At 51.6% G+C, this 45,655-nt stretch carries 46 protein-coding genes (1 of these 46 running past the window's edge); 26 read left to right on the plus strand and 20 right to left on the minus strand.

Features of this window, described 5'->3' with window-relative positions:
- The 3 genes from uvrD to corA all read left to right on the plus strand — a co-directional run.
- Positions 1 to 1,248 carry the 3' portion of a DNA helicase II gene (uvrD, locus tag LVQ77_RS20765; RefSeq protein WP_154155098.1) on the plus strand. It extends 915 nt beyond the left edge of the window, so 1,248 of the gene's 2,163 nt are visible here — the last part of the coding sequence; its start codon lies off the left edge, out of view; the stop codon is at positions 1,246 to 1,248.
- A 148-nt stretch (positions 1,249 to 1,396) separates the two neighbouring features.
- Positions 1,397 to 1,453, plus strand: coding sequence for a YsgD/CorL family protein (ysgD, locus tag LVQ77_RS22410; protein ID WP_367597360.1), 57 nt, complete (start codon positions 1,397 to 1,399; stop codon positions 1,451 to 1,453).
- Positions 1,454 to 1,616: 163 nt separating this feature from the next.
- Entirely contained in the window at positions 1,617 to 2,567 is a 951-nt protein-coding gene (corA, locus tag LVQ77_RS20770) for a magnesium/cobalt transporter CorA (protein WP_034492179.1), read from the plus strand.
- Between the two features lie 36 nt (positions 2,568 to 2,603).
- Here the strand turns inward: corA and rarD are convergent, their stop codons facing one another.
- Positions 2,604 to 3,518, minus strand: a complete 915-nt coding sequence (gene rarD, locus LVQ77_RS20775) for an EamA family transporter RarD (protein WP_232905386.1) — start codon at positions 3,516 to 3,518, stop codon at positions 2,604 to 2,606.
- A 51-nt stretch (positions 3,519 to 3,569) separates the two neighbouring features.
- Positions 3,570 to 4,040 (minus strand): thioesterase family protein, encoded by a 471-nt coding sequence (locus LVQ77_RS20780; protein ID WP_232905387.1) that lies wholly within the window; start codon positions 4,038 to 4,040, stop codon positions 3,570 to 3,572.
- A gap of 172 nt (positions 4,041 to 4,212) precedes the next feature.
- On the opposite strand from LVQ77_RS20780, the gene pldA reads away from it, so the two are divergent.
- The 3 genes from pldA to rhtC all read left to right on the plus strand — a co-directional run bounded on the left by pldA (position 4,213) and on the right by rhtC (position 7,728).
- Entirely contained in the window at positions 4,213 to 5,082 is an 870-nt protein-coding gene (gene pldA / locus LVQ77_RS20785) for a phospholipase A (protein WP_255666919.1), read from the plus strand.
- A gap of 30 nt (positions 5,083 to 5,112) precedes the next feature.
- A complete protein-coding gene (recQ, locus tag LVQ77_RS20790; protein WP_232866766.1) occupies positions 5,113 to 6,939 on the plus strand; it encodes an ATP-dependent DNA helicase RecQ in 1,827 nt (608 codons plus the stop codon).
- Positions 6,940 to 7,107: 168 nt separating this feature from the next.
- A complete protein-coding gene (gene rhtC, locus LVQ77_RS20795; protein ID WP_232866769.1) occupies positions 7,108 to 7,728 on the plus strand; it encodes a threonine export protein RhtC in 621 nt (206 codons plus the stop codon).
- Between the two features lie 14 nt (positions 7,729 to 7,742).
- On the opposite strand, the gene rhtB is transcribed toward rhtC, so the two are convergent.
- Positions 7,743 to 8,363 (minus strand): homoserine/homoserine lactone efflux protein, encoded by a 621-nt coding sequence (gene rhtB / locus LVQ77_RS20800; RefSeq protein WP_232905388.1) that lies wholly within the window; start codon positions 8,361 to 8,363, stop codon positions 7,743 to 7,745.
- Positions 8,364 to 8,442: 79 nt separating this feature from the next.
- Between rhtB and pldB the strand changes: the two genes are divergently transcribed.
- From pldB to LVQ77_RS20815, 3 genes are all read left to right on the plus strand, one after another.
- Positions 8,443 to 9,435, plus strand: a complete 993-nt coding sequence (pldB, locus tag LVQ77_RS20805; protein ID WP_064561634.1) for a lysophospholipase L2 — start codon at positions 8,443 to 8,445, stop codon at positions 9,433 to 9,435.
- A gap of 31 nt (positions 9,436 to 9,466) precedes the next feature.
- A complete protein-coding gene (gene yigL, locus LVQ77_RS20810) occupies positions 9,467 to 10,273 on the plus strand; it encodes a sugar/pyridoxal phosphate phosphatase YigL (protein WP_064515217.1) in 807 nt (268 codons plus the stop codon).
- Between the two features lie 112 nt (positions 10,274 to 10,385).
- The gene (locus tag LVQ77_RS20815; RefSeq protein ID WP_151995934.1) at positions 10,386 to 11,285 is read left to right on the plus strand and encodes a carboxylate/amino acid/amine transporter; all 900 of its coding nucleotides are present in this window, start codon (positions 10,386 to 10,388) and stop codon (positions 11,283 to 11,285) included.
- Here LVQ77_RS20815 and metR read toward each other — a convergent pair.
- The gene (gene metR / locus LVQ77_RS20820; protein WP_232905389.1) at positions 11,173 to 12,126 is read right to left on the minus strand and encodes an HTH-type transcriptional regulator MetR; all 954 of its coding nucleotides are present in this window, start codon (positions 12,124 to 12,126) and stop codon (positions 11,173 to 11,175) included. The two genes, LVQ77_RS20815 and metR, sit on opposite strands and share 113 nt — an antisense overlap.
- A 121-nt stretch (positions 12,127 to 12,247) precedes the next feature.
- Between metR and metE the strand changes: the two genes are divergently transcribed.
- Positions 12,248 to 14,509 carry a 5-methyltetrahydropteroyltriglutamate--homocysteine S-methyltransferase gene (metE, locus tag LVQ77_RS20825; RefSeq protein ID WP_232905390.1) on the plus strand — a complete coding sequence of 754 codons (2,262 nt, stop codon included), beginning with the start codon at positions 12,248 to 12,250 and terminating at the stop codon, positions 14,507 to 14,509.
- A 41-nt stretch (positions 14,510 to 14,550) separates the two neighbouring features.
- Here metE and LVQ77_RS20830 read toward each other — a convergent pair whose 3' ends face one another.
- The 12 genes from LVQ77_RS20830 to LVQ77_RS20885 all read right to left on the minus strand — a co-directional run bounded on the left by LVQ77_RS20830 (position 14,551) and on the right by LVQ77_RS20885 (position 25,036).
- On the minus strand, positions 14,551 to 15,027 hold the full coding sequence (locus tag LVQ77_RS20830; RefSeq protein ID WP_232866784.1) for a GNAT family N-acetyltransferase: 477 nt from the start codon (positions 15,025 to 15,027) through the stop codon (positions 14,551 to 14,553).
- Positions 15,018 to 15,290 (minus strand): type II toxin-antitoxin system TacA family antitoxin, encoded by a 273-nt coding sequence (locus LVQ77_RS20835; RefSeq protein ID WP_154155068.1) that lies wholly within the window; start codon positions 15,288 to 15,290, stop codon positions 15,018 to 15,020. The genes LVQ77_RS20830 and LVQ77_RS20835 overlap by 10 nt, the downstream gene beginning before the upstream one ends.
- Before the next feature lie 91 nt (positions 15,291 to 15,381).
- Complete coding sequence (locus LVQ77_RS20840; RefSeq protein ID WP_232905391.1) at positions 15,382 to 15,546, minus strand: hypothetical protein; 165 nt, start codon at positions 15,544 to 15,546, stop codon at positions 15,382 to 15,384.
- Between the two features lie 145 nt (positions 15,547 to 15,691).
- A complete protein-coding gene (locus LVQ77_RS20845; RefSeq protein WP_232866788.1) occupies positions 15,692 to 16,597 on the minus strand; it encodes a LysR substrate-binding domain-containing protein in 906 nt (301 codons plus the stop codon).
- A gap of 78 nt (positions 16,598 to 16,675) precedes the next feature.
- Positions 16,676 to 17,899, minus strand: a complete 1,224-nt coding sequence (locus LVQ77_RS20850) for a cytosine permease (RefSeq protein WP_232905392.1) — start codon at positions 17,897 to 17,899, stop codon at positions 16,676 to 16,678.
- 25 nt (positions 17,900 to 17,924) lie between these two features.
- Complete coding sequence (locus tag LVQ77_RS20855) at positions 17,925 to 18,317, minus strand: allophanate hydrolase-related protein (protein WP_232905393.1); 393 nt, start codon at positions 18,315 to 18,317, stop codon at positions 17,925 to 17,927.
- Positions 18,318 to 18,371: 54 nt separating this feature from the next.
- Complete coding sequence (locus tag LVQ77_RS20860) at positions 18,372 to 19,331, minus strand: carbamate kinase (protein WP_232905394.1); 960 nt, start codon at positions 19,329 to 19,331, stop codon at positions 18,372 to 18,374.
- Positions 19,328 to 20,749: a YlbE family protein gene (locus LVQ77_RS20865; protein ID WP_232866798.1), complete on the minus strand. Its 1,422-nt coding sequence runs from the start codon at positions 20,747 to 20,749 to the stop codon at positions 19,328 to 19,330. Before LVQ77_RS20865 ends, LVQ77_RS20860 begins: the two co-directional genes overlap by 4 nt.
- The gene (gene fdrA / locus LVQ77_RS20870; RefSeq protein ID WP_232905395.1) at positions 20,746 to 22,305 is read right to left on the minus strand and encodes an acyl-CoA synthetase FdrA; all 1,560 of its coding nucleotides are present in this window, start codon (positions 22,303 to 22,305) and stop codon (positions 20,746 to 20,748) included. Before fdrA ends, LVQ77_RS20865 begins: the two co-directional genes overlap by 4 nt.
- A gap of 96 nt (positions 22,306 to 22,401) precedes the next feature.
- On the minus strand, positions 22,402 to 23,277 hold the full coding sequence (locus LVQ77_RS20875) for an oxamate carbamoyltransferase subunit AllH family protein (RefSeq protein WP_232905396.1): 876 nt from the start codon (positions 23,275 to 23,277) through the stop codon (positions 22,402 to 22,404).
- A 5-nt stretch (positions 23,278 to 23,282) separates the two neighbouring features.
- A complete protein-coding gene (locus tag LVQ77_RS20880; RefSeq protein ID WP_232866807.1) occupies positions 23,283 to 23,948 on the minus strand; it encodes a cysteine hydrolase family protein in 666 nt (221 codons plus the stop codon).
- Between the two features lie 263 nt (positions 23,949 to 24,211).
- Positions 24,212 to 25,036, minus strand: coding sequence for a dienelactone hydrolase family protein (locus LVQ77_RS20885; protein ID WP_232905397.1), 825 nt, complete (start codon positions 25,034 to 25,036; stop codon positions 24,212 to 24,214).
- 270 nt (positions 25,037 to 25,306) lie between these two features.
- On the opposite strand from LVQ77_RS20885, the gene udp reads away from it, so the two are divergent.
- The 10 genes from udp (at position 25,307) to hemB (ending at position 34,293) form a co-directional block, all read left to right on the plus strand.
- Positions 25,307 to 26,068 (plus strand): uridine phosphorylase, encoded by a 762-nt coding sequence (gene udp, locus LVQ77_RS20890; protein WP_034461657.1) that lies wholly within the window; start codon positions 25,307 to 25,309, stop codon positions 26,066 to 26,068.
- 133 nt (positions 26,069 to 26,201) lie between these two features.
- A complete protein-coding gene (rmuC, locus tag LVQ77_RS20895) occupies positions 26,202 to 27,629 on the plus strand; it encodes a DNA recombination protein RmuC (protein WP_232905398.1) in 1,428 nt (475 codons plus the stop codon).
- A gap of 97 nt (positions 27,630 to 27,726) precedes the next feature.
- Positions 27,727 to 28,482: a bifunctional demethylmenaquinone methyltransferase/2-methoxy-6-polyprenyl-1,4-benzoquinol methylase UbiE gene (gene ubiE, locus LVQ77_RS20900; protein ID WP_034492146.1), complete on the plus strand. Its 756-nt coding sequence runs from the start codon at positions 27,727 to 27,729 to the stop codon at positions 28,480 to 28,482.
- A 13-nt stretch (positions 28,483 to 28,495) separates the two neighbouring features.
- Positions 28,496 to 29,101, plus strand: coding sequence for a ubiquinone biosynthesis protein UbiJ (gene ubiJ, locus LVQ77_RS20905; protein WP_064515232.1), 606 nt, complete (start codon positions 28,496 to 28,498; stop codon positions 29,099 to 29,101).
- Positions 29,098 to 30,738: a ubiquinone biosynthesis regulatory protein kinase UbiB gene (ubiB, locus tag LVQ77_RS20910; RefSeq protein WP_232905399.1), complete on the plus strand. Its 1,641-nt coding sequence runs from the start codon at positions 29,098 to 29,100 to the stop codon at positions 30,736 to 30,738. Before ubiJ ends, ubiB begins: the two co-directional genes overlap by 4 nt.
- An 85-nt stretch (positions 30,739 to 30,823) precedes the next feature.
- Positions 30,824 to 31,084, plus strand: coding sequence for a Sec-independent protein translocase subunit TatA (gene tatA / locus LVQ77_RS20915; RefSeq protein ID WP_034492140.1), 261 nt, complete (start codon positions 30,824 to 30,826; stop codon positions 31,082 to 31,084).
- Between the two features lie 3 nt (positions 31,085 to 31,087).
- Entirely contained in the window at positions 31,088 to 31,639 is a 552-nt protein-coding gene (gene tatB / locus LVQ77_RS20920) for a Sec-independent protein translocase protein TatB (protein WP_232905400.1), read from the plus strand.
- A 2-nt stretch (positions 31,640 to 31,641) separates the two neighbouring features.
- Complete coding sequence (tatC, locus tag LVQ77_RS20925; protein ID WP_232905401.1) at positions 31,642 to 32,427, plus strand: Sec-independent protein translocase subunit TatC; 786 nt, start codon at positions 31,642 to 31,644, stop codon at positions 32,425 to 32,427.
- 48 nt (positions 32,428 to 32,475) lie between these two features.
- Positions 32,476 to 33,255: a 3'-5' ssDNA/RNA exonuclease TatD gene (gene tatD, locus LVQ77_RS20930; protein WP_232905402.1), complete on the plus strand. Its 780-nt coding sequence runs from the start codon at positions 32,476 to 32,478 to the stop codon at positions 33,253 to 33,255.
- Positions 33,256 to 33,270: 15 nt separating this feature from the next.
- Positions 33,271 to 34,293, plus strand: a complete 1,023-nt coding sequence (gene hemB, locus LVQ77_RS20935; protein ID WP_232866822.1) for a porphobilinogen synthase — start codon at positions 33,271 to 33,273, stop codon at positions 34,291 to 34,293.
- A 36-nt stretch (positions 34,294 to 34,329) separates the two neighbouring features.
- On the opposite strand, the gene rfaH is transcribed toward hemB, so the two are convergent.
- Positions 34,330 to 34,818, minus strand: coding sequence for a transcription/translation regulatory transformer protein RfaH (gene rfaH / locus LVQ77_RS20940; RefSeq protein ID WP_232866824.1), 489 nt, complete (start codon positions 34,816 to 34,818; stop codon positions 34,330 to 34,332).
- Between the two features lie 184 nt (positions 34,819 to 35,002).
- Between rfaH and ubiD the strand changes: the two genes are divergently transcribed.
- Complete coding sequence (gene ubiD / locus LVQ77_RS20945; protein WP_151995922.1) at positions 35,003 to 36,487, plus strand: 4-hydroxy-3-polyprenylbenzoate decarboxylase; 1,485 nt, start codon at positions 35,003 to 35,005, stop codon at positions 36,485 to 36,487.
- Positions 36,488 to 36,534: 47 nt separating this feature from the next.
- Complete coding sequence (fre, locus tag LVQ77_RS20950; protein ID WP_151995921.1) at positions 36,535 to 37,236, plus strand: NAD(P)H-flavin reductase; 702 nt, start codon at positions 36,535 to 36,537, stop codon at positions 37,234 to 37,236.
- Positions 37,237 to 37,282: 46 nt separating this feature from the next.
- On the opposite strand, the gene LVQ77_RS20955 is transcribed toward fre, so the two are convergent.
- The 3 genes from LVQ77_RS20955 to fadB all read right to left on the minus strand — a co-directional run bounded on the left by LVQ77_RS20955 (position 37,283) and on the right by fadB (position 41,278).
- A complete protein-coding gene (locus LVQ77_RS20955) occupies positions 37,283 to 37,621 on the minus strand; it encodes a hypothetical protein (protein ID WP_232905403.1) in 339 nt (112 codons plus the stop codon).
- Between the two features lie 294 nt (positions 37,622 to 37,915).
- On the minus strand, positions 37,916 to 39,079 hold the full coding sequence (gene fadA, locus LVQ77_RS20960) for an acetyl-CoA C-acyltransferase FadA (RefSeq protein WP_232866831.1): 1,164 nt from the start codon (positions 39,077 to 39,079) through the stop codon (positions 37,916 to 37,918).
- 9 nt (positions 39,080 to 39,088) lie between these two features.
- Positions 39,089 to 41,278 (minus strand): fatty acid oxidation complex subunit alpha FadB, encoded by a 2,190-nt coding sequence (gene fadB / locus LVQ77_RS20965; protein ID WP_232905404.1) that lies wholly within the window; start codon positions 41,276 to 41,278, stop codon positions 39,089 to 39,091.
- Between the two features lie 194 nt (positions 41,279 to 41,472).
- Here fadB and pepQ point away from each other — a divergent pair, with 194 nt between their 5' ends.
- From pepQ to hemG, 4 genes are read left to right on the plus strand one after another with little or no spacing between them, the layout of a single operon-like run.
- Positions 41,473 to 42,804 carry a Xaa-Pro dipeptidase gene (gene pepQ / locus LVQ77_RS20970; RefSeq protein ID WP_232905405.1) on the plus strand — a complete coding sequence of 444 codons (1,332 nt, stop codon included), beginning with the start codon at positions 41,473 to 41,475 and terminating at the stop codon, positions 42,802 to 42,804.
- The gene (locus LVQ77_RS20975) at positions 42,804 to 43,415 is read left to right on the plus strand and encodes an IMPACT family protein (RefSeq protein ID WP_232905406.1); all 612 of its coding nucleotides are present in this window, start codon (positions 42,804 to 42,806) and stop codon (positions 43,413 to 43,415) included. Before pepQ ends, LVQ77_RS20975 begins: the two co-directional genes overlap by 1 nt.
- A 44-nt stretch (positions 43,416 to 43,459) precedes the next feature.
- A complete protein-coding gene (gene trkH, locus LVQ77_RS20980) occupies positions 43,460 to 44,911 on the plus strand; it encodes a Trk system potassium transporter TrkH (protein WP_034461629.1) in 1,452 nt (483 codons plus the stop codon).
- Positions 44,912 to 44,923: 12 nt separating this feature from the next.
- The gene (gene hemG / locus LVQ77_RS20985) at positions 44,924 to 45,457 is read left to right on the plus strand and encodes a menaquinone-dependent protoporphyrinogen IX dehydrogenase (RefSeq protein WP_232905407.1); all 534 of its coding nucleotides are present in this window, start codon (positions 44,924 to 44,926) and stop codon (positions 45,455 to 45,457) included.
- The last annotated feature ends 198 nt before the right edge of the window (positions 45,458 to 45,655 follow it).

The following is a 45,655-nucleotide window of genomic DNA, read 5'->3' on the forward strand; positions in this document are numbered from 1 at the left end:
AAAGAGCTGTGGACGGATGGCAGCGACGGCGAGCCGATCTCACTGTATTGCGCATTTAACGAATTAGATGAAGCGCGTTTCGTGGTTAACCGTATCAAAACGTGGCAGGAAGCGGGTGGAGCACTCGAGCAATGCGCCATTCTTTATCGCAGCAACGCCCAATCGCGAGTGCTGGAAGAGGCGTTATTGCAGGTCGGCATGCCGTACCGCATCTATGGCGGCATGCGCTTCTTCGAACGTCAGGAAATCAAAGATGCGCTCTCGTATCTGCGCCTGATTGCCAACCGCAATGATGACGCAGCGTTTGAGCGCGTGGTTAACACGCCAACGCGTGGCATCGGCGACCGCACATTAGACGTGGTGCGCCAGACATCGCGTGACCAGCAACTGACAATGTGGCAAGCCTGCCGCTTGTTACTCCAGGAAAAAGCATTAGCAGGCCGTGCCGCTTCTGCGTTGCAACGCTTCATGGAACTTATCGACGCGCTGGCACATGAAACCATCGACATGCCGCTGCACGTACAAACTGACCGGGTTATCAAAGATTCGGGCCTGATGATGATGTACGAGCAGGAAAAGGGTGAGAAGGGCCAGACGCGTATTGAAAACTTAGAAGAACTGGTCACGGCAACACGCCAGTTCAGCTATCAGGATGAAGACGAAGACTTGATGCCTTTGCAAGCGTTCTTGTCCCATGCGGCGCTTGAAGCGGGTGAAGGGCAAGCCGATACCTGGCAAGATGCGGTGCAATTGATGACGCTGCACTCGGCGAAAGGTCTGGAGTTCCCGCAGGTGTTTATCGTCGGCATGGAAGAGGGCATGTTCCCAAGCCAGATGTCGCTCGATGAAGGTGGCCGCCTGGAAGAAGAACGCCGCCTTGCCTATGTGGGTGTGACGCGTGCGATGCAAAAACTGACACTGACCTACGCTGAAACCCGTCGTCTGTATGGCAAAGAAGTTTATCACCGCCCGTCACGTTTCATTGGTGAACTGCCAGAAAACTGCGTGGAAGAAGTTCGCCTGCGTGCCAGTATCAGCCGACCGGTCAGCCACCAACGCATGGGCACGCCAATCTCTGAGAATGATTCAGGCTTTAAACTCGGGCAGCGTGTACGCCATGCAAAATTTGGTGAAGGCACGGTCGTTAACCTGGAAGGGAGTGGTGAACACAGCCGTATTCAAGTGGCATTTCCTGGCCAGGGAATTAAGTGGTTAGTTGCTGCTTATGCACGCCTTGAATCGGTATAAATTAGCGGGTTAACTCATAGTCTTTCACGCTTTTGCTAGCTTATAAATATCACCATAGTTTATTACTCCATGGTGTCCCGTTGCGTGTTGACGCCATATTTATGGTGGCGTAACATGCGCGCACGATTACGCTAAGAGGACACTCGCCTTGGACACACCCAGTAAATACTGGCTCAATAACCTGTCATCCAGGTACAACTTCTAAGGCTATCCTCGAATGCTGATAGCCTTAGTGGTTGTCGGCGACCTCATATCTCGTATATCCCGTCGCAATGAGTCAGACTTTTTAATGGTCTGAAACCTAGTTAGTTTCTGTCTGTGTGCCAACCGAACTGTCCCTGATATTTTTTGCATTGGGAGTACCGGTCATGCTGAGCGCATTTCAACTGGAAAACAATCGTCTGTCCCGTCTTGAATTAGATGAGGCCGATAACCTGAGCAATTCTGTTTGGGTTGATTTGGTCGAGCCTGAAGAGAGCGAGCGTCAGCGCGTGCAAACGGAACTTGGTCAAAGCCTGGCAACGCGCCCGGAACTGGAAGACATCGAAGCATCCGCGCGTTTTTTTGAAGACGAAGACGGTTTGCACATCCACTCATTTTTCTTTTACGAAGATGCCGACGATCACGCGGGCAACAGCACCGTGGCATTTACTATTCGTGAAGGCCGTCTGTTTACGCTGCGCGAACGTGAATTACCAGCTTTTCGCCTCTATCGCATGCGTGCTCGTAGCCAGAATATGGTTGATGGCAACGCTTACGAATTACTGCTCGACTTATTCGAAACCAAAATCGAACAGTTGGCAGACGAAATCGAAAACATCTATAGCGATCTGGAAAAACTCAGCCGCGTGATTATGGAAGGGCACCAGGGTGATGAATACGACGCCGCACTTTCCACTCTCGCTGAGTTGGAAGATATCGGCTGGAAAGTCCGTTTGTGTCTGATGGATACGCAACGCGCCCTGAACTTCCTGGTGCGTAAAGCGCGTTTGCCGAGCGGGCAGCTTGAGCAGGCCCGTGAAATTCTGCGAGATATCGAATCCCTGCTGCCGCACAATGAATCCCTGTTCCAGAAAGTGAACTTCCTGATGCAGGCGGCGATGGGCTTTATCAACATCGAGCAGAACCGCATCATCAAGATCTTCTCGGTGGTATCCGTCGTATTCCTACCGCCAACGCTTGTTGCATCCAGCTACGGGATGAACTTTGAGTTTATGCCCGAGTTGAAACTGAGCTTCGGTTACCCGGCGGCGATTATCGTCATGATCCTCGCGGGCCTGGCACCGTATCTCTACTTCAAGCGCAAAAACTGGTTGTGAGATGAAAATGAGAAGGGAGCCGATTGGCTCTCTTTTTTACTTCTGCGCGACCGCGCGCGCTGCTATCCGCGAGTTTCGTTGCGTATAAATAGCATCCAGAATAAACAGCGCCAGCGCCGCCCAGATAAAACCGAAGGTCAGGAGCTTGTCTTTACCGACGACTTCACCGTAGAACGTCACCGCCAACAGGAACATTAACGTCGGGCCGATGTACTGGAAGAAGCCCAGCGTCGAGAGGCGCAAACGCGTCGCCGCTGCGGTGAAGCACAGCAATGGAATCGTGGTGACCACGCCCGCCGCAATCAGCAGTAAATTCAGCGATATCGAGTTTTGCCCCATATGGCTGGTTGAACTGTCCGCGATGCCAAACAGGTAAATCGCGGCAATTGGCAGCAGCCACAGCGTTTCAACCAGCATGCCGGTTTGCGCATCCACGGCAATTTTCTTACGCACCAGCCCGTAAAACGCGAAGCTAAATGCAAGGCCCAGAGCGATGATTGGCAGCGAGCCGAATGTCCAAAGCTGAACCAGAACACCACAAGCGGCAAGGCCAACGGCGACCCACTGCATTCTGCGGAAGCGCTCACCGAGGAAAATCATCCCCAATAGCACGTTAACCAGCGGGTTGATAAAATAACCCAGGCTTGCCTCGAGCATGTGGTTGTTATTCACCGCCCAGATGAAGAGCAGCCAGTTACCGCCGATGAGCACCGCAGAGAGTGCCATGGCGAATACCTTTTTGCGGTTCTGACAGGATCTCTTTACCTGAGGCCACTGGCGACTAAGGCTAATTAACACCACCATAAAGAAGAATGACCAAATCACGCGGTGCGTCAGGATTTCATCAGCCGGAACATAGTGGATTAATTTGAAGTAAGCAGGCGCGATGCCCCACATAAAGTACGCCGCCAGTGCTAGTAATACGCCCTGACGGGTTTGTTTCGCATCCATGAAAAGAACTCGTTGATCAATAGTGTCCTAATTGTATCAGCAATAATTACATCACCCCACCATGTAGGTAGCGGTCGCACTGGCGATATGCAATTGATCTTCGTTGTGTAATTCCACGCGTGCCACGGCCACTTTACGGCCTGCACGTAGAAGGGTGCTGCTGGCGGTGAAACGTTGCCCGCGCCCCGGACGCAGGTAATCGACCCGCAGGTCGATGGTGCCCATTTTCGACAGTCGCTGGCGCAGTTCTTCCTCGCTAATACTGTCATGGCGAGTCAATGTGCTGCCCACGCACACCAGGCCTGCCGCGACATCCAGCGATGACGCAATCACACCGCCGTGCAAAATACTCTGCGCCCAGTTGCCCACCATCATCGGCTGGTTATTAAAACAAAGCTCGGCGTAATCTTTCTCGTAACGGACAAGCTCCAGCCCCAGCGCACGGTTAAATGGCATGTGATAGACAAAAATTTCACCGACCAATTGTAAAGCGGCTTCCGGGGTCAAAAATGGGGTAGACATGGATCGTTCCTCGACCAAAATAAAATCACAATGTTAATTAATTGTGTATTTTATGCTTCACAACCGTTGATTGCCACTTTAAGAACTGTAGACCGAGCGTCCAGATTAAGAACTATGTAGAATGTGTCCCTGATAATAATTTGAAACCTTTTCTTTCAGGAGAACACCATTGATGCGCAAGTATCTAGGATGGCTGATGGCGGCATGCCTGCTTCCTTCTATGGCTAACGCAGCTGAAGCGACCATAAAGCAAGTGCATGATAAACCGGCTGTGCGTGGCAGCATCATTGCGAATATGCTTCTGGAACATGACAATCCATTCACACTTTACCCGTATGAAACTAACTATCTGATCTATACGGTGACTGATGACCTCAACAAAGAGGCGATTAGCAGTTATAACTGGTCTGATAATGCCCGGAAAGACGAAGTAAAATTTCAGCTTAGCCTCGCGTTCCCTATCTGGCGCGGTATTCTGGGGCCTAACTCAGTGTTAGGTGGCTCATATACCCAAAAATCCTGGTGGCAGTTGTCCAACAGTGGAGAGTCTTCTCCTTTCCGTGAAACCAACTATGAACCGCAGCTTTTCCTCGGTTTTGCGACCGATGAATCTTTTGCCGGTTGGACATTACGCGATGTCGAGTTTGGTTATAACCACGACTCCAACGGCCGTTCAGACCCAACATCCCGTAGCTGGAACCGTTTATACACGCGTCTGATGGCTGAGCACGGTAACTGGATGGTTGAAGTGAAGCCGTGGTATGTGATTGGCAGCACCGACGATAATCCGGATATCACCAAATACCTGGGCTACTACCAATTACGCGTGGGCTACCAGTTTGGCGATGCGATTCTGAGTATGAAAGGGCAGTACAACTGGAATACCGGCTACGGCGGCGGTGAATTAGGCTTTAGTTATCCGGTCACTAAGCACGTACGTCTATATACCCAGCTTTACAGCGGTTACGGCGAGTCATTAATTGATTACAACTTTAACCAGACACGCTTCGGTGTCGGCGTTATGCTTAACGATCTGTTCTAAAAATTTGGCGGTTTTAGTGGTGTGGAAAGCGTGACACAGGCGGAAGTAATTAATCAGGCAGTACTGGCCAGACAGGTTTTGCAAGATACCTTTGGCTATCAACAGTTCCGCCCGGGTCAGGAAGCCATCATCGAAACGGTGCTGGAAGGGCGCGATTGCCTGGTTGTCATGCCGACCGGCGGTGGAAAATCTCTGTGCTATCAGATTCCGGCGCTGGTATTTGGCGGGCTGACTGTCGTGGTTTCGCCGCTGATTTCCCTGATGAAAGACCAGGTTGATCAGTTGCTGGCAAACGGTGTTGCGGCAGCGTGTCTTAACTCCACTCAAAATCGCGAACAGCAACAAGAAGTGATGGCGGGCTGCCGTTCCGGGCAGATTCGCCTGTTATACATCGCGCCTGAACGGTTGATGATGGATAACTTCATCGACCAAATCAGCCAGTGGCACTTGTCGATGGTTGCGGTTGATGAGGCGCACTGTATTTCGCAGTGGGGACACGATTTCCGCCCGGAATATGCAGCGCTTGGCCAATTGCGCCAGCGCCTGCCTTCGGTGCCATTCATTGCCTTAACTGCTACGGCTGATGACACAACGCGCGCGGACATTGTTCGCCTGTTAGGCCTGCATGACCCGCTAATTCAAATCAGTAGCTTTGACCGCCCGAACATTCGCTACATGCTGATGGAGAAGTTTAAACCTCTCGATCAGCTGATGCGCTACGTGCAAGAACAGCGCGGGAAATCCGGCATTATTTACTGTGGCAGCCGCGCCAAAGTGGAAGACACAGCTGCGCGTTTGCAAAGCAAAGGTATCAGCGCCGGGGCTTATCATGCCGGGCTTGAACACCATGTGCGTGCGGAAGTGCAGGAAAAATTCCAACGTGATGACCTGCAAATCGTCGTGGCGACCGTCGCCTTCGGTATGGGCATCAATAAACCCAACGTCCGTTTTGTCGCGCACTTCGACATCCCACGCAATATCGAATCCTATTACCAGGAAACGGGCCGTGCCGGGCGTGACGGCCTGCCTGCGGAAGCGATGCTGTTTTACGATCCGGCGGATATGGCCTGGCTGCGTAAATGCCTCGAAGAAAAACCGGTTGGGCAGTTACAAGATATCGAGCGCCACAAACTCAACGCCATGGGCGCATTTGCCGAAGCGCAAACCTGCCGCCGTTTGGTGTTGCTGAATTACTTTGGTGAAGGTCGCCAGCAATCTTGTGGCAACTGCGATGTTTGCCTCGATCCACCGCGCCGTTACGACGGGCTGGTGGATGCGCAAAAAGCACTGTCCTGTATTTATCGCGTCAATCAGCGCTTTGGTATGGGCTATGTCGTGGAAGTCCTGCGCGGTGCCAATAACCAGCGCATCCGCGAGTTTCAGCATGACAAACTTCCGGTCTACGGCATTGGTCGCGACCAGACGCACGAACACTGGGTGAGCGTGATTCGCCAGTTGATCCACCTCGGCGTAGTGACGCAAAACATCGCGCAGCACTCCGCGCTGCAACTCACCTCTGCGGCACGTCCATATTTACGCGGCGAAGAACCGCTAATGCTGGCGGTGCCGCGAATCGTAGCAATCAAATCGAAATCCAGCCCGAAAGTGTTTGGCGGAAACTACGATCGTAAGCTGTTCGCCAAACTGCGCAAGCTGCGTAAAGCCATTGCCGACGAGGAGAATATCCCGCCGTATGTGGTGTTTAACGACGCCACGCTTATCGAAATGGCCGAACAAATGCCGATTACGCCTGGTGAAATGCTAGGAGTTAACGGTGTAGGTACGCGTAAACTTGAACGCTTTGGGCGTGAGTTTATGGCACTTATCCGCAGTCATGTCGACGGCGAAGATGAGTAGTAGCCAATACCCTTCATTCTTCAAGCTGCAGGGGTGTTGGCTGCACTCACTTACCCCAGTCACTTACTTATGTAAGCTCCTGGGGATAAGTTCCCTGGCCGCCTACCTGCAACTCGAAGTATTTAGGGTATAGTTATTGTCCAATTAATTATCCAGCGAGCTATTCCTATGTTGACGCTTTTTTTGACCGTAGCGGTATTACACATCGTTGCGTTGGTCACTCCCGGTCCCGACTTCTTCTTCGTTTCGCAGACCGCCGTTAGCCGTTCCCGCAAAGAAGCTATGATGGGCGTGCTGGGCATTACTGGTGGCGTGATGGTCTGGTCAGGTGTGGCGCTGCTCGGCCTGAATCTGATCCTTGAAAAAATGGCGTGGCTACACAGCATTATTATGGTCGGCGGTGGTTTGTATCTGTGCTGGATGGGCTACCAGATGCTGCGTAGTGCGCTGAAAAAAGAGAAGCCTTCCGAGGAAGTACCTGCGGTAGAGCTGGCACATGGTGGACGCAGTTTCCTGAAAGGGCTGCTCACTAACTTGTCGAACCCTAAAGCCATTATTTACTTCGGCAGCGTGTTCTCGCTGTTCGTGGGCAATGATGTGGGAAGCGCCGAACGTTGGGGTTTATTTGTAATGATCGCGCTGGAAACCTTCGTGTGGTTTACGGTCGTGGCTAGCTTGTTCGCACTGCCGAAAATGCGCCGCGGTTATCAGCGCCTTGCGAAGTGGATTGATGGAACAGCCGGTGCGTTGTTTGCCGGATTCGGCATCCACCTGATCATCTCCCGCTAATCTTCCGCTGAAAATTAGGCCTGGCGCGCTCCCGCAAGGAGTGCGCCAACCAACATAAACAGCGAACCAAATACGCGGTTCAACGCTTTCATCTGCTTTGGTCCTTTAATCCAGCCTGCAATACGTGTCGCAAGCGTCGCATAGCCAATCATCACAATAATATCGACTACTACCGTGGTCACGCCGAGCACTAAATACTGTACCGCCTGTGGCTCGTGTGGAGAGATAAACTGTGGGAAAAGTGCAGCAAGAAAGACGATGCTTTTTGGGTTCGTCAGGTTCACAAAAACCGCGCGCTTAAACAGACGACTGCGTGGTTGGGTCGTCGCCAGAGTATTCAAGTCCAGCGCACCCGCGGCACGCCATTGCTGAATACCAAGCCAGACAAGATAAGCGGCACCCGCCCATTTCAAAATTTCAAAAGCCAGCAACGAGTGTGAGAACAGCGCACCAAGCCCAATCCCAACCAGCACAATATGAATCGCAAGCCCCGTTTGCAGCCCGGCAATCGACGCGGCAGCCCCCCGATAGCCGTGGCTAATGGCGGTGGTCATGGTATTAATTGCCCCGGAACCGGGTGACAGACTCAGAATTAATGTGGTTACGAGATAGGTAAACCACCACTCAACGCTCATGTGAAATTCCCTGATCGAACACTTTTATGCCACAATACGCTATTGTTGATGAGCGTGCTACGAATCACAAAAAAGCGATATGACTCAGCATAAAAATGGATGGTCAAACAGGGAAAACGCCTTTGCGGCTTTCACCACGGGTCCACTGATGGACTTCTGGCGGCAGCGCGAAGAGTGTGAATTTTCAGGCGTCGACGAAGTGCCGGTACGCTACGTACGCTTTCGCGCGCAGGATCACGACAGGGTCATTGTCGTTTGCCCTGGCCGTATCGAAAGTTACGTCAAATATGCCGAACTGGCATATGACCTTTTCCATTGCGGGTTCGATATTTTAATTATCGACCACCGTGGGCAAGGGCGTTCCGGACGCATGCTTTCGGACTCGCATCGCGGCCATGTGGCGAAATTTAGCGACTATGTCGACGACTTTGACCGCTTTTATCAGCATGAAGTCGCCAACGGCCCCTGGAGAAAACGCTACGCGTTAGCGCATTCCATGGGCGGCGCGATAATTACGCTGTGGCTTGAGAAAAACTCACAATGCTTTGATGCAGTTGCGCTGTGTGCGCCGATGTTTGGTATCGCCTTGCGCTGGCCTGACTGGATGGTGCGCCATATTCTTGATTGGGCGGAAGGCCATCAGCGTATTCGTGAGGGTTATGCAATCGGAACAGGCCGCTGGCGTGCATTACCATTTAGCGTTAATGTCCTGACCCATAGCCGTGAACGTTACCGCCGTAACCTGCGTTTTTATGCTGATGAGCCAGCATTGCGGTTGGGTGGGCCAACGAATCACTGGGTAAGAGAAGGGATACTCGCAGGAGAACAGGTTTTAGCAGGAGCCACCGCTATCACCACGCCGATTTTTATCCTGCAGGCAGAAGAGGAACGCGTCGTAGATAACCGTGCGCATGACCAATTCTGTGAGATTCGCGCCGCGGCGGGCCACCCTTGTGAGGGGGAAACACCTTACGTCATAAACGGTGCGTATCATGAGATCCTGTTTGAAAAGGACGATATGCGGACCGAAGCGCTGAATGCCGTCATCGCGTTTTTTGACAGGCATAATTAATCTGAATTTAACACCAGAGGTTCCAAATCCTATGTACCATGTCGTTGCGTCTGACTTAGATGGCACGTTGCTGTCCCCTGATCACACTCTCTCCCCGTATGCTAAAGAAACGCTGAAATTGCTCACCGCTGAAGGTGTTCATTTCGTCTTCGCAACGGGCCGCCACCATATCGACGTGGGGCAGATTCGCGATAACCTCGAAATCAAAGCCTACATGATCACCTCAAACGGTGCGCGTGTGCATGATACTGACGGCAACCTGGTGTTCAGCCACGATCTCGACCACGACATCGCGCAGGACTTGTTTGGTGTGGTGCATACTAATCAAGATATCGTGACCAACGTCTACCGTGGCGACCAGTGGTTTATGAACCGCCACCGCCCGGAAGAGATGAAATATTTTAAAGAAGCGGTGTTCAATTACACCCTGTTTGAACCAGGCTTGCTGGAAGCTGATGGCGTCAGCAAAGTGTTCTTCACCTGTGATTCACATGAAAAACTGCTGCCGCTTGAGCAAGCATTGCTCGCTCGCTGGGGCGACCGCGTGAATGTGAGTTTCTCGACGCTGACTTGCCTGGAAGTGATGGCGGGTGGCGTGTCGAAAGGTCACGCGCTGGAAGCGGTATCCAAAGCGATGGGCTACGGCCTGAAAGACTGCATTTCCTTTGGTGACGGCATGAATGACGCGGAAATGCTGAGCATGGCGGGTAAAGGCTGCATCATGGGCAACGCTCACCAGCGCCTGAAAGACTTGCTGCCAGAGCTTGAAGTCATTGGCACCAACGGTGATAACGCGGTTCCGCATTACCTGCGCAAGATGTTCCTCGGCAAAGACTGATTCGTAATAAACGAGTGGTGGATTAATCACCACTCGTCAACCAAATAGTTCAACTTCTGCACATTCCCTTCGCTACAATGAAGCATTAATCTCCCGTAGTAGAGACTTCATCGTGCCGTTACTGATCATCACCACTATTCTGTGGGCCTTCTCTTTTAGCCTGATTGGCGAATACCTTGCCGGGCATGTCGACAGCTACTTTTCAGTGCTGATGCGCGTCGGGCTGGCGGCGATAGTGTTCCTGCCATTCCTGCGCTTTAAAGGCTACAGCGCGAAAACTCTGTTGCTGTATATGCTGGTGGGCGCACTGCAACTCGGCGTGATGTACCTGTTTAGTTTCCAGGCGTATCTCTACCTCACCGTTTCAGAATTCCTGCTATTTACGGTAATGACGCCGCTTTACGTTACGCTGATTTATGACCTGATCAGTGGCAATAAGCTGCGCTGGGGATATGCGCTTAGTGCCGGACTTGCGGTGATTGGTGCGGCGATTATTCGCTACGACAAAGTGAGCGATCACTTCTGGATTGGCCTGATGCTGGTCCAGGCGGCAAATATCTGCTTCGCCATCGGTATGGTGGGCTACAAACGGCTGATGGAAACACGTCCTATGCCGCAACGTTGCGCATTTTCGTGGTTCTACCTCGGGGCGGCAGTCGTGGCTGTAACAGCCTGGTTTGCGCTGGGAAATCCGCAAAAACTCCCAACCACCAACCTGCAATGGGGCATTCTGGTGTGGCTTGGCGTGGTGGCTTCCGGGCTGGGCTACTTTATGTGGAACTATGGTGCGACTCAGGTGGATGCGGGCACGCTTGGTATCATGAACAACGTACATGTTCCGGCGGGGCTGCTGGTTAACCTTGCCATCTGGCAAGAACAGCCTCACTGGCCGAGTTTTATTATTGGTGGGTCGGTGATAATGGCTTCGCTATGGGTACATCGCCATTGGGTCGCTCCGCGTTCTTCACAAACGGCAGATGCTCGCAAGCGTGTGAACGCGTCGAGCGAATAAACGCTTCCGTCACCGGTTGACGCTGCTCGCCATCGCGCACTGCGGCATACAACCGGCTCCACAGTCCTTCGCCCAGGGTTTTGGTTACGACCAGACCCTGGCGCTCAACATTTTCCACTACCCAATGTGGCAACGCAGCAATCCCCATGCGGGCTGACACCATCTGAATCAGCAACAGCGTGTTATCGACACTTTTCAGCGATGGGCTGATGCCCGCGGGTTGCAGGAAATGGCGCCAGATATCGAGTCGTTGGCGCTGCACCGGGTAAATCAACAACGTTTCGCTGCTCAAATCTTCCGGTTCAATACGCGTTTTGCTTGCCAGCGGGTGATCCGTTGCCAGCACCAGGCGCACTTCATAATCAAACATTGGCGAATAATGCAGACCGCTGCGCGGCAGGATGTCGGACGTTAATACGATATCCAGCTCGCTTTGTTGCAGAGCAGGCTGCGGGTCGAACGTCACGCCAGATTTGAAATCCAGATCCACCTGCGGCCAGGTTTTGTGGAAGTTTTCCAGCGCGGGCGTCAGCCACTGAATGCAGCTATGGCATTCGATGGCGATGCGAAGCCGGGTCTGGTGCGGTTCATTGCAAGCCTGAAGCGCACGGCTTATCTGCGGCAAAACTTGTTCAGCCAGTTGCAATAGCACCTCGCCCTGCGGCGTAAACCGTAGTGGCTGACTTTTACGGACAAACAGGCGGAAACCCAGGCGCTGCTCCAGATCGCTGAATTGATGGGAGAGTGCCGATTGGGTTTGATGCAACGCGGCGGCAGCAGCGGCTAAAGAGCCGCAATTTCGTAACGCCTGTAGCGTCCGCAGATGTTTGATCTCGATCATGAAAGTCCTTCACTTCGGCATGAGCAAATTGCGCTTGAGGAATATACAGTACCTGTTGATTATAGATGTGTAAACATCTGGACGGCTAAATGCGTCGAATAATGAATATTGAGGAAAGAACATGACGATAAAAAATCACACCCTCGGCTTCCCTCGTGTTGGCCTGCGTCGCGAACTGAAAAAAGCACAAGAAAGTTACTGGGCGGGCAACTCCACTCAGGAAGAATTACTGGCGGTAGGCCGCGAACTGCGTGCCCGCCACTGGGACCAGCAAAAACAGGCTGGCGTCGAATTGCTACCGGTGGGCGATTTCGCCTGGTACGACCACGTTCTGACAACCAGCTTGCTGCTTGGCAACGTGCCGGCTCGTCATCAGAACGCGGACGGCAGCGTCGATATCGACACCTTATTCCGCTTGGGCCGTGGCCGGGCACCCACTGGTGAGCCAGCCGCAGCCGCTGAAATGACCAAATGGTTCAACACTAACTACCACTACATGGTGCCGGAGTTCACTAAAGGCCAGCAGTTCAAATTGACCTGGACACAGCTGCTGGATGAAGTAGATGAAGCACTGGCGCTGGGCCACAACGTGAAACCTGTGCTGCTTGGGCCAGTCACTTACTTGTGGCTTGGCAAAGTGAAAGGCGAGCCGTTTGACCACCTGAGCCTGCTGCAAGATATTCTGCCGGTTTACCAGCAGGTGCTGGTGGAACTGGCAAAACGTGGCATCGAATGGGTGCAGATCGACGAACCGGCGCTGGTGCTGGAGTTACCACAAGAGTGGCTGGATGCGTTCAAACCGGCTTACGACGCGCTGGCTGGTAACGTTAAACTGTTGCTGACCACTTACTTTGAAGGCGTGACGCCAAACCTGAATACCATTACCCAGCTTCCGGTGCAGGGCCTGCATGTGGACTTCGTGCATGGAAAAGATGATATCAACGCATTGCATCAGCAACTGCCAGCCGACTGGCTGTTATCGGCCGGTGTGATTAATGGCCGTAACGTCTGGCGTGCCGATCTGACTGAGAAATATCAGCAGTTGCAAGCGATTGTCGGCAAACGTGATTTATGGGTCGCGTCATCGTGTTCACTGCTGCACAGCCCAATCGATCTAAGTGTGGAAACGCGACTGGATGCAGAAGTGAAGAGCTGGTTTGCCTTCGCGCTGCAAAAATGTGCCGAGTTGTCTTTGCTGACCGACGCGCTGAACAGCGGTAACACAGAAAAACTGGTTGAGTGGAGTGCGCCGATTCAGGCCCGTCGCCATTCACAACGTGTCCATAATGCGGCAGTCGGCAAACGTCTGGCGACTATTACAGTGCAAGACAGCCAACGCCAGAACAACTACACCGTTCGCGCGCAGGCTCAGCGTCAGCGCTTTAACCTGCCAGCGTGGCCGACCACCACCATCGGTTCATTCCCGCAAACAACCGAAATCCGTGGCCTGCGCCTCGACTTCAAAAAGGGAAATCTTGACGCCAACAACTATCGCACCGGTATTGCAGAACATATCAAACAGGCCGTTGCCGAGCAGGAGCGTTTAGGGCTGGACGTGCTGGTTCATGGTGAAGCCGAGCGTAACGATATGGTGGAATACTTCGGCGAGCACCTCGACGGCTTCGTGTTCACCCAAAACGGCTGGGTGCAGAGTTACGGTTCACGCTGTGTGAAACCACCAGTTGTGATTGGTGACATCAGCCGCCCGGAAGCGATTACTGTGGAATGGGCGAAGTACGCGCAATCCCTGACCGACAAACCCGTTAAAGGCATGCTGACTGGCCCGGTGACGATTCTTTGCTGGTCATTCCCACGCGAAGACGTAAGCCGTGAAACCATCGCCAAACAAATCGCCCTGGCACTGCGTGATGAAGTGGCAGATCTGGAGGCGGCAGGTATTGGGATCATCCAGATTGATGAACCCGCTCTGCGCGAAGGTTTACCGCTGCGCCGTTCCGACTGGCAGGCGTATCTGGAATGGGGTGTGGAAGCCTTCTGCCTGAACGCTGCCGTGGTGCGTGATGACACGCAGATCCACACGCACATGTGTTACTGCGAGTTCAACGACATCATGGACTCCATTGCCGCGCTGGATGCAGACGTGATCACCATCGAAACCTCGCGTTCCGATATGGACCTGTTGGAGTCATTTAAAGAGTTCGAATACCCGAATGAAATCGGACCGGGCGTGTATGACATCCACTCACCGAACGTACCGAGCGTGGAATGGATTGAAGCATTGCTGAAGAAAGCGGCGGAAAGCGTCCCGGCAGAGCGCTTGTGGGTGAACCCGGACTGTGGCCTGAAAACCCGTGGCTGGCCGGAGACTCGCCAGGCACTGGCGAATATGGTGAAGGCTGCGCAGAATTTGCGTAAAGCTTAAAAATAAACGCCTTCTCTCTTTCGGGAGAAGGCGTTTTGCTATCAGAGTTTCAGGAATAACGTGTCTGGAATTGAGTGCGATGCGGTAAAACCGAAGTCCTCATAGAACTTAGCTGCGTTATCCGTCAACGCACGCACAACGAGTGCACGGACGCCAAGGCTTTCAGAAATGGCCATCGCGCGCGCAAAAGCATCCTTCACTAAATCCCTGCCAATCTTCTTTTTTTGAAAAGTATAATCAACAGCCAGGCGGCCAAGGATAATGACAGGTATAGGGTCTGGCATGTTGCGACGAATACTACTGGTTGCATCGCTATGGCTGATCCCCCCGGCTGCCAGTGCATAGAATCCAATAACGCGTTTAGTCCCAGCCTGGCAGACAACAAACGTTCGGGAAGCACCGAAAGCCTGGTTCTTTAATGCTTTTAGTTTCAACCAGTCATCCAGCGTTTTCTCTCCGCAACAAAACTCAGCCAGAATATGTTCTGAATTGAGTGGTTCAGGCGGCGTTATTCCCATACTGATTTGCTACTCAGCAGCCTGGCAAGTTTTGGATTGTCGCTAACCGGTGAGTCAATGACGTCCAGAAACTCCTGATATTGCTCATCGTTGAGTGTAAACAGGCGCTGGTCAAGAAGGATATCCTCTGCTTCGCGGCAGGCAACCTCCAGCATAAAATCTGTTCGGGATTTATGAACCAACTGTGCCGCGCGATCGATAAGATCACGCTGTTCTGCTTTTGCCCGAATATTAATCGGGGCTTCCTTTGCCTGGGGTTTCATGGCCTTCTCCCAATATGGGGTGTGTATCTAATCACTACACGCACAATAACATGGTGTGTAGTGATTCGCTACACAGGATAAATCTGTTTACTTAGTGGACGACTGATACAGCCTCACCACTCGTCATCACCAGGCCTTTCGCCGTGTTCACAAAACGCGGCGCTTTTAAATCTTCGGCCAGTAGATTCACCAGTTCGAAGAGTATTCCGATGATGTGTTCTTGCTGCTCTGGTGATTCCAGTTGATTCAGCAACACAATGGTTAGCGATGCACAATATTCGCGCAGTGTTTCTGAGTCGGTAGTCAGTGCACAGCGGTAATTATCGGGCTGTGTTATTGCACGGTCAGGCTCTTAATCATGTGGTCCGGTAGCGGTGCTTGTAAAACGACTTTCAGCACACTCACCCCCTACTCAATCTCCCCGCAACTACCGGATGCTGCAAATAATCCATACACCATTGGCACACTTTCCCCATGCCGTCTGAACGTGCAGCGAGAAATAGTTTGGTGGCGTGTTTATGTTCCTGCATCGGCTTTTTCACCAGTTGCCCGTTATTGAGTAACGGCTGTGCCAGATGATGGGGGATATAACCGATGCCGACGTTTTTCTCTATAAGCGAAATTGCCGTAGGGAAATCGGGCACAAAGAGCGGCTTTTGCCCTTCCAGTAGCCAGGCTTGCTGGGGAATGAAATTCACTGCGGTATCGCGGATGCAAATCGCGGAATACTGGCGTAGTTCGGCATTTTGCAATGGCTGCACCTGGACCGCTAATGGATGTTGCGGGCCGACAACAAAATCCCACTCCAGTTGGCCAATCGGTTCGCTGATAATCCCTTCGCTGCTGGGAACAGCATGTGGCGCACCAATCACTAAATCAGCTCGTTTACTGTAAAGCGCATCCCAACAACCGTTATATACCTCGAGATTTACTCTCAGCATAGTCGATGGGAACTGCCGCTCAAAATCCCAAATAAAGTCCACCAACACTGGTGTGGGGATAATGTTATTCACCGCTACCACCAACTCTTGTTCCACACCGTCCTGAATCAGCACGGTATTACGCTTTAGGGCTTCCAGGTCGTGAAGGATATTTTTGCTGTGCTGGATGAAGTATTCCCCGGCAGAGGTCAGCTCGATATAACGACCTTTGCGGATAAACAACTCCGCGCCAATGCTCTCTTCGGCTTTTTTAATGGTGTAGCTAATCGCAGAAGGGACTTTGTTCAACTGTTCGGCAGCGGTTGTGATGCTCTGATATTTAGCAACCAAATGGACAACACGGATAGTTTCGTCGGAGATGAACATGGCAGGATCCCTGAATGCGTTGAAGGGCCAGATCGTTCCTCGTTCCGGCCACTTGATTACACCAATTATACCCAGGAATTAGCGGCGGTTACCTATCTTGCTTAGTACTGTATAAGCGATGCAGGCCACAAGAATGGAATCAACCGAAGGAATGGTCGTCAGAGTGAACAAACCTTTCACTGTCATAAAGCCGACCGCAGCACCGAGGATCCACGCCACAAAGGTGAGCACCTTGATTTGCGGCTCGCGGGACAGCACTGATTCTTCATAGCCGTTGCGGCGATAAAGGAAGAAGTCAGCGATATAAATCCCTGCAACGGGTGGTGTGGCAATACCGAGGAACAGCAGGAATGGAATGAACCACGCCATAATGTCCATGCTGCCCACAATCGCAGACAACACGCCGAGTGCCACAGTAATCTGCCATTTCGGGAAGCGAGTCAACAGCGTTGAAACTACCAGCGTGCCCTGGAACATGTTCCCGGCATTACCCGTTACACAGGCAAAAATCAGCAGCAGAGCCGCAGGCATAACCGCACCGAACACCGCCATTGCGCCAAGCAAAGAACCCTGGCCGCTAATCGCACTTGGTGTTGCACCAGCCCAGTACAGCAGCGGATAAGCAATCAGGAAGGTGGCTCCCGCCGCAATCAGCGCGTGTTTACGGTTATGCACAAAGCTGCCGAAATCGGGCAATGTGGCGACCAACACAATAATAGTACCCACCACAGTTGATACTGCGACACCCGTATTCATGCTGATTGCAGCAGCGGGTGCGGCAACAGCAGTATGAGTCGCAATATAAAGGATATAGCAAAGCATGGCGGCGATGACGGGTACGGCGATTTGCGCGACCTTCCCCAATACCGCAAAACCAAACGCGGTAGACGCGACAAAAATCACGCAGCCCGTAGCCACCAATAGCTGTACCGGTAACTCCAGTCCATGTTGCGCCAGCAAATCGTGTACCGAATGGCCAAACATATTGGCCGTTACGGCAATCCAGCCAAACAGGCTGATCGCCATCAGGATGTTGATCGCAATTGCGCCTTTTTCACCAAAGGGATATTTCACAATCCCGTAAGTGGGTAGGCGGGCTTTTTCGCCGACGCTGATAGTGATGGCAGACAAGATGGTCAAAATCAACCCACCCAGCAGCACAACGCTAATCAGACCAGAGCTGGAAAGCTGATTTCCCAGGCTCGAAGATGACAACAGGACCGGCGTTACGGCGATCCCCAGCAAAATCATGGCAATACGTAATCCTGACGCCGTGTTGAGACTCTCTTGGGTCTTACGCATATCTTGTTCCCTCTGAATTGCGCTGTTAAGCAGTATGGAAATGGCCGGTGTATTTACGCCAGCTTCCGAGTTCGGTAATTTCGCGCTGGCCTTCAGTCAGCCAGTTTTCAGCTAACACACCCAGCACGATGCTGCCGTCTTGCAGTTTGACTTTGCCGATAGACAACCCCGCAGGTTCGCTTTCCAGCAATGCCGCGAAGCTCACCAATGGCAGCTCCCAGATTTCGAGCTCAACGCTGGTACCGTCGTGCTCCACGCGGATCATGCCTGGATGGTCATCGTTAATGCTCCAGATGCGGTAGTGCGCGTCGGTGCGATCTTCACGGACAAAAGTACCTCCCGCTTTCTGCATATTGGGGTTAAGTTTCAGCCCGCGCATCAGGGTGCCGTTAACGGCGAGTAAAGTGGTTGCTGTCATGATAATTCTCCAGAAATTGCTAATGGGAAGGATGTCCTCCCCAGATAAATTTGATTAAGGTGCGATCCACGTGCCGCTTTGGTGATTCAGTGCGGCCTTAATTGCTTGTGGACTAGTGATAAGGCCGCTTGCGGCATTCCCCGCCTGGACGCTTGCTTTCACAAAACCAAGAATCGCTTCAACTTTTGGCTGCATGCTGCCAACGCCAAACTGACCTTCGTCGAGCAGTTTCTGTGCCTGCGCGATGGTCAGCGTGTCCAGCCATTGTTGTTGCGGCGTGCCGAAGTTAATCGCCACTTTCTCCACGCCCGTTGGGATGAGCAGCAGATCGGCACCGAGTTGCTGAGCTAGCAGGGCAGAAGCCAGATCCTTGTCGATCACCGCTTCAACGCCGCTCAGTTGCTGCTTCTCGTCGCGAATCACAGGAATACCACCGCCGCCGCAGGCGATGACGATGTAACCCTGTTTAACCAACTGCGCGATAGTGTCGCGTTCAATAATTTCGAGGGGAGCCGGTGACGGCACGGTACGACGCCAGCCGCGGCCAGCATCTTCCATCATCGTCCAGCCGAGTTCCTGCTGGCGCTGAATAGCGGTTTGCTCGTCCATAAACGCACCGATCGGTTTGTTTGGGTTAGCAAAAGCGCTGTCGTTTTGATTGACCAGTGTTTGGGTAACGAGAGCCACAACAGGCTTAGAAATGCCGCGGCGAGCCAGTGCGTTGTGCAGTGCTTTCTGGAACATGTAGCCAATCGCGCCCTGGGTGTCGCCGACGGCGTAATCCAGTGGCACCGGAGCTACTTCAGGGCTCGCCAGCTCAGAGCGGCGCAGAATAAAGCCAACCTGCGGGCCGTTACCGTGAGTGAGCACCAGATCCCATCCGGCTTCGACCATATCGGTGATGTGTTTAACGCTTTCCATTACCGCTTCGTATTGGTCTGGAATGCTGTTGTGGCGATCGTCCTGGATCAGCGCATTGCCGCCTACGGCGACTATTGCTAAAGGTTTGCTCATGTGTTCTCTCCCTGGGAAACGACCTTGGCTAGTGCCTGAATGGCATCAACAAAGCAGGACATCGGTGCGGTGGTGATCCCGGCACCTATCTGACCGACCCCCGCTTGCTTATGGGCGATACCGGTATTGATAACCGGCAGAATGCCGCGGTCAGCCACTTTACGTGCGTCGATACCCGCCGCCGTTGGCGCGAAATTCAGTGCAGGCAAGGTGAATGCCGGGTTTGAGCCAAGGGTGATGAACTGCATGCGGCGGCTGTTGTTAGTGGCATCGGCTGGTGTGCCGCCGACAAATTTCACGATGGCCGGGGAAGAAGCCATCGCAAAGCCGCCAACACCTGCGGTTTCGGTAATAGCGCTGTCGCCCAAATCCGCTGCTGCGTCATCAACACCGTAGCCCGGGAAGAACAAGCCTTCGACTGGGTTTGCCGGAGCCTGATACCACTGGTCACCAGTGCCGGACAAGCGAATGCCGAAGTTTACGCCGTTACGCGCCATTACGGTCACCATCGAGCTGAAAGGCACATTGGCTGCGGCATCCATCATCGCTTTGCAGGCGGCCATAGAAAGGTTAAGGAAGAAGTGGTCGTTGCCAGTGATAAATTCCACCACCCGTTGCAGGGTTTCCAGCGGCATGTTGCTGGCCAACAGCGCAGGGACCAGGCGCTTGATCAGCAGGCCCGTTGCAGCGGCATTACGGTTATGAACTTCGTCACCCATGTGCAGCGCTTGTGCCATCAGCGGTTTTAATTCCAGTTCGCCGATGTGGCGCACGGCCACTTTCAGTGCCGGAGCCAGTTCGTTGCGCATCCAGTGCAGACGTTGTAGAACTTCGTCGTTATTCGCGCCAAAGCGCAACACTTTGCCAAGACCTTCATTGAAGTTACAGAAAGCCAGCTTGCCGTTGGTTTTGTTTTCAATCACCCACAGCGGCATGGATGGGCTAATAATCCCCGCCATTGGGCCGACGGCGTTGTAATGATGGCAAGGTTCAAGGTCAACTTTTCCGCTTTTTGCCAGCAGTTCGGCTTCTTCGTGGCTGGTGGCCCAACCTTCAAACAGAATGGCACCCACAATCGCCCCTTTTACCGGGCCGCACATATTTTCCCAGCTGATTGGCGGGCCGGAATGCAGGATAAGTTTGCGTTCTGCCATTGCCGGAATCGCTTCGTCAGCCATCATCACGTCAACCAATACTGGCTGTGCGTTCAGGTAATGCTCCATTGCGACTTGGTTTGCGTGCTCAACCAGCGGGTGGCGCAGCAAATCCGCCAGATCTAAACCCGCTTCGATATTACCCAGCGCAGGTGGCTGCCAGCTCAGTGCAATGGCATCGCCGCCGACTTTTTGAATGTTGTTGGCGAAGCCCGCAAGCCCCGCATTCACCACTTTTAGTGGCTGATTAAATAAGGTATTCATGCGGTTACTCCGTTTTTCTTAGCCTGAGTCTGCGCCACGATGCTCGCCCAAATGGCTGCCTGCGCGTTGCAATCAGCGACAATCACTCCTGCGTTGCGCAGGGATTCAATCTGTCGGCTGCGCTGTTGCGGGTCTGCTTGTGTGCCGCAGACGTGAGCGACCAATAGCGGGGCGTTGGCTTTGTCGATTTTGGCCAGCAGTTCCAGCAATTCAGCGGCAGGTTCTTCGGCTGCGCCATAGCCCAGCACCAGGTCAAACAGCACGATGGCGGTTTGTGGATCGCTCAGTTCAACCAGCAGGCGCTGGTTGCGCAGCGTCGGGTCGATCATCGGGTGCGGTTTGCCACGGGTGAAATCGTCATCACCCATGTCGATCAGGGTGTGGCCTTCACTTTTCCAGATATCAGTCAGTTTGCGGTTGCCATAAACTGGCGTGTTAGAGGAGGCTGTAAAGCCATGTTGTTGGCACAAAAGCTGTGCTTCATAACAGAAAGTGCCGCCCGCAAAGACGCCACGAATCAACTGACGGCTGGCAGGTAGCGCCTGTGCTGCAGTTTGCAGCATGGTTATTTGGGCCGCGTCTGGCTGTAAAGCGTGCTGAATCAGCGGAGTGTTATTCAGCAGCGCGACAGCAAGGTCGGCGGCGCTGGCAAGGGTTGTCGCTGCGGTGACATTTGGGCGGGTAATCTCTGCAGGAATTGCTCCGAGGAAGTTCACTACCACGGGTTTGCCTGCCGCCTGTGCCTGCTTGAGAATACGTTCGGCAACCGCTTTTGAAGGGGGCTTAGAAATTAAAACGATGACTTTTGTGGCTTCATCTTCTGCCAGCGCTTGCAGGCCGAACAGCATGGAAATGCCGCCAATTTCTTCACTTAAATCATGACCGCCGGTGCCGAGTGCCTGAGAAATCCCCGCGCCAAGCTGGTCGATACGGCATGTAACTTCCTGCACGCCGGTACCGGATGCGCCGACCACACCAATCGCGCCGCGATTAACGACGTTGGCAAAACCCAGCGGAATACCGTTAATAACGGCTGTGCCACAGTCTGGCCCCATGACAATCAGGTTACGTTCGCGGGCGTGCACTTTAATCGCTTTTTCCTGCACGACGCTGACGTTATCGCTGAACATCATTACGTTCATACCCAAATTCAGGGCTTTCATCGCTTCGGCAGCGGCGTAATCGCCAGGCACGGAAATCAGTGCCAGATTTGCAGCAGGCTCTTTTTCCAGCGCCATCTCCATGCTCACCAGATCCGGAGTGCGCACACCGTCGTTGCTACTATCTTCGGGTTTACTGTTCAGGCGTTGATGAGCCAGTTCCAGCGCTTCCTCGCAAGCATCTTCAGCACCCATCACCGCGATAATCAGGTCGTTCGGCCCGGCGCTGATGTTGTCCCCAAGTCCTGCGTCGTGCAGTTGCTCGAGGTTAGTTGCCGTTCCCATCACCACGGATGCCTGTTGAATGCCTGGCAATTTGCTGATTTGAGCGGATATCTGCATCAGAGAAACGGAATCCTGATAGAGATTTTTGAAAACTTTATATTCTGATTTCATCGGTTTATGCCTGTTTCTTACTGCCCAATAGTGAAATTTGGGCAAAGCTGTCCCTTGCAGAGTTTTTGTGGCTCTGCATGGGGGGATTGGGTGATGTCAGAGGGTTGCTTTTAAGCTACGCAACCCGTGCAGCATTCCGGCGAGGCAATCGACACCCGAAGACGCGCCAAATTGCATGATCTGTTCTGCGGCGCGGATAACCATCGTGGTTGGCGCTTGCGAGGTGAGTTGTTCCTGCATCGCGCAGATGGGCTGGGAAAAGTGGCCTTCCAGCGCCCGGCACAGATAATGGCGGCTGATGTCCGTGGTACGCGGCAGATGTTGTTCAATTAACAGTTGCAGCCGCGTCTGGTGTGCTTGCAACTCAGGGGTGAGTTGCCACGGGCTGAGTGCCGCCAGATAACCCAACAGGTAATCATCGCCGTCCGGAGTTAAACCTTTGCCGTAACCGATGAGCTTCACCACCTGGTTTTCGAGCTGTTCTGGCAGTTCATATGGTGCCAGCCGGTGCTTGCTTTCGTCTTTGCTCATTGGGCTTGATGCCCAGAGCAAATCGCTTTCCACCTGGTGTTCCAGGCAGTAAAGCAGCAATTGTGAGGCCAGCGTTTCGTAGTGTTGCAAAGCCTCTGGCAGCGCATTCAGGCTCAATGATGAACCGTTAAGTCTGGGTTGCCAGACGACTGCTTTGCTTAAATCCACCTGCCAGCGCGGAGCTTGCCATTGCCTGGCGATCAATTGAACCGCTTCGCCGCGCATTGCCTGCTGCCGCCAGTCCCAGCCTGCGGGTAATGTCACTCGCACTGCATCGGGCAAATTCTGGTAAATATCTGCCGCTAAAAGAGTAAAAAGATGGCCATCGTCAGCGATCAGGTTGATTGCGTGTGCAAAACAGCTGTGAATATGCGCACTCTTTGGTAGCCGGGTGGCGGCCAGATAACCAATGGACTGCGCTGCAAGCGTGACGATAGCCATGCTGATTAGCCTTTCAGGCCTTTAATCACGGAGTTTGCATCGCTGACCCAGCCGAAAATTGCGCCCTGGGCTTTGATCATCTCCAGTGCGTATTTCTGGAATTCCGGGAAGTAAGAACCTACGCAGTCTTCTGGAATAATGCACTCGTAGCCACGGTCATTTGCTTCGCGTACGGTGGTGTTGACGCAAACTTCAGTGGTGACGCCGCAGACGATCAAGGTTTTAACGCCGCTATTTTGCAGAATGAGGTGCAAATCAGTTTGGTAGAACGCCCCTTTGCCTGGCTTATCAATAATTGGCTCGCCAGCAACTGGGTAGAGTTCAGGGATGATGTCGTGGCCCGCTTCACCACGCACCAGAGTACGACCCATCGGACCTGGTTCGCCGATAAAGGTTTTGCCGCCACGAGTCAGTTTAGCTGGAGGGCAATCGGTCAGATCCGGGCGATGGCCTTCACGGGTGTGAATCACCAGCATATTTTTCTGGCGAGCGACCTCGAGCACGCGTTTGCACGGCTCGATTGCGCTGCGAACCAGCGAAACATCATTACCCAGCGCTTCGCCAAAACCACCGGCTTCTACGAAATCACGCTGCATATCAATCATCACCAGCGCGGTCGTTTTTGGATCAAAGGGCAGAGCAAAAGGTTGAGCTTCAAAAGCATGAGTCATCTTAAAATCTCCAGTTCACCAGGTGAGTAATTACATTGTCTGTAGACGAGTATTCAGAAGATATGCTGCTTAAAACAGCGAAATAGTTTCCGTAGCTGCAACGAATAATTTGTATCAACGAAATGGATTAACAAGTGCTGGAGAGGAAGTGTGAGAGGGTTCAAATTGTGGGAGAATGCTGCAAAAAAATTGATGTAAAAACCCGCCAGACACTAAAAAATTGTCGCGATAATGTGAGCCTGACGGGCTTTGAGTTAAATGGGTTACCTGCTTGCACTAAATCGTTCAAACCACGCCAGCATCCGTACCCAGCCATCCTTTGCCGATTCAGCATGATAGCTCGGGCGGTAGTCCGCATTAAAAGCATGGCCCGCTTCCGGGTAGACGATGATTTCTGCGTTGGCATTAGCGGCACGCAAAGCATGGCGCATTGTTTCGACTGTATCCTGTGGAATTCCCGTGTCCTGCCCGCCATAGAGGCCAAGTACGGGCGCATTCAAATTGACTGCGATGTCGACTGGGTGATGCGGGGAGTTTAATGTCTTCTCGCCTACTAATTTGCCATACCAGGCCACAGCTGCTTTCAACTGTGGATTGTGTGCGGCATACAGCCACGTTATACGGCCACCCCAACAAAACCCTGTCATCATCAAACGATGTGCATCACCACCGTTTCTTGCCGCCCAATTGGCGACGTGATCAAGATCCGCGAGCACCTGTGCATCGGGTACTTTTGAAACCAGCCCGCTGAACAGGGTAGGGATATCGGCATAATCATTGGGATCACCCTGGCGGAAATAGAGCTCTGGCGCGATAGCCAGATACCCTTCCAGCGCCAGGCGACGGCAGACATCGCGAATATGCTCATGCACGCCGAAAATTTCCTGCACTACAATCACGATGGGTAAAGGGCCTGCGGCATCTTTTGGCCTGGCGTGATAAGCAGGCATGTTTTCGCCCTGCGTAGGAATTGAGGTTTCCCCTGCATGAATAGCATCATCTGGGGTATGCAATGCGGTTGACGCAAGAGGGCAGGCCGCTGGCGCAAAATGCCCGCCCGGTGATTTACCTGTATGTTCTTCTTTCATTGGCATTCTCCTTACCAGAATTAGCGCAGTGCGATAACTATAGCTTTTCCCCGTTATTCTTCGAGTTGCTGGTGGATTGTTTAGTCGCACTCATCTCAATATCAGAACTATGAGCGCCACCCCTTTAAATGTGATTTTCATCACTATTGCAGTTGAAAATAATGTAACTTGTTTGATTCAAAGTGAAATGCGTCACGAAATTATTTGTGAGGGTTCTGTACAGTACCCCCATAGCAATGTAAGCCAACCTATTCAACGCAGGAGTTTGTTATGTCCAAGTCTGATGTTTTTCACCTCGGCCTCACTAAAAGCGATCTGCAAGGGGCAACACTTGCCATCGTCCCGGGCGATCCTGAGCGAGTTGAAAAAATCGCTGTGCTGATGGACAAGCCGGTCAAATTGGCTGCCCACCGTGAATTTACTACCTGGCGTGCTGAGTTAGACGGCAAGCCAGTAATCGTTTGTTCCACCGGTATCGGTGGTCCATCAACCTCTATCGCGGTGGAAGAACTGGCGCAGTTGGGTATTCGTACTTTCCTGCGTATCGGGACTACCGGTGCAATTCAGCCGCATATCAATGTTGGTGATGTTCTGGTGACAACTGCTTCTGTGCGCCTTGACGGTGCCAGCTTGCACTTTGCTCCAATGGAATACCCGGCAGTGGCCGATTTTGCGTGTACTACCGCACTGGTTGAAGCTGCGAAATCTATTGGCGCGACCACACACATTGGTGTGACTGCATCTTCCGATACCTTCTACCCAGGCCAGGAGCGTTACGACACCTTCTCAGGCCGCGTAGTTAACCGCTACAAAGGCTCCATGGAAGAGTGGCAGCAGATGGGCGTGATGAACTACGAGATGGAATCCGCAACACTGCTGACCATGTGTGCAAGCCAGGGTCTGCGTGCAGGTATGGTTGCAGGTGTGATTGTGAACCGTACTCAGCAAGAAATTCCTAACGCTGAAACGATGAAGAAAACCGAAAGCCATGCGGTTAAAATCGTTGTGGAAGCAGCTCGTCGCCTGATCTAGTCCCCCAGCCGGTGCAAGCCGGCTTAATTTTTACGCTTTGCGTAACGTCTCGCAGTAAACTCCTTTTCATCTGGACATTTATACAGCACAATTTTATTTTGCTGATGCCTGGTATGACTTTGTGGGAGTGACTGTGGATATTTCTATTTTATTCGGGCTGGGTATTGCGCTGGTTGGAGTTCTGACTGGCTGGTTGCTGGCAAGTTTGCGGGCGGCTGGGCGGCAATCCGAACTGCACGAAGAACAAAGAGAAATCTACGGCGAACTGACTGCTGCACGGCAGGAGTTACAGCAAAACCAGCACTGGAAAGAAGAATGCGAGCAACTCAACCGTGAGCTGCGCACTCAGCTTGAAATTAACAGTGCGCAGGAAGCCGATATCCGCGAACTTTCCACACTTCTGGAACAAACCCGTCTAAATGCTGATGACAAACATCGGCAGATGCTCAACAGCGAGCAGCGCCTCAGCGAACAATTTGAAAACCTCGCCAACCGGATTTTTGAACACAGTGGCCGTAAAGTTGAAGAGCAAAACCGCCAAAGTTTGAATGGCTTGCTCTCGCCACTGCGCGAACAACTGGATGGTTTCCGCCGCCAGGTTCAGGAAAGTTTTGGCCAGGAAGCTCGCGAACGCCACACGCTAACCCACGAAATTCGTAACCTTCAGCAGCTTAATGCTCAGATGGCACAAGAGGCACTGAACCTCACCAAAGCCCTGAAAGGGGACAATAAAACCCAGGGAAACTGGGGTGAGGTTGTACTAACACGTGTGCTGGAAGCCTCTGGCTTACGCGAAGGGTATGAATACGAAACCCAGGTAAACATTCAGCTAGAAAATAACAGCCGCATGCAGCCGGATGTCATCGTGCGTTTGCCGCAGGGCAAAGATGTGGTTATCGACGCCAAAATGACGCTGGTGGCCTATGAGCGTTACTACAACGGCGACGACGACGTAACTCGTGAAATCGCCCTCAACGAGCATATTGCAGCGGTGCGTAACCACATTCGCATGCTGGGCCGTAAGGACTATCAGCAGTTGCCTGGTCTACGTTCGCTGGATTATGTACTGATGTTTATCCCGGTAGAGCCCGCTTTTTTACTGGCGATTGATCGCCAGCCGGAACTTATCAGTGAAGCACTCAAGAATAACATCATGCTGGTTAGCCCGACCACGCTGCTTGTGGCGTTAAGAACGGTTGCCAATTTGTGGCGTTATGAGCATCAAAGCCGGAATGCGCAACAAATTGCCGAACGCGCAGGCCGCCTGTATGACAAAATGCGCCTCTTTGTTGATGATATGTCGGCGATTGGTCAAAGCCTGGATAAAGCGCAGGATAACTATCGACAGGCGATGAAAAAACTCTCTACCGGGCGCGGAAATATTCTGCTCCAGGCTGATGCGTTTCGTGGTCTGGGTGTTGAGGTTAAACGTGAGATTAATCCAGATTTAGTCGAGCAGGCCAGACTTGAAGACGGCGATAACACCGAGCGCCATGAGCATGAAAACGACGAAGAAAAGAACACGGACAACAGTTTAGAGAACCGACGAATCGTCGGTTAGCGTTGAGCTTCGGTTAAACCCTGCAGCTTGAAGCATAGGGCTTTAGGCCCCATTCTGTTACACTTCACAAACATTTTTTGGACAAGCAGGCATTGAGATGGTTGAAGAATCCCAGGAAACAACACACTTTGGCTTTCGCACTGTAGCGAAGGAACAGAAGGCCGATATGGTCGCTAATGTGTTCCACTCTGTGGCCGCAAAATACGACGTAATGAATGACTTAATGTCATTTGGCATCCATCGTATATGGAAGCGTTTCACCATTGATTGCAGTGGTGTTCGTCGTGGTCAGCGCGTACTGGACTTAGCAGGTGGAACCGGCGATTTAACCGCTAAGTTCTCTCGACTGGTTGGCGAAACAGGCGAAGTGGTTCTGGCTGATATCAATGACTCAATGCTGAAAATGGGGCGCGAAAAACTGCGCAACATCGGTGTGGTTGGCAACGTGAACTATGTTCAGGCTAACGCTGAAGCCCTGCCATTCCCGGATAACTTTTTTGATTGCATCACCATCTCTTTCGGTCTGCGTAATGTGACAGACAAAGAGAAAGCGCTGCGTTCAATGTATCGCGTATTAAAACCAGGTGGCCGCCTGTTGGTTCTGGAATTCTCTAAACCGATTATTGAACCACTGAGCAAAGCTTACGATGCGTACTCCTTCCACATTTTGCCACGAATCGGTGAAATTGTTGCGCAGGATGCAGAAAGCTACCGTTATCTGGCTGAGTCTATTCGCATGCATCCTGATCAAGAAACATTGAAAGCGATGATGGAAGATGCGGGCTTTGAAAATACTACCTATTTCAATCTGACCGCTGGCGTAGTTGCTCTGCACCGTGGCTATAAATTCTGACAGGGAACTCGTGATGCCTTTTACACCGCTAATGACTGCCGGAATTGAAAATATCCTCAATACTTTTCTCTGGCGCGATCGGGGACTGAAAGCGGCACGTCAGCGCTTAGTGGGTAAGGTATTACGCGTTGAGCTTAAAGAGTTCTCTTCGCCAATTGTTCTGGTCTTTAGCGAACAGCAAATTGATGTACTGGGCCAGTGGGAAGATGAAGCTGATTGCATGGTGCTGACCGGGCTTGGCACCTTGCCTAAACTACGTGACAGGCAGCAACTTACTGCACTGATTCGCAGCGGTGAATTAGAGGTACAAGGCGATCTTCAGGTTGTCCAGAATTGGGTTTCTCTGATGGATCTTGCCGAGTTCGATCCTGCTGAATTATTAGCACCTTACATTGGTGATATTGCCGCCGAAGGTATCAGTAAAGTTATCCGTGGTGGCGGTAAGTTATTCAAAAAAGGATTTACCCGTAACCAGCAATACCTGTCAGAAGCCATTACGGAAGAGTGGAAGATGGCACCTGGATCGCTTGAGGTTGCATGGTTTGCTGAGGAAACGGCAGCAGTCGAACGAAATGTTGACGCACTTATCGCGCGACTGAACAAACTGGAGAACAAATGACGCCTGGAGAAATTCGTCGCCTGTATTTCATTGTCCGCACTTTTCTTAGTTATGGTCTGGATGAACTGATTCCTCGTGTCCGAATTACGCTGCCATTACGTATCTGGCGGCGCATGCTTTTCTGGATGCCAAACCGCCATAAAGAAAAACCTCTCGGTGAGCGTTTGCGTCTGGCTTTACAAGAGCTTGGCCCGGTATGGATCAAGTTTGGCCAGATGCTTTCTACACGTCGTGACTTGTTCCCACCGCAAATTGCCGATCAACTGGCGATGTTGCAGGACCGCGTTGCACCGTTTGACGGCGCACTGGCAAAAAAACAAATCGAACAAGCGATGGGAGGGCTTCCCGTAGAGGCCTGGTTTGACGATTTTGAAATCAAACCGCTCGCGTCAGCTTCCATTGCCCAGGTCCATACCGCTCGCCTGAAAGAGAATGGGCGAGAAGTGGTTATCAAAGTTATTCGTCCGGATATTTTGCCGATCATCAAAGCGGATATGAAACTAATCTATCGTCTCGCACGATGGGTACCGCGTTTGCTGCCTGATGGCCGCCGTTTGCGCCCGCTTGAAGTTGTGCGCGAATATGAGAAGACCTTAATTGATGAACTAAATTTGCTGCGCGAATCGGCAAACGCCATTCAGTTGCGCCGCAATTTTGAAGGTAGCTCGATGCTGTATGTACCGGAAGTGTTCTCTGACTATTGCAGTCAGGACATGATGGTGATGGAGCGAATTTACGGTATTCCCGTTTCTGATATTGCGATGCTTCATAAGCAGGGCACCAACATGAAACTGTTGGCAGAGCGTGGCGTGCAGGTGTTCTTCACCCAGGTTTTCCGTGACAGCTTCTTCCACGCGGATATGCATCCAGGCAATATTTTCGTCAGCTATGAACACCCTGAAGACCCGCAATACATTGGTATCGACTGCGGTATTGTGGGTTCGCTCAATAAAGAAGATAAGCGCTATCTGGCTGAGAACTTTATCGCCTTCTTTAACCGTGATTACCGCAAAGTTGCTGAACTGCATGTGGATTCAGGCTGGGTTCCGCCAGACACGAATGTTGAAGACTTCGAGTTTGCCATTCGTACAGTTTGCGAGCCTATCTTTGAAAAGCCATTAGCGGAAATTTCCTTTGGCCATGTGCTGCTGAACCTGTTCAATACGGCACGCCGCTTTAATATGGAAGTGCAGCCGCAGCTGGTTTTATTGCAAAAGACGCTACTTTACGTTGAAGGGCTTGGAAGGCAGCTTTATCCGCAACTGGATTTGTGGAAAACAGCCAAGCCTTTCCTGGAAGATTGGATCAAAGATCAGGTGGGTATTCCTGCGCTTATCCGTTCGTTTAAAGAAAAAGCACCGTTCTGGATAGAAAAAATGCCAGAACTGCCAGAACTGATGTACGACAGTTTGCGCCAGGGTAAACAATTACAGCACAGCGTTGATAAAATAACGCGAGATTTACAACGCAATCAGGTACGTCAGTCGCAATCGCGCTATCTGTTTGGCATTGGCGCTACGCTAATGCTAAGCGGGACTTTATTATTGATTAACAAACCAGAATGGGAATTTATGCCCGCCTGGTTGATGGCCGGGGGGATTGTGACCTGGCTGATTGGCTGGCGGCGCTCAACCTGAGTTGTTTTTAATCGTTTTTAACAGACAACGTGCGGTACAATATGCACCGTTATTCTTTTTATCATTATGACTCTGAGGCAACACTATGGGTGGTATCAGTATTTGGCAATTGTTGATCATTGCCGTGATCGTCGTTCTGCTGTTTGGTACCAAGAAACTGGGTTCTATCGGTTCTGATTTGGGCGCATCCATCAAAGGCTTTAAAAAAGCGATGGGTGACGATGAAGACAAAGAGAAAGATAAATCCGTTCAGGATGCTGATTTCACGGCGAAAACACTCGCTGATAAGCAGCCTGGCGAAGTGAAGAAAGACGAAGCAAAGAGCAACGATAAAGAGCAGGTGTAAACCGTGTTCGATATTGGTTTCAGTGAGTTGCTACTGGTGTTCGTGATTGGCCTGATTGTTCTCGGGCCACAACGTTTGCCTGTGGCAGTTAAAACGGTTGTCGGGTGGGTTCGTGCTTTGCGTTCGCTCGCGGCAACTGTGCAAAATGAACTGGTTCAGGAACTGAAAATCCAGGAGCTGCAAGACAGCCTGAAGAAGGTTGAAAAGGCGAGCATGGATAATCTCACTCCAGAGCTAAAGGCATCAATGGATGAGCTGCGTCAGGCTGCAGAGTCAATGAAACGCTCGTACACTCAGGAACCTGAAAAGGGGAGTGACGAGGCTCATACCATCCATAACCCATTGATAAAAGATGCCGAGGATAGCCACGACGGCGTGACTCCTGCCACCGCAGCACACCAGGCCAGTGCGCCCGATCAGGCTCCTGCCGTTGAGTCTGAAACAGTTCCTGCACCTGCGGCAGTTTCGGACGAGTTGATCCAGCCTCAGATTAAACCCGTGGCAGAACCAGCCAAAATACCAGCGTCTTCTCAACCTTCGAGTGATAAACAGTAAACATGGCCGTAGAAGATACCCAACCGCTTATCAGCCATCTGATTGAGCTACGCAAGCGACTATTAAATAGCATTATCGCTGTGCTGGTGATTTTCCTGGCACTGGTTTATTTTGCGAACGACATTTACCAAATTGTCTCCGCCCCGCTTATCAGCCAGATGCCGGTAGGCTCAACGATGATTGCTACCGATGTCGCATCACCGTTTTTTGCGCCTATTAAACTGACGATTTATGTCTCGGTGTTCTTGTCAGCACCGGTCATTCTTTATCAAATTTGGGCATTTATTGCGCCTGCGCTTTATAAACACGAGCGCAAACTGGTTATGCCACTGCTGTTCTCCAGCACAATGCTGTTTTATATCGGCATCGCTTTTGCCTATTTCGTGGTGTTCCCTTTAGCGTTTGGGTTCCTTACGAAAACCGCACCAATAGGGGTCGTGATGTCTACTGACATAACGAAATACCTCGATTTTGTCATGGCATTGTTTATGGCATTTGGTGTGGCTTTTGAAGTACCGGTAGCGATTATTCTGCTGTGCTGGATGGGTGTAACCAGCCCGGAAGCGTTAAAGAAAAAGCGCCCGTATATTCTGGTTGGTGCATTCGTGGTTGGTATGCTGTTGACTCCGCCGGATGTATTTTCGCAAACACTACTGGCAATTCCGATGTACTGCCTGTTTGAAGTCGGTGTGTTCTTTTCTCGTTTCTATGTCGGTAAAGGGCGTAGAAGAGGTGAAGAAGACCCGGAAGATGCTCCAGAAGCAGAAGACCAACACTCTAATAAATAGTCATAATTTCAGGCCGCCCATCAGGGCGGTCGTCGTTTGGAAGGCGCTATGTTTGATATCGGTGTAAATCTTACCAGCTCACAGTTTGCGAAAGATCATGCAGAAGTTGTTGCTCGCGCGCATTCAGCGGGAGTCAGCGGCATGTTGCTGACCGGCACGAATCTGCATGAAAGCGAGCAAGCTTTGTTACTGGCACAACAGTATCAAGGGTGCTGGTCTACCGCCGGTGTTCACCCTCATGATGCCAGCCAGTGGCAAGACGAAACGGCAGAGGCTATTCGCAAACTTGCTGGTGCTTCTGAAGTGGTCGCGATCGGCGAGTGTGGCCTGGATTTCAATCGTAATTTCTCAACACCAGCTGAACAAGAGCGTGCTTTTACCGCACAACTGGCCCTTGCGGCTGACCTGATGATGCCGGTATTTTTACACTGCCGTGAGGCACACGAACGTTTTATTGCTCTGCTCGACCCATGGCTCGATAAATTACCAGGTGTGGTGCTGCATTGCTTTACCGGTACAGAAAATGAAGCGCGTGAGTGTCTGGCGCGTGGGCTTTTCATCGGCGTGACCGGTTGGGTGTGCGATGAGCGCCGTGGCCAAGAATTACGTGAATTGCTACCGGTGATCCCAGCACATCAACTGCTGCTGGAAACCGATGCCCCCTATTTGTTACCGCGGGATCTAAAACCAAAACCTGCTTCCCGCCGGAACGAACCCTGTTACTTGCCGCATATCCTGAACAAGGTGGCTCAATGGCGTGGAGAAGATCCCGCCTGGCTTGCGCAAGTAACAGATGACAATGCCCGCCGTCTTTTCCGGTTGGCTTAAATCAGGAGAAAGTAAATGAGCTATGCATTTCCCGGTACGTTTCCTGGCCGCCGTATGCGCCGCGTCCGTCGTCACGATTTCAGCCGCCGCCTGGTGAGCGAAAATCAATTAACGGTTAATGACCTTATCTACCCTGTGTTTGTGATGGAAGGTCAGAACCGTCAGGAAGAAGTGGCGTCAATGCCGGGCGTTTACCGCATGACTATCGATTTGCTGCTCAAAGAAGCGGAAGCCGTTGCGAAGCTGGGTGTGCCGGTGCTGTCCCTGTTCCCGGTCATCGAGAGCGCAGGGAAGTCGCTGCATGCTGAAGAAGCTTATAACCCGAACGGGCTGGTTCAGCGTGCGGTTCGCGCACTGAAAGATGCCGTGCCAGAACTGGGTCTGCTGACCGACGTTGCGCTTGATCCATACACTACTCACGGTCAGGACGGCGTGATTGATGCAGACGGTTACGTTATCAACGATATTACGCGTGAAATTCTGGTGCGCCAGGCGCTGTCTCATGCAGAAGCAGGGGCTGAAATCATCGCGCCAAGTGACATGATGGATGGTCGTATCGGGGCGATTCGCGACCAGCTTGAGCTGGATGGTTTCGTGAATACCCAGATTATGTCTTATGCCGCGAAATACGCATCGTGCTATTACGGCCCGTTCCGTGACGCAATTGGCTCATCCGGCAACCTGAAAGGTGGCAATAAAAAGACCTATCAGATGGACCCGGCCAATAGCGATGAAGCTTTGCAGGAAGTCGCTCAGGATCTGCAAGAAGGCGCAGATATGGTGATGGTAAAACCAGGTATGCCGTATCTGGATGTGGTTCGCCGCGTGAAAGACACCTTTGGCGTGCCAACTTTTGCCTACCAGGTTTCCGGTGAATATGCGATGCATATGGCGGCGATTCAGAACGGCTGGTTGGCAGAAAAGCCGGCTATCATGGAGTCGTTACTGTGCTTTAAACGCGCAGGTGCTGATGGTGTGCTGACGTACTTCTCGAAGCGTGTCGCGCAATGGTTGCATGACGAGCAAATGCAGCGCTAGAGTCAAAATATAGGGCCAGCAATCGCTGGCCCTTTTTTACGTCTTTTTGAAATCCGTATTCTTCACACTTTGCATCACTTGTTTATTCAACAAGTTGAGCAGCAGCATAGAGCGGGCTTCTCCGTCTGGTTCGCTAAAAATCGCCTCCAGACCTTCGAATGCCCCTTCGGTTATCACCACGCGATCGCCTTCGTACGGCGTATCCGGGTCCAGAACGTTCTCCGGGGTGTGGCTGATGAGCTGCTCAATCACATCACTCGGTACAGTAGCCGGCAGGCTGCCGAAACGCACGAAATGGCTGACGCCACGCGTAGAGTTTATGGTTGTGGTATGAATATTTTCAGGGTCAAACCGGACAAACATATAGTTTGGGAACAATGGTTCATCGACCGCAGTGCGTTTGCCTCGAACGATCTTTTCAATTTTGATCATCGGGGTAAGGCAATTCACGTCCTGACGCTCGAGATGCTCTTGCGCCCGTAGTAATTGACCTCGTTTGCAGTACAACAAATACCAGGATTCCATAGTGTCTCTTTTCCTCATTAACCGAGGAAGAATAGCAAAAGGCCGTTATCAGGGATAGACGGCTCAGGTATAACCAATCACTGATTGGTTATCAGATAAGCATTTACGCGTTATTAACAAAAATACAGCATGCTGTGCATGAAGCCCGTATAATGACCGCCAAATCCTGACTACGATTAATTGCATGAAATACCACGACCTACGCGACTTTCTGGAACTACTCGAACAACGCGGTGAGCTAAAGCGTATCGCAATGCCAGTCGATCCGTACCTGGAAATGACTGAAATTGCCGATCGTACTTTGCGCGCCAATGGCCCTGCGCTGCTATTTGAGAACCCTAAAGGGTATGACATGCCAGTGCTGTGCAACCTGTTTGGCACGCCAAAACGTGTCGCGATGGGGATGGGGCAGGAAGATGTGTCGGCGCTGCGCGAAGTGGGTAAATTACTTGCCTTTCTGAAAGAGCCGGAGCCACCGAAAGGTTTCCGCGACTTGTTCGATAAGCTGCCACAGTTTAAACAAGTTCTGAATATGCCGACTAAGCGCCTGCGTAACGCCCCTTGTCAGGAACAAATCTTTGAGGGTGATGAAGTCGATTTGACGCGCATCCCTATCATGCAATGCTGGCCGGAAGATGCAGCACCTCTGATTACCTGGGGTTTGACGGTAACGCGTGGCCCGCATAAAGAGCGCCAGAATCTGGGCATTTATCGTCAGCAGCTTATTGGTAAAAACAAACTGATTATGCGTTGGTTGTCGCATCGCGGCGGCGCACTTGATTTCCAGGAGTGGTGTGCGGAACATCCGGGTGAGCGTTTCCCTGTTTCTGTAGCCTTAGGCGCAGATCCTGCCACTATTCTTGGCGCGGTAACGCCGGTGCCTGATACGCTTTCCGAATATGCGTTTGCTGGTTTGCTGCGCGGCACAAAAACGGAAGTCGTGAAGTGTATTTCCAACGATCTCGAAGTGCCTGCCAGTGCGGAAATTGTGCTTGAAGGTTATATCGAGCCAGGTGAAATGGCACCGGAAGGGCCATATGGTGACCACACGGGTTACTACAATGAAGTAGATGACTTCCCGGTATTTACCGTGACGCATATTACCCAGCGGCAGAATGCGATTTATCACTCAACTTACACCGGACGTCCACCGGATGAACCTGCGGTTCTGGGTGTGGCACTTAACGAAGTGTTTGTGCCGATTTTGCAGAAACAATTCCCGGAAATTGTCGATTTTTATCTGCCGCCGGAAGGCTGCTCTTATCGCCTTGCGGTTGTCACCATCAAGAAGCAATACGCTGGCCATGCGAAGCGCGTGATGATGGGAGTCTGGTCTTTCCTGCGACAGTTTATGTACACCAAGTTTGTCATCGTTTGTGATGATGATGTCAACGCGCGTGACTGGAACGATGTAATTTGGGCCATCACCACGCGTATGGATCCGGCGCGTGATACCGTACTGGTAGAAAACACGCCAATTGATTACCTGGATTTTGCCTCGCCGGTTTCCGGTCTTGGTTCAAAAATGGGACTGGATGCCACCAATAAATGGCCTGGGGAAACCCAACGTGAATGGGGTCGTCCTATTAAGAAAGATGCAGAAGTATGCGCGCGTATTGATGCAATCTGGGATGAGCTGGCTATTTTCGACGACAGTAAAAACGCCTGAGTGGCGGATTTTACGGTTTTGCATTATTGACCCGACAGAGGGGAAGCATGACAACCTTAAGCTGTAAAGTGACCTCGGTAGAAGCGATAACCGACACGGTATATCGCGTTCGATTACTGCCGGAAGCGAAGTTCTCCTTTCAGGCCGGGCAGTATTTGATGGTGGTGATGGATGAGCGCGACAAACGTCCGTTCTCCATGGCATCCACGCCGAGCGACCACGAGTTTATCGAGCTGCACATTGGCGCGTCAGAGATTAATCTGTACGCCATGGCCGTGATGGACCGTATTTTGAAAGAAAAAGAGATCGTTGTTGATATTCCACACGGCGATGCCTGGCTGCGCGACGATGAAGATCGTCCGTTGATTCTGATTGCTGGCGGTACCGGCTTCTCTTATGTGCGTTCAATTTTGCTGACGGCGCTGGCGCGTAATCCACAACGTGAAATCGCGATTTACTGGGGCGGCCGTGAAGATAAACATCTTTATGACCTGTCTGAGCTGGAAGCGCTGTCCGTGGTTCATCCAAATCTGCGTGTTGAAGCGGTTGTTGAACAACCTGAAGCAGGTTGGCGTGGGCGTACTGGCACTGTGCTGACTGCGGTGATGCAGGATTACGGAACGCTTGCCGGGCACGATATCTATATTGCCGGGCGTTTTGAGATGGCGAAAATTGCCCGCGACTTGTTCTGCAATGAACGTAGTGCGCAGGTTGATCGCATGTTTGGTGATGCGTTCTCGTTTATCTGATGCATAAAGGCCACCGTTTTAAGCGGTGGCCAAGTGTTAACAACGTTTATTCAAACGGTGTGTAATGGAAATAGAGCGGTTTTTTGTCTGATTCATACAGACACAGAATGGAGCCGCGTATTTCTTGCGAACTGCTTATAGATGCCACAACCTCGCTAGATACAGGCTGCTTGCCTACCTTTTCTTCGTATCTGTTAATCTGAATCCCTTCGTTTTTTATTTTTGCCTGATTTAGCACAACCATCATATCTGGGTTGTTTTTCATGACCCGCTTTCCATAAGCCAGGCAATCTTTAGCCGTTTTGATATCACCCGATTCCGCTGCATTGGCCCCGATTGAGGCCAGACATAGGCTGGTCATCAGTAAAGCCGGAACAATCTTCATCTTATTCCCTTAATTAGAATGGCGTCATAGCCAGGCGAAATATAGAACGTTGAGATGTTCAGAGCAATATATGTACAGCGAGGGAGGTTCGAGGAGAAGAAAAAACCCGCCCCTGACAGGCGGGAACAACAGCAACTAAACCTTCCCCGTCATAATTCGTGCTGCCTCTTTGTTGGTTGTCTTCGTTCACCCCGGTCACATAGTTATCTATGCTCCCGGGGATTCACTCAGTTGCCGCCGCGATGCAACTCGAATTATTTATGGGATGACCTCTTAATTTAGGGTATTAATTCCTTAAACTCGTTCAATAACAGTGGCAATACCCTGACCCAATCCGATGCACATGGTGGCGAGGCCAAACTGCGCATCACGACGTTCCATCAGATTCAATAACGTGGTGCTAATGCGCGTACCGGAACAACCGAGCGGGTGACCCAACGCAATCGCACCGCCGTTCAGGTTAATCTTCTCGTCGATCTTATCCATCAGACCCAGATCTTTAATACATGGCAGGATCTGTGCAGCGAATGCTTCGTTCATCTCAAACAGGTCAATATCGGCGGCAGTCAGGCCCGCTTTTTTCAATGCCAGTTGTGATGCCGGAACAGGTCCGTAACCCATAATGGAAGGATCACAGCCAACGACCGCCATAGAGCGAACATAAGCGCGAATCTTCAGGCCAAGCTCTTTGGCGCGTGATTCGCTCATCAGCAACATGGCTGAAGCACCATCGGAAAGAGCAGAAGAGCTGCCCGCCGTGACGGTTCCGTTGACCGGGTCAAATGCGGGTTTCAGAGCGGCCAGACCTTCAACGGTAGTTTCCGGGCGAATCACTTCGTCATAATCAAAACGTTTGAGCACGCCGTCTGCGTCATGACCGCTGATCGGCAGAATTTCATTTTTGAAATGACCAGCTTCTGTCGCAGCCCATGCTCGTTGGTGTGAACGAGCAGCAAACTGGTCCTGCATCTCACGGCTGATACCGTGCATGCGCGACAGCATTTCGGCGGTTAAACCCATCATGCCTGCCGCTTTAGCCACGTTACGACTCAGACCCGGATGGAAATCAACACCGTGGCTCATCGGCACGTGGCCCATGTGTTCCACGCCACCAATCAGACAAGCATGTGCATCCCCGGTTTGAATCATACGAGCAGCATCGTGCAGCGCTTGCATCGAAGAACCACACAGGCGGTTTACGGTTACAGCCGGGACCGAATGTGGGATTTCTGCCAGCAATGACGCATTACGCGCGATATTAAAACCTTGCTCCAGCGTCTGCTGCACGCAGCCCCAATAAATGTCATCAAGTGCTGCGGCTTCAAGTGCCGGGTTACGTGAGAGAATCCCACGCATCAAATGGGCGGAAAGATCTTCTGCACGCAGGTTACGGAACGCACCGCCTTTTGAACGGCCCATCGGGGTGCGGATGGCATCAACAATTACAACCTTTTCCATGATCACTCCTCAGGCACTTTTCAGGTCACTGGCTGGGCGCGCGGCTTCAACCGGTGGATAGTACGGCTCGTTACGGGACGCTTTTATACGTAAACCATCTGGCACTTGGTATAGCGGGCCGAGATGCTCATACTGCTGAGCCATATCGAGATATTTGGCGCTGCCAATGGTGTCCAACCAGCGGAAGGCACCGCCGTGGAAAGGAGGGAATCCGAGCCCATAAACCAGTGCCATATCGGCTTCGGCCGGGCTTGCGATAATGCCTTCTTCCAGGCAACGTACCACTTCGTTGACCATTGGGATCATCATGCGAGCGATGATCTCTTCGTCGCTGAAGTCGTGGCGTGGTTTGCTGACATCAGCCAGCAGGCTGACGGTTGCTTCATCCTGCTCTTTACGTGGTTTGTCTTTGCTGTCTTGTTTGTAGCGATAGAAACCCTGCTGGGTTTTCTGGCCATAACGGCCTGCATCAAACATCGCATCAACGGCATCGCGATAATCTTTCTGCATGCGCTGTGGGAAACCGGCCGCCATGACCGCCTGCGCGTGGTGCGCGGTATCAATACCGACCACATCCAACAGATACGCCGGACCCATTGGCCAGCCGAACTGTTTTTCCATCACTTTGTCGATTTGACGGAAATCGGCACCGTCGCGCATCAACTGGCTAAAGCCTGCAAAGTATGGGAACAGAACGCGGTTGACGAAGAAGCCCGGGCAGTCGTTCACCACGATTGGCGTTTTGCCCATTTTGCTGGCCCACGCCACGACTTTCGCGATGGTTTGCTCAGACGTTTTCTCGCCGCGAATCACTTCCACTAATGGCATGCGATGCACCGGGTTGAAGAAGTGCATACCGCAGAAGTTTTCCGGGCGCTTCAGGCTGTTTGCCAGTTCGCCAATCGGAATAGTCGAGGTGTTCGACGCCAGCACGGTGTCCGGACGCACTTTGTCTTCCACTTCCGCCAGAACCGCTTTTTTCACTTTCGGGTTTTCAACAACCGCTTCAACGACCACATCGACACGCTCAAAACCTGCGTAATCGAGCGTCGGATGAATGGTTGCAATCACGCCCGCCAGTTTCATGCCGTCGATTTTTCCACGTTCCAGCTGTTTGTTTAGCAGTTTGCTGGCTTCGTTAATGCCCAGCTCCAGTGACTTTTCGTTAATATCCTTCATTAATACCGGTACGCCTTTCCAGGCAGACTGGTAAGCAATGCCGCCGCCCATAATTCCGGCGCCAAGAACGGCGGCCTGTTTCGGGGTTTCGGTATTTTTGGTCAGCTTTTTCGCCTGACCTTTTATGTATTGGTCGTTAAGGAAAATCCCGACCAGCGCACGGGCCTCATTAGAACGCGCCAACGGCACGAAACTTTGAGTCTCCAGTTTTAATGCTTCATCACGGCTCAGACGGGCTGCGGCTTCAATTGTTTTTACGGCGGTCATTGGTGCCGGGTAATGCTTACCGGCAATCTGCATCACCATGCTCTTGGCAATGGTGAAGCTCATAGTGGCTTCGATCTTGCTCAGTTTCAGCGGTTGCAGCTTCGGTGCGCGTTTGGCTTTCCAGTCCAGATCGCCACTAATTGCCTGGCGCAGTATTGCCAGTGCGCCATCGCGCAGTTTTTCAGTTTTAACGACACCATCAACTAAACCGAGTTTTTGCGCTTCAACCGCGCCGACATCTTTCCCGGCGGTGATAATTTCCAGCGCGCTGTCAGCACCCAGTAAACGTGGCAGACGTACAGAACCACCGAAGCCTGGCATGATGCCCAGTTTGGTTTCTGGCAGGCCGATGCGGGTATCAGGTGTGGCCAGACGGTAATCTGTTGCCAGCACACATTCACAGCCGCCGCCAAGGGCATAACCATTAACTGCCGAAATGGTCGGGACCGGTAAATCTTCCAGGCGATTGAAAACGCTGTTGGCGAATTGCAGCCAGTGAGTCAGTTGTTCCGCAGGAACCAGGAACAGCGACAGGAATTCGGTAATATCTGCACCGACAATAAACGCTGCTTTATTGGAACTGAGCAGCAGGCCTTTTAACTGCGGCTGCTTTTCCAGCACATCCAGCGCGTGCCCGAGGCTCGCAACGGTCGCGGTGTCGAGTTTATTCACTGAGCCGGGCGCATCGAATACCAATTCTGCGATGCCATCTTCCAGCCAGTCGAGATGTAAGGTTTCACCTTGGTAGAGCATGTCAGTCTCCTGAATCCAGCAATGGGATCTGGTCGTACCAGATGGAGAGGAGTGTGGAATTGATGTTAATGAAATGCAAATAACTCTTTAAATATTTGCAAAGATGATCACAGCCACTGGAAATAAGTTCGCAAACTTTACGGTGTGCTAAGATGCGTGGCGTTCAGTTTATGAAACAAACAGAAGGGTAAATCATGGATTCACTGGCCTCACTTTATAAAGATCATGTGGCAACTTTGCAGGAACGTACCCGCAATGTTCTGGCGCGTTTTAATCTCGACGCGCTGTTGATTCACTCGGGCGAGCTGGTTAACGTCTTCCTGGATGATCATCCGTATCCGTTCAAAGTTAACCCACAATTCAAAGCCTGGGTTCCGGTGACACAAGTGCCAAACTGCTGGCTGCTGGTGGATGGCGTTAACAAACCGAAACTGTGGTTCTACTTGCCGGTTGATTACTGGCACAACGTTGAGCCGCTGCCAGAATCCTTCTGGACTGACGAAATTGAAGTGATTGCTTTGCCAAAAGCAGATGGCATTGGCAGCCAATTGCCTGCTGCACGTGGCAATATCGGTTACATCGGCCCAGTACCAGAGCGTGCTGTGCAGCTTGAAATTCAGGGTGCTAACGTCAACCCTAAAGGGGTGATTGATTACCTGCATTACTATCGCTCTTATAAAACAGATTATGAATTGGCGTGCATGCGTGAAGCGCAGAAAACCGCAGTGGTTGGCCATCAGGCAGCTCATGAAGCCTTCCTGTCTGGAATGAGTGAGTTCGATATCAACCAGGCTTATTTGACTGCCACAGGACACCGCGATACCGATGTGCCATATGGCAATATCGTGGCACTCAACGAACACGCAGCAGTTTTGCATTACACCAAATTAGATAATCGAGCTCCTGCGGAAATGCGTAGCTTCCTTTTAGATGCTGGCGCGGAATACAACGGTTATGCGGCTGATTTAACGCGTACCTGGTCGGCAAATAGCGACAATGATTATGCTCAATTGGTGAAAGACGTTAACACCGAGCAACTTGCGTTAATTGACACCCTGAAAGCGGGTGTGCGTTACACCGATTACCATATTCAGTTCCATCAACGTATCGCGAAGCTGCTGAACCGCCATAAGCTAGTAACGGGCATTAGCGAAGAAGCGATGGTAGAAACCGGTATTACTGGGCCATTTATGCCACACGGTTTAGGCCACCCATTGGGCCTGCAGGTTCATGATGTCGCTGGTTTCATGCAGGATGACACCGGTACGCACCTTGCTGCCCCTTCTCAATATCCGTATCTGCGCTGCACGCGTATTCTGGAACCGCGTATGGTTCTGACTATCGAGCCGGGCATTTACTTCATTGAATCTTTACTCGCGCCGTGGCGAGAAGGCCAGTACAGCAAACACTTTGACTGGCAGCGTATTGAAGCAATGAAACCTTTCGGTGGCGTTCGCATTGAAGACAACGTGATTGTTTACGAAAACAGTGTTGAAAACATGACGCGTGATTTGAAACTGGCGTAATGGATAGCTGGCTGATTCCTGCTGAGTCCGTCACGTTCAGTGAGGAAATCAAGAAAAGTCGCTTTATTACGCTGGTCGCGCATACGACTGGCGTAATAGCGGCGAAAGCGTTTCTTGAAAAAACACGTTCTGAACACCCGGATGCCCGGCATCATTGCTGGGCCTGGGTGGCTGGTGCCCCGAATGACTCGCAGCAGTTAGGCTTTTCTGATGATGGCGAACCCGCAGGCACTGCTGGAAAACCAATGCTTGCCCAGCTTATGGGAAGTGGTATTGGTGAAATTACAGCTGTAGTCGTTCGCTACTCTGGCGGAATCAAACTCGGAACAGGCGGTTTGGTGAAAGCTTATGGTGGCGGTGTGCAGGCGGCATTAAACCAATTGCCTACTGTGCTCAAAGTTCCGTTAACCGAATATACTTTGCAATGTGACTACGCACAGCTTGCCGGAATCGAAACTCTGCTCAAGCAGTACGACGGCATTGTGATGCAAAGTGATTTTCAAGCATCTGTATTATTACGTGTGGCATTGCCACAAGCAAAATTTGCTGATTTTTCAGTCAGACTTGCTGATTTTAGCCGCGGTGCATTGCATTTATTGCCGGCTGAATAATAATTCCCTCTCGTTATTTTTTGATAGTTAAGGAAGCGGCTGAAATGCATTTTCGCGCCATAACCCGAATCGTTGGTCTGTTAGTTATTCTTTTTTCCGTGACCATGATTATTCCAGGGTTGGTAGCTTTAATTTATCGCGATGGTGCTGGTCGAGCTTTCACCCAGACTTTCTTCGCAGCGTTACTCATTGGTTCTTTTTTGTGGTGGCCTAACAGGCGACAGAAAAGCGAGCTCAAACCTCGAGAAGGGTTCCTGATCGTCGTATTGTTCTGGACGGTGCTGGGGAGTGTGGGGGCGTTGCCCTTTATTTTTGCGGAACAGCCTAATCTCACTATTACCGATGCGTTCTTTGAATCATTCTCGGGCTTAACCACCACCGGGGCGACGACACTTGTTGGGCTGGATACGCTCCCACACGCGATTTTGTTTTATCGGCAAATGCTGCAATGGTTTGGCGGTATGGGGATTATCGTGTTGGCAGTGGCAATCCTGCCAATCTTGGGCGTCGGTGGGATGCAGTTATATCGCGCGGAAATGCCGGGGCCGCTTAAAGATAACAAAATGCGCCCGCGTATTGCTGACACCGCAAAAACACTGTGGCTCATTTATGTCTTGCTAACGGTTGCTTGTGCACTGGCGCTTTGGTTTGCGGGTATGCCTGCGTTTGACGCGATAGGCCACAGTTTTGCGACGATCGCCATTGGTGGATTTTCTACTCACGATGCCAGTATCGGCTATTTCGATAGCCCAACGATTAACACTATTATTGCCATCTTCTTACTGATCTCCGGTTGTAACTATGGCCTGCACTTCTCTTTATTAAGCGGGCGTAATTTAAAAGTCTATTGGCGCGACCCTGAGTTCCGCATGTTCATTGGCGTGCAACTGACGCTGGTGGCTATCTGTACCCTCGTATTGTGGTTCCATAATACTTACCAGACGGCACTGTTAACGCTGAATCAGGCATTCTTCCAGGTTGTCTCAATGGCGACAACTGCGGGATTTACTACAGACAGCATTGCACGCTGGCCTCTGTTCTTACCTGTGTTGTTACTGTGCTCTGCTTTTATAGGCGGCTGTGCTGGTTCAACGGGTGGTGGCCTCAAGGTCATTCGTATCCTGCTGTTATTCAAGCAGGGTAACCGCGAGCTTAAACGCCTGGTGCACCCAAATGCGGTGTATAGCATTAAGCTTGGGAACCGTGCGTTACCAGAACGTATCCTTGAAGCGGTATGGGGATTCTTCTCTGCTTATGCACTGGTCTTTATCGTCAGCATGCTCGCCATCATCGCGACTGGCGTGGATGACTTCTCGGCCTTTGCTTCCGTCGCAGCAACATTAAATAACCTTGGCCCAGGGTTGGGGGTTGTGGCGGACAATTTTGCCAGCATGAACCCAGTGGCGAAATGGATACTGATTGCCAACATGCTGTTTGGCCGTCTTGAAGTGTTTACCTTACTCGTACTGTTCACGCCAACTTTCTGGCGAGAGTAACCGGAGCCTGCAGTGAGAACTTTGATTCTGTTTTCGACCCGTGATGGTCAAACTCGCGAGATTGCTTCTTATATAGCATCTGAGCTGAAAGAGCTGGGCGTAGAGAGCGATGTGGTTAATCTGCATCGCACCAAAGATATTGCCTGGGATAACTATGAGCGCGTCGTTATTGGCGCGTCTATTCGGTACGGACACTTTCATTCATCAGTTGCGGCGTTTGTGAAGAAGCATCAGCAAGTGCTGAACAACATCCCAAGCGCTTTCTTTTCCGTAAACCTGGTTGCACGCAAACCAGAGAAGCGTTCACCACAAACCAACTCTTATATGCGTAAGTTCTTGCTGACCTCGCCGTGGCAACCAAAACACTGTGCAGTGTTTGCTGGTGCGCTGCGTTACCCGCGTTATAGCTGGTACGATCGCATGATGATTCGTTTGATTATGAAGATGACAGGCGGTGAAACGGATATTAGCAAAGAAGTTGTTTATACAGATTGGCCTCAGGTGGCGCGTTTCGCCCGCGAGATAGCTCGCTTAAACATCAAATAGTGTCCAAAACACCCGTTTTGATGAAAAAAGATGCGCTCAGTCATTTATTTGCAATAAACACTTGTCAGCCCCCAGAAAATCCCTATACTGCGCCTCCACTGACACGGCACAACGGCTTACAAACCGGCTTGTCAGCCAGATGAAAAGCGAAAATAAACGCTTGACTCTGAAAGAGGAAAGCGTAATATACGCCACCTC

Source organism: Buttiauxella cochleicola, assembly GCF_021282435.1.
GTDB classification, from domain to species: Bacteria; Pseudomonadota; Gammaproteobacteria; order Enterobacterales; family Enterobacteriaceae; genus Buttiauxella; species Buttiauxella massiliensis.

Coding starts and splice junctions, on each gene's coding strand:
- corA (WP_034492179.1), top strand. CDS start 1,617: ATGCTGAGCGCATTTCAACTGGAAAACAATCGTCTGTCCCGTCTTGAA.
- rarD (WP_232905386.1), bottom strand. CDS start 3,518: ATGGATGCGAAACAAACCCGTCAGGGCGTATTACTAGCACTGGCGGCG.
- LVQ77_RS20780 (WP_232905387.1), bottom strand. CDS start 4,040: ATGTCTACCCCATTTTTGACCCCGGAAGCCGCTTTACAATTGGTCGGT.
- pldA (WP_255666919.1), top strand. CDS start 4,213: ATGCGCAAGTATCTAGGATGGCTGATGGCGGCATGCCTGCTTCCTTCT.
- rhtC (WP_232866769.1), top strand. CDS start 7,108: ATGTTGACGCTTTTTTTGACCGTAGCGGTATTACACATCGTTGCGTTG.
- rhtB (WP_232905388.1), bottom strand. CDS start 8,363: ATGAGCGTTGAGTGGTGGTTTACCTATCTCGTAACCACATTAATTCTG.
- pldB (WP_064561634.1), top strand. CDS start 8,443: ATGACTCAGCATAAAAATGGATGGTCAAACAGGGAAAACGCCTTTGCG.
- yigL (WP_064515217.1), top strand. CDS start 9,467: ATGTACCATGTCGTTGCGTCTGACTTAGATGGCACGTTGCTGTCCCCT.
- metR (WP_232905389.1), bottom strand. CDS start 12,126: ATGATCGAGATCAAACATCTGCGGACGCTACAGGCGTTACGAAATTGC.
- metE (WP_232905390.1), top strand. CDS start 12,248: ATGACGATAAAAAATCACACCCTCGGCTTCCCTCGTGTTGGCCTGCGT.
- LVQ77_RS20830 (WP_232866784.1), bottom strand. CDS start 15,027: ATGGGAATAACGCCGCCTGAACCACTCAATTCAGAACATATTCTGGCT.
- LVQ77_RS20835 (WP_154155068.1), bottom strand. CDS start 15,290: ATGAAACCCCAGGCAAAGGAAGCCCCGATTAATATTCGGGCAAAAGCA.
- LVQ77_RS20845 (WP_232866788.1), bottom strand. CDS start 16,597: ATGTTCATCTCCGACGAAACTATCCGTGTTGTCCATTTGGTTGCTAAA.
- LVQ77_RS20850 (WP_232905392.1), bottom strand. CDS start 17,899: ATGCGTAAGACCCAAGAGAGTCTCAACACGGCGTCAGGATTACGTATT.
- LVQ77_RS20855 (WP_232905393.1), bottom strand. CDS start 18,317: ATGACAGCAACCACTTTACTCGCCGTTAACGGCACCCTGATGCGCGGG.
- LVQ77_RS20860 (WP_232905394.1), bottom strand. CDS start 19,331: ATGAGCAAACCTTTAGCAATAGTCGCCGTAGGCGGCAATGCGCTGATC.
- LVQ77_RS20865 (WP_232866798.1), bottom strand. CDS start 20,749: ATGAATACCTTATTTAATCAGCCACTAAAAGTGGTGAATGCGGGGCTT.
- fdrA (WP_232905395.1), bottom strand. CDS start 22,305: ATGAAATCAGAATATAAAGTTTTCAAAAATCTCTATCAGGATTCCGTT.
- LVQ77_RS20875 (WP_232905396.1), bottom strand. CDS start 23,277: ATGGCTATCGTCACGCTTGCAGCGCAGTCCATTGGTTATCTGGCCGCC.
- LVQ77_RS20880 (WP_232866807.1), bottom strand. CDS start 23,948: ATGACTCATGCTTTTGAAGCTCAACCTTTTGCTCTGCCCTTTGATCCA.
- LVQ77_RS20885 (WP_232905397.1), bottom strand. CDS start 25,036: ATGAAAGAAGAACATACAGGTAAATCACCGGGCGGGCATTTTGCGCCA.
- udp (WP_034461657.1), top strand. CDS start 25,307: ATGTCCAAGTCTGATGTTTTTCACCTCGGCCTCACTAAAAGCGATCTG.
- ubiE (WP_034492146.1), top strand. CDS start 27,727: ATGGTTGAAGAATCCCAGGAAACAACACACTTTGGCTTTCGCACTGTA.
- ubiJ (WP_064515232.1), top strand. CDS start 28,496: ATGCCTTTTACACCGCTAATGACTGCCGGAATTGAAAATATCCTCAAT.
- ubiB (WP_232905399.1), top strand. CDS start 29,098: ATGACGCCTGGAGAAATTCGTCGCCTGTATTTCATTGTCCGCACTTTT.
- tatA (WP_034492140.1), top strand. CDS start 30,824: ATGGGTGGTATCAGTATTTGGCAATTGTTGATCATTGCCGTGATCGTC.
- tatC (WP_232905401.1), top strand. CDS start 31,642: ATGGCCGTAGAAGATACCCAACCGCTTATCAGCCATCTGATTGAGCTA.
- tatD (WP_232905402.1), top strand. CDS start 32,476: ATGTTTGATATCGGTGTAAATCTTACCAGCTCACAGTTTGCGAAAGAT.
- hemB (WP_232866822.1), top strand. CDS start 33,271: ATGAGCTATGCATTTCCCGGTACGTTTCCTGGCCGCCGTATGCGCCGC.
- rfaH (WP_232866824.1), bottom strand. CDS start 34,818: ATGGAATCCTGGTATTTGTTGTACTGCAAACGAGGTCAATTACTACGG.
- ubiD (WP_151995922.1), top strand. CDS start 35,003: ATGAAATACCACGACCTACGCGACTTTCTGGAACTACTCGAACAACGC.
- fre (WP_151995921.1), top strand. CDS start 36,535: ATGACAACCTTAAGCTGTAAAGTGACCTCGGTAGAAGCGATAACCGAC.
- LVQ77_RS20955 (WP_232905403.1), bottom strand. CDS start 37,621: ATGAAGATTGTTCCGGCTTTACTGATGACCAGCCTATGTCTGGCCTCA.
- fadA (WP_232866831.1), bottom strand. CDS start 39,079: ATGGAAAAGGTTGTAATTGTTGATGCCATCCGCACCCCGATGGGCCGT.
- fadB (WP_232905404.1), bottom strand. CDS start 41,278: ATGCTCTACCAAGGTGAAACCTTACATCTCGACTGGCTGGAAGATGGC.
- pepQ (WP_232905405.1), top strand. CDS start 41,473: ATGGATTCACTGGCCTCACTTTATAAAGATCATGTGGCAACTTTGCAG.
- LVQ77_RS20975 (WP_232905406.1), top strand. CDS start 42,804: ATGGATAGCTGGCTGATTCCTGCTGAGTCCGTCACGTTCAGTGAGGAA.
- trkH (WP_034461629.1), top strand. CDS start 43,460: ATGCATTTTCGCGCCATAACCCGAATCGTTGGTCTGTTAGTTATTCTT.